This is a genomic window from Vibrio sp. OPT41 (assembly GCF_015163595.1).
GTDB lineage: Bacteria > Pseudomonadota > Gammaproteobacteria > Enterobacterales > Vibrionaceae > Vibrio > Vibrio alginolyticus.
This window is the reverse complement of the sequence record NZ_JADDYH010000016.1, coordinates 308,765-366,435: the sequence shown is the minus strand read 5'-3', so window position 1 is coordinate 366,435 and position 57,671 is coordinate 308,765. Positions and strand designations below refer to the sequence as shown.

Below are 57,671 nucleotides of genomic sequence, written 5' to 3'. Positions count from 1 at the left end.
TCGGTCCTAGCAGTATTTGCTTCAGTATTGGCATTACCCGCCGTCGTTTGTGGCGCGTGGTACCTTAATCAGCAGCAGATGCACAATAAAGACGAACTAACACAAATCATCGCCAAACTGGAAAGTGAAAAGGCCGAAGTGACGGCTCTTTACGAAGAGCAGCTTGATACCAATCATTCACTTTCCCAGTCTTTGACTGACAAAAACAATCAAATTCAGCTATTGGGCAAACGGGTATTCGACGTTGAATCGGTTTTAGGTCTCGCAGACGAAGAGTTGATGATCGATGAGAACAGCATGGGGTTAGAGGAGCGAATTGACGCAGCCGCTATCGATTCTGCTGTTCGAGCGACGATGTTCCGTTTGATACCAAATGACAGTCCAGTCACATACCAACGTATTTCTTCTTCTTACGGCAGTCGTATTAATCCGATTTCAGGTAAGAGACATGTTCATACTGGTATCGATCTGACTTGTAAAAGAGGAGAAGAGATCCTGGCACCGGCTGACGGTGTGGTGGAAACCGTTCGCCCGAGCAATCGTGGTTATGGTAACTATGTCACCATTCGTCACTCATTTGGCTTTATGAGCTCCTTTGCTCATCTACAACGCTTCAAAGTGAAAAGCGGTCAGTTTGTTAGTAAAGGCGACATCATTGCTCAATGCGGTAACTCTGGCAACTCCACAGGGCCACACTTGCACTATGAAGTACGCTTCCTCGGACGAGCACTCAACCCTCAATACTTAATGGAGTGGACGCCAGAAAACTTCAATGACGTCTTTGAAAAAGAGAAAAAAGTGAAATGGGGACCTTTGGTTCAATTGATTGATAACGTTGTACGTCTACAAGTCAATTTAACCAATTCACCCTATCGCGATACCAGTATCAACACAGTATCAAGTGAAGATACGAGTAATACTGCGACGAACTGATTTGTCCATCAACACGAAAAAGAGCAGCTTACGCTGCTCTTTTTGTTTCGGACTCTGCACGGCTAAATGACCCGTGATTAGCCGCGATGAATATTATCATTCGCCTGTTTGAGTAAGTTTTGGCTCTCATTCATAAATTGTTGAGAATAAGTACCAAACCAATCACTCACCTGCTTAAAGATTTCGATGAATCGCGCTTTGTCTCTGCTATCCAGAATCGCTACCGCATCACCTAAACGCTGATGGAATCGCTTGATCATATCGATATTCTCTTGAGAAGAGAAAATGATATCACCGTACAAGTTCGGATCCTGACCAAACAGTCGTCCCACCATCGCCAATTCAAGGCGGTAGATTGGCGAGCTTAACTTCAACAACTGATCGATGTTCGGATTCTCTTTGCTAAGGTGCATACCGTAAGCAAACGACGTGAAGTGGCGCAGCGCCTGAATCAACGTCATGCCATGATCGTGCTCTTGTGCATCGATTTGGCACAAGCTTGCGCCCCAAATCCCAAACTGTTGCAATAGCCATTGGTAATGCTCGTGACCACGGCCATCACAGTACACAATAACCTGCTTGGCAAGGCTCGGAACATCTGGGCCAAACATTGGGTGTAAACCAACCACAGGACCTTGGTGCACATTCAACATTGCTTGCAGAGGCTTCGACTTGATAGAAGTCAGGTCACACAGAATACAGTCTTGCGGCAAGTTCCCCAGTTTTTCGATCACCCCTTCCGTTAGATGAATCGGCACCGTGACCACGACTAAACCCGCGTTGTCTAGAATCTCGTCCGCATGATCCCAGTCTTTACTGCCGAGAACTTTGACCTGGTAGCCCGACAATTTGAACATACGCCCAAACAGGCCACCCAATTGACCATTACCACCAATAATAACAACTGAGCGTAAATCAGGGTTCAAACACTTAAAACCGGAATCTTTCTCGCTGGCATAAGACTCACGCATTGTTCGACGCAGAATATCTTCAATAAGCTGTGGAGGAATTCCCATTTTTTCAGCTTCAGCGCGACGAGAAGCTAACATCGCCGCTTCGCGGTCTGGAGCATAAATTGGCAAACCATGTTCGCTTTTTACTTCCCCAACTTTCTCTACGAGCGCTAAACGCTGAGCCAATAGCTCCAACATTTGCTTGTCGACTGCATCAATCTGATCGCGTAATGCGTTAAGTTCAACTGCCATTGATGTTCCTTAAATCCTGTATTAATTAGCCTTTAGACGATTTTCTAAGAAAGGCACTAGCTCTTCATGTGCATGACGTAATAGTGCCTCAGTTGAATCCCAATTGATACATGCGTCAGTGATAGATACACCGTATTTCATCTCTTCAAGAGCTACGTCAGAAGATTGATTTCCTTCATTGATATGGCTTTCAATCATAAGACCGATAATAGATTTATTGCCTTCACGGATTTGATGAATCACATCCTCCGCGACTAATGGCTGGCGACGGTAATCTTTACGTGAGTTGGCGTGACTGCAATCCACCATTAATGAAGCATCAAGACCAGATTTCGCCATCTCTTGCTCACACTCAGTGACTGATACCGAATCGTAGTTAGTTTGCTTGCCGCCACGTAAGATCACATGTCCATTAGCATTGCCCTGGGTGGTTAATAGTGCGACTTGTCCCTCACGATTAATTCCCATAAAACGGTGGCTAGAGGACGCAGCTTGCATCGCGTTGATTGCGGTTGCCAAACTGCCATCCGTGCCATTCTTAAAACCGATTGGCATAGACAGGCCGCTTGCCATTTCACGGTGAGTTTGTGACTCCGTCGTACGAGCACCGATGGCTGCCCAGCTAAAAGTATCCGCCAAGTATTGTGGGCTAATTGGGTCTAGAGCCTCAGTCGCGAGCGGGATTTCCATCTCTGCCAGCTCCACCAGAAGTTCGCGTCCAACATGCAGACCGTGTTCAATATCGAAACTGCCGTCTAGGTGTGGGTCATTGATCAGGCCTTTCCAGCCGACCGTGGTGCGCGGCTTCTCAAAGTAAACACGCATAACAATATACAGTTGGTCACTTAGTTGTTCAGAGAGTGCTTTAAGGCGCTTTGCGTAATCCTTCGCCGCTTCTACGTCGTGGATAGAACATGGACCGCATACAACAAGCAGGCGGTGATCCTTCTTGTGAATAATATTAGCGATAGTTTGACGAGACTCTTGAATAAAGCGACGTGCTTTTTCACTCAAAGGAAGCTTGGTTTTTAGTTCCTCCGGAGTAATAAGAACCTGTTCTTCGATAATATTAATATTGCTCAACTCACTTTTCTGCATAACTCTAACCTGTATATTTATTTTTACACCCAACCAAACCCTTGGTGAGACAACTAAGCTTTAACGACAAGATAACAGGCTAAAAAAGAAAAACAAGCGTACAGAATAAAAAACATTTATTGTAAATTAAAGTTTACAGTTAAATAAAAAGCCAAAGCATAATTAACTTTGGCTTCTAATCGCTGTTTTGAATCTTTTACAAGAGGTTTAGCTAGTCAAGCGTTTCATCGCTTCACTCGCCGCTTTCCACTCTTGAGATAGCTTAAGTTCGCTTGGAGAAAATGACTGTTTTTTCAGTAATCCATCCGCGAGTGGCACGGTTGAAACCGGTAAGTTGTCTAATACTTCAACGTGCGCTTCTCGTTTATTACACATTAACAACATATCGCAGCCAGCTCTCAATGCTTGAGCACCTCGCTCGGCTGGGCTGCCCATAATCGCAGCGCCTTCCATGGTCAAGTCATCCGAAAAAACCAAACCTTTAAAACCCAATTGCTGACGCAGAACCTGTTTTAACCAGTATTCAGAACCGCTGGCTGGTTGAGCATCATAATGTGGGAAAATCACGTGAGCAGGCATCATGGCATCTAAAATACCGGCATCAATTTGCGCTTTGAAGATCGCCATATCTTGTTCAAAAATATCACTGCGCTCGTCGTATGGTGTTTCTAGATGTGAGTCTGCAATCACGCCACCATGTCCAGGGAAGTGTTTGCCTGTCGTTGCCATGCCAACACTCTTCATTCCTTGCATATAAGCAGTGCTATAGCGAAGAATGGTATCGGCATCTTCACCGAATGCACGGTTACCGATCGCTTTACATTGATGGCCTTGGTCAAGTACCGGGGCAAAGCTTAAATCAATATCATGGGCAATCAGCTCTGCTGCCATTAACCAACCGCCCATACGAGCAAGCTCTTCGCCATTTTGATGTTTAGCGTACTCATCAGCAGCAGGAATTAATGAGAAACCTTCACGAAAGCGCTGCACTCGGCCGCCTTCTTGATCCACACCGATCAAAAACGGGCGCTTAGCCGCCTTTCGGATGGATTGAGTAAGTGCTTGAAGCTGTTCGCTATCATGATAGTTGCGAGCAAATAGAATTAAGCCACCAACCGTAGGATGCTCCAAGATTTCTTTGTCTTCAGCGGTCAGTTCATACCCCGCAACGTCAACCCATAACGGTCCCATGTTTTCTCCTCAAAATCGGCTGAATATCTCGTATTCGATGAGGTTATTCGCTTCAGATTTGCTTTACAATAAGTGAATGAAGAATTGACGAGATCGGCTATGAAATTTAACGAACTGTACATTGGTGTGATGTCTGGAACGAGTATGGATGGTGTTGATACCGCTCTAGTTGAAATAAGCGATGAGCACGTTCGTCTGATTGCGCACGACGACTACCCAATGCCCGCAGCACTAAAAGACATGCTGTTATCTGTTTGTACCGGTCAAGCAACAAATTTAAAAGCCATAGGTGAACTTGACCACCAGCTCGGCCACCTATTTGCAGATGCCGTGTTACAGCTGCTCAATAAGTCTGGTTACGTCGCAGAGCAAATTCGTGCGATTGGTAATCACGGTCAAACAGTGTTCCATCAGCCTACCGGAAACTTGCCGTTTACCACTCAATTGGGCGATGCCAACATTATCGCGGTCAAGACAGGCATTGATACGGTAGCGGATTTTCGTCGTAAAGACATGGCGCTAGGTGGACAAGGTGCCCCACTCGTCCCTGCTTTCCATAAAAGCATTTTTGCGATGCAGGATTCCACAACTGTGGTACTTAACATTGGAGGCATTGCCAATATCTCGGTACTGCATCCAGAACAACCAGTCATTGGCTATGACACAGGCCCGGGCAATATGTTGATGGACGCATGGTGTGCGCTGCATACTGGGCAAAGCTTCGACGAAGATGCACAATTTGCACTTAAAGGAACGGTAAACGCTACTTTGTTGACTCAATTACTCAAAGAAGCTTACCTCGCCATGCCTGCCCCTAAAAGTACCGGGCGAGAACTGTTCAATATTGACTGGCTGCATCAACAACTGGCCCATCACAATTTACCAATCGAAGACGTACAACGTACACTTTGCGAGTATTCTGCAATTACCATTGCCAACGAAGTCGACAAGTTTTCTCATGGCATCACACCTCAACTATTGGTCTGTGGCGGTGGAGCAAGAAACCCACTTTTGATGCAGCGACTAGCCAAGTTATTGCCACAATGGAGCGTTGCGACAACGGCAGAAAAAGGCGTTGATGGCGATTACATGGAAGCAATGGCGTTTGCTTGGCTTGCGCAGCGCCATATTCACGGCCTCCCTAGCAACTTACCGGAAGTTACGGGGGCAAGTCGTCTCGCTTCACTGGGTGTACTCTATTCAAAAAATTAAGGGCAATAGATCCTAAACAAAAAGGCTTAATTCATTATGACAAACGATGCACTTATCGCAGCTTTATCCCATCTGGTATCTGAAGGGCGAAACCCAGACACCATGGACATCGACTTGCTGCCTTCTCTCGATATTGTTCAACGCATCAACCAACAGGACAAACTCGTTCCTCTTGCCGTTGAAAAAGTATTGCCTGAGATCGCTGAAGCCGTTGATAAGATCACGGAAGCATTTAAGGTCGGAGGTCGGTTGTTTTACATCGGTGCGGGTACCAGTGGTCGACTTGGCGTTTTGGACGCTTCAGAATGCCCACCAACTTTTGGCACAGATCCAGAGATGGTCGTTGGTATTATTGCCGGTGGAAAAGAGGCAATGTTCCGTGCAAAAGAAGGGGCGGAGGACGACCCAGCATTGGGCGAGCAAGATCTTAAAGAGAATACGCTAACACAACGCGATGTCGTCGTTGGTATTGCGGCAAGTGGACGAACACCTTACGTGATTGGTGGCTTAGAGTATGCGAACGAGCTTGGTGCCACCACTGTAGCACTATCTTGTAACCCTGACTCTCCGATTGCAGATATTGCTGATATTGCGATTAGCCCCGTTGTTGGACCTGAAGCGTTAACGGGATCCACTCGCTTAAAATCAGGGACGGCACAAAAACTCGTACTGAACATGCTCACTACCGCAAGCATGATTCGCCTAGGCAAAAGTTATCAGAACTTAATGGTAGATGTGAAAGCGACGAATGCAAAGCTAGTTGCAAGAGCGGCTCGTATTGTTATGCAAGCAACAGATTGTACTAACCAAGAGGCTAAAACGGCGCTCAAAGAAACGGACTACGACGCCAAGTTAGCGATTTTGATGATTTTAACCGGGCTGGATAGAGAAAGCGCGACTGAGCAACTGAACGCCAAGCAAGGATATTTAAGAAAAGTCGTGATCGCGCAAACTAATCAATCTTAATCAATAAAGCGCCTCACTTATTTAAAAGTCAGGCGCCTTTTTGGCTCAATTTAGTAGTTCAATCGTTCAATGTGAGTAATACCGACTTTACCTTCAAGGTCACTGAACATATGAACCATTGCTGGGTATGGTTGTGCTCCAGGGTAGACAACTTCTGCATTACAGAAAAACGCATAGTTTTGTCCGGCTACGACTTGAGTAGCCACAACCAAAGGGGAGTATTTGACACCGACAAACCCCTCGATACCTTTAGCAAATACTTCTTTATTCTCTGCTGTGAGTTCATGAAATGGACTCCAGCCACCAGCCATTTGCGTTGACATAATGTGATTCCTTTTTTTCTGTGCTCACTATCAAGCAATATGAACATAGTTTAATAAGGAAGATTTTGCCACATTTATGTGATGCAGACAGTGTAACAACGGCTTTATTGACTATTAATTTGAGTATTCATTCCAACCACGTTGCCATTCCATGCGGAATTTTTGCGCTTGCTCAGTACCTTCACAAACCCCTTCGTAATACTGACCAGATAACCCCATTTGATACGCAAAAGCAGGATTACAGTACTCACGTAAACCTTCTAAATAACCTTGGTCGTAGTCACTTTGCTTAACACTACCCAACTCACGAAGCTCGCTCATCGTGCGCGATGTGTGTCCGGTTATGCCATCTTGATATCCGATCTGATGCCAATCTCCCGACTTGGCAAGATCTGCTGTCGTTGCTGTGCATCCTGCAAGTAAAGCCAGTGCCAGACCTACCGTTACCTTTTTCATGGTTCTTCCTTAAGTAATTGTTTTCAAAAATAAGCTTACCACTAATTATTGGCGCTTGCCGCTGAGCTTGCAGATTTAACCACTGATGACTCAAATCAGCCGCTCAAGACTGTCATCAACCTTTCGCCATTTTTAAAAACCGCTCAAGCAGCATATCGACCACTCAGTGCTCTATTCGACCACTCATCTACTAACCGAATGCATTTAACACAAGTGACGCATAACATGCATCCTGAGATTAAAAAATTACCCTACCCAACTAAGACCAAGGACAATTGCTATGATGTGGTTTCTAACCTGTGTCGCAGCCCTAATCGGCGGATACTTCATCTACGGCGCTTTCGTCGAGAAGATTTTCGGCATCAATGAAAAACGCCAAACGCCAGCTCACACCAAATCGGACGGTGTTGACTTCGTTCCAATGTCAACAAAGAAAGTTTACCTAGTTCAACTACTTAACATCGCAGGTGTTGGTCCAATTTTTGGCCCGATCATGGGGGCACTATACGGTCCTGCGGCGATGCTTTGGATTGTAGTCGGTTGTATTTTTGCTGGTGCAGTACACGATTACTTCTCAGGCATGCTTTCAGTGCGTAACGGCGGTGCATCTGTACCTACCATTACAGGTCGCTACCTAGGTAATGGCGCAAAACACTTTATGAATATTTTTGCCATTGTCCTATTGCTTCTAGTTGGCGTAGTGTTCGTTTCAGCCCCTGCTGGCATGATTACTAACCTCATCAATGATCAAACAAGCTTGAGCGTAAGCATGACTACAATGGTTATTGCTATTTTTGCTTACTACATCATTGCGACGATTGTTCCTGTCGATAAAATCATTGGTCGTTTCTACCCACTGTTTGGCGCCCTACTTATCTTTATGTCTGTTGGTCTAATGACAGCCGTTGCTTTCTCTAGCGAACACACAGTAATGGGTGACTTCCAAGTTTCGGACATGTTCTCTAACCTCAACCCAAATGACATGCCGTTATGGCCTGCATTGTTCATCACTATCGCATGTGGCGCTATCTCTGGCTTCCACGCAACTCAGTCTCCACTGATGGCGCGTTGTATGGAAAATGAGAAAAACGGTCGCTTCGTATTCTACGGTGCAATGATTGGTGAAGGTGTTATCGCGCTAATTTGGTGTGCTATCGCTCTGTCTTTCTTCGGCTCTCTAGACGCTCTATCAGAAGCTGTGAAAAACGGTGGCCCTGGTAACGTGGTATACAGCGCATCATTTGGTCTGCTAGGTGTGTTCGGTGGTATCCTTGCGTTCCTGGGTGTGGTTATCCTACCAATTACGTCTGGCGATACAGCGTTCCGTTCAAGCCGCTTGATCCTTGCTGAATACTTCAACATGGAACAAAAAACGCTACGTAACCGTCTACTGATGGCACTTCCACTGTTCGTTATCGGCGGTATCTTAACTCAAGTAGACTTCGGCATTATCTGGCGCTACTTCGGTTTTGCAAACCAAACAACAGCGGTAATGATGCTTTGGACTGCGTCCGCTTACCTACTGCGTCACAACAAGCTGCACTGGATTACCACTATCCCAGCTATCTTCATGACCACGGTATGTGTCACGTTCATCTTAAACAACAGCTCGCTAGGTTTTGGTCTGCCAATGCAACTATCAACTATCGTAGGTATTGTGTTTGCCCTAGCTGTGACAGGTTACGTTATCAAAACCTCTAAGGGTAAAGGTGAAACTGAACTGGCTGACGAAGAGAAACCACAAGCCGTATCAGAAACAGCGTAATACTCGTCACATCTGAGTGACTAAGATAGGAGCCTGCCAATTGCAGGCTCTTTTTGTTTTATACCCAAGTCACTTTAAGACTCAGAAAGCACAGCGCAGCATCATTTACTTAGCTGTTCTTATCTATCTGAGCCAAGCATCTTGAGGTTACTTAGGTATACAATAACAACATTGATTCTAGGTTAGGTTCACTATGGAACTGGTCATCTCCCTTTTACAACAGATGTGTGTGTACTTAGTTTTGGCTTACATGCTAAGTAAAACGCCAATCATCTTACCTTTGCTGAGTATTTCTTCGCGCTTAAGCCACCGCCTAATTTGTTACGTACTCTTCTCTGGCTTTTGTATTCTCGGCACCTATTTCGGTCTGCACATCAACGATGCTATTGCCAATACTCGTGCGATCGGCGCAGTTATGGGCGGGCTGTTTGGTGGACCTGTTGTAGGTTTCGCCGTCGGATTTACTGGTGGCATCCATCGATACTCTCTTGGTGGCTTTACCGACCTAGCCTGTGCAATTTCAACCACCGCCGAGGGCGTAATTGGTGGCTTGCTCCACGTTTACCTTATCAAGCGAAATAAAGGCGCATTGCTGTTTAATCCAAGCGTTGTATTCAGCGTCACGTTTGTTGCAGAAGTGGTGCAAATGATTTTGCTGCTCGCCGTCGCGAAACCTTTTGATCAAGCCTATGAACTGGTGTCCGCTATTGCAGCGCCTATGATCATCGCGAACTCATTTGGTGCGGCGTTGTTCATGAGTATCCTGCAAGACAGAAAAGCAATCTTTGAAAAGTTTTCTGCGACGTTTTCGCGTCGAGCGCTCACCATTGCTGATCGCTCAGTGGGAATTCTAAGCAACGGCTTCAACACCGAAAACGCAGAGAAAATCGCACGTATTATTTACGAAGAAACCAAAGTGGGCGCTGTCGCGATTACTGACCAAGAAAAGATCTTGGCGTTTGTGGGCATTGGCGATGATCACCATAAACCAAACACGCCGATTTCATCGCAAAGCACATTAGACTCCATGGAGAAAAACGACATCATTTATCTTGATGGCGCGGAGCGTCCATACCAATGCTCCATTGCAAAAGATTGCAAGCTCGGATCTGCGCTGATCATCCCACTGCGTGCAGGGAAAGAGGTCATTGGTACCATAAAGCTGTATGAACCGAAGCGTAAATTGTTCTCGACGGCCAACATGTCGATGGCGGAAGGAATAGCCCAGCTTCTATCTAGCCAAATCCTTTATGGCGATTACCAACAACAACAAGCCTTACTCGCCCAAGCAGAAATAAAATTGCTTCACGCTCAGGTGAATCCACACTTTTTGTTTAATGCACTCAATACTATTAGTGCGATTACTCGTCGTGACCCTGACAAAGCGCGCGAGCTAATCCAAAATTTATCGCACTTCTTCCGCAGCAATTTAAAGCAGAACATTAATACCGTGACGCTAAAGGAAGAGCTTGCACATGTGAACTCGTACTTGAGCATCGAAAAAGCGCGTTTTACGGACCGCTTAGAGGTTGAAATCGATATTCAACCTGAATTGCTGGACATCAAATTACCAAGCTTTACACTCCAGCCTTTGGTTGAGAATGCCATTAAGCATGGCATTTCAAACATGCTTGAAGGTGGTAAAGTTCATATATACAGCGAAGCACACCCACAAGGTCACTTGATTACCGTCGAAGACAACGCAGGCAGTTTTGAACCGCCAAAAGAAAACCACTCAGGGCTAGGTTTAGAAATTGTCGACAAACGTCTCACTAATCAATTTGGACGTGATGCAGCGCTAAAAATTACGTGCGAGCCACATCAATTTACTAAAATGAGCTTTATCATTCCCCCAAAATCATAAAAGCACGCTGAAGCAATAAAGGTAATGTTGGATGTTAACCGCACTCGTCATTGATGATGAACAGTTTGCTCGTGAAGAGCTAGCAGAGTTACTGGATGAAACAGGCCAAGTTGAGGTCGTGGGCGATGCCTCAAACGCAATCCTTGGCCTAAAAAAAATCAATGAACTTAAGCCTGATGTAGTGTTTCTCGATATCCAAATGCCTCAAGTCACGGGGATTGAACTACTTGGGATGCTTGATCCAGAAACCATGCCTTATGTGGTTTTTGTCACGGCTTATGATCAGTATGCGATTCAAGCATTTGAAGACAATGCCTTTGATTACTTGCTCAAACCTGTCGACCCATGCCGGTTAACTAAAACGGTCAAACGACTAAACAAAGTCATTAGCCAATCCGCCCTAACGCAACAACTGTCTGCTATTACACCTGACACGTTGGATCAGATACCGTGCATCGGACACAACCGCATCGTTATCATGGCCACCGACACGGTGGAATGTGCTTACAGTGATATCAGCGGCGTGCATGTACGCTCCACCAGCCAAACCGCGAGCACCCAACTGACATTAAAAACGTTGGAAGAGAAAACCCCTCTAGTCCGCTGCCATCGTCAATACTTAGTCAGTATTAAAGCGATTAGCGAAATCAAGTTACTGGAAAATGGGTTAGCGGAAATCATCACCAAAACAGGCTTTGAGATACCAGTAAGCCGCCGCTACTTAAAGGTGCTCAAAGAGATGCTCGGCATTAGCCACTAACACAAAAACTTCACACATCATCGCTGAGTTTCCGCTAGCGTATAAATAGGACGCTCTGAAAAGACGAGGCGATGATGTATAAAGTTTTATTCATATGTAAGCACAACGCTGGACGAAGCGTCCTCGCGGAGTCAATCGCAACCAATATCCTGCCAGCAGATTTTAGTGTCACCAGTGGAGGCTCACATCCCACAGGCAAGGTGCACCCAGTGGTGCAAAAATATTTAGATGACCACCAACTCCCCATTCCGCATATCCACACGCATTCATGGGAGGAGCGAACTCAGTTTCTTCCCGACATCGTTATTATTCTCTGTGATTCTTTACATCAAGAAACCGCTCCTCAGTGGCTTGCAGGTGGTGTTCGAGTAAACTGGCAAGTTGATGCTTTTCCGACCGATGGTTCTGATGAAGACATGTACGCACATTGCGAAAAGGTTGCTCAATCGCTTGAGCGAAGAATCACGAAGGTGTCTGATATGATTATCGATGGTTTAGGAAAAGACCAAATTCGTGATTACCTAAATGAGTTAAGAGAGATGTAAAAAAGGCGACCCCACAGGTCGCCTTTTGAATATTCGATAAATGGAGACTAATCCACTTGCTTGATTTGCAGTTCTTTAGGTACTTCAAAGAACATATTCTCTTCACGGCCAAGTACTTCATCAACCGCTTCGGCACCAACGAGTTCTTTGATTCGCTCTAGAATCTGATTAACGAGCTCTTCCGGAGCAGATGCTCCCGCAGTCACGCCGACCTTTGTTTTGCCTTCAAACCACTCAGGTTTGATATCTTCCGGACAGTCGGTTAAGTAGCCAGGTGTCCCTAGCTTTTCAGCTAGCTCTTTAAGACGTGTAGAGTTTGATGAGTTTTTAGAACCCACCACAACCATCACATCTACGTCACCAGCTAATTCACGTACGGCATCTTGGCGGTTTTGTGTCGCATAACAGATATCGTCTTTACGTGGACCTTGGATATCTGGGAACACGCGGCGTAGCTCTTCGATAACATCGGCAGTTTCATCGACAGAAAGCGTCGTTTGGCTTACGTAATGAAGATCGGATGGATCTTTCACAATCGCCTTCAGTTTCTCAACATCGGCTGGAGTTTCAACCAAGTACATACCACCGGTTTCACTGGCGTATTGCCCCATCGTACCTTCGACTTCAGGGTGACCTGCGTGACCAATCAGAACCACTTCCATATTACGACGGCTCGCACGCGCCACTTCCATATGCACCTTAGTTACTAAAGGACACGTTGCGTCAAATACGGTCAAATCACGCAGCTTGGCTTCCTGACGAACCGCCTGCGATACACCATGAGCAGAAAAAATCACAATGTTGTTGTCTGGCACTTCATGCAGCTCTTCAACGAAGATAGCACCACGTTGTTTTAGCCCTTCAACCACAAAACGGTTATGCACCACTTCATGACGCACATAAATCGGTGGCTGATACATCTCTAGCGCACGCTCTACGATGCTAATCGCACGGTCTACACCAGCACAAAAGCCGCGTGGGTTAGCTAACAGGATTTTCATTTCATTGCTCATGGAAATTATCTTTATTGGGTTCGCTATTCTACTGACAAAATTTCAACTTCGAAAGTCACGTCTTGTCCCGCTAGAGGATGGTTGAAGTCCACAGTGACTGAATCGCCTGCAATCTCTGTAATAATGCCCGGGATTTCCATGCCATCAGGGCCACTGAAGGCCATGATTGTACCAACTTCCACTTCTGCATCACCTACAAATTTAGTGCGATCCATATAGTGAATATGATCAGGGTTTGGCATACCAAACGCGTCTTCTGCCTTTAGCTCAATCGCTTTTTGTGCGCCTGTTTCGAGGCCTATCAAGCACTGCTCAAAGTTTTCACTCAAGCTGCCATCACCCATAACAAATTTCGCTGGTTTACCCATGTTATGAGTACTATCTGCAACCGATCCGTCTTTCATTTTAATCGTAAAGTGAAGGGTTACTACAGATTCATTGGTTATTGTTGTCACGTTAATGCTTCCTTGTTCTTGGGTTATTACGCTGTCAGCTTGGTCTTTTTATACATTGATATGCTGATTGGCGCTCCAACATAATAAAAAGCATCGCTCGAATCAACGGACGACGCTTAGGGTTATTCGATATACCGCAAAAGATTACTTGTCAGCGTCTTTTTTACGGAAGCCATCCAGAATAATCATTGCCGCACCAATACAGATCGCCATGTCAGCAAGGTTGAATGCTGGCCAGTGGTAGTTACCCCAGAAGAAGTCTAGGTAATCAACAACAAAGCCATGAACGACGCGGTCAAACACGTTGCCCACTGCACCACCAATAATCAGTGCATAAGCAATGTTGTTCCATTTTTCTTTTGCTGGAAGCTTACTCATCCAGTAGGTCAAAAGACCCGTAACAACAAACGCGATACCTGTAAATAACCAGCGCTGCCAACCAGCTTGATCGCTCAAGAAGCTGAAAGCGGCACCGTAGTTATGAACGTAAAGTAGGTTGAAGAATGGCAACACCTCAATTCGGTTTGCCCATCCGTAGCCCATGTTGTCCATCACCACCAATTTGATGCCAATATCTGCAATAAATACCAGAATTGCTAACCACAGCCAGCGAACTCCAGATTGCTTTAACGTCAGTGCTTTTTCACTCATTACTTTACCTACAAACAGCCCCAGTAAATACTGGGGCTGTTAATTTTAAAAAAAGTTCAGTCGTTCTAGGCAATTACGCGAATTTACGTACTTCACCTTCGCCGTCTACGTTAGACACACAACGACCACAGATCTTCTCGTGACCTTCAATTGTGCCTACGTCTGGCGTGTGGTGCCAACAACGGTCACACTTCTCGCCTTCAGCTGCTGCTACTTCTACAAACAAGCCTTCGATATCTGTGGCTTGTGCTGCATCCGTCTTCTCACCTAGAGGCTTAACTTTCGCCGCAGAGGTTAGTAGAACAAAGCGCAGTTCATCTTCAAGTTTGTTGATCTTCGCCGCTAGTGCGTCATCAGCAAATAGAGTCACTTCAGCTTGTAGTGCACCACCAATGGTTTTCTCTTTACGCGCATCTTCTAGAAGTTTGTTTACCGCACCACGAACCGCTTGGATCTCAGACCAGAATTCGTTGTTCAGCTCTTCACCTTCAGCAAGACCGAATAGACCGTCGAACCACTCACCAGTGAATACGAACTTGTCGCGTTGACCTGGCATTTCGTTCCAGATTTCATCTGCAGTGAACGACATGATTGGCGCCATCCAACGAACTAGCGCTTCTACGATGTAGTAAAGTGCAGTCTGACAGCTACGTTGAGCGTTGCCGCCACGTTTTGCTGTGTACTGACGGTCTTTAATTACGTCTAAGTAGAAAGAGCCCATTTCGATTGAACAGAATTGCATTAGACGCTGAGTTACACCGTGTGTGTTGTACTCTTCGTATGCTTTAACAATCTCTTCTTGTGCTGCTAGTGCACGACCAACCGCCCAGCGATCTAGCGCAACCATCTCTTCAACAGGAACGATGTCTGTTTCAGGGTTGAAGCCGCTTAGGTTAGCAAGGAAGAAACGCGCTGTGTTACGGATACGACGGTACGCATCTGCGCTGCGTTTTAGGATTTCATCAGAAACCGCAACTTCACCAGTGTAGTCTGTAGAAGCAACCCATAGACGAAGAATGTCAGCACCTAGCTTGTTGGTTACGTCTTTTGGCGCAACCACGTTACCGATAGATTTAGACATCTTACGACCCTGACCGTCAACCACGAAACCGTGTGTCAGTACTTGTTTGTAAGGTGCTTCGTCTTTCATCGCAATAGATGAAATTAAAGAAGATTGGAACCAACCGCGGTGTTGGTCAGAACCTTCTAGGTATAGGTCTGCACTGTTGCCGTTGTACTCTTCACGAGCATCAACAACAGAGAAGTGAGTGACACCTGAATCGAACCATACGTCTAGCGTATCTAGCACTTTTTCGTATTGGTCAACGTCAGCACCTAGTAGTTCAGCGGCATCTACATCCCACCATGCTTGGATGCCTTTCTCTTCAACCAGCTTAGCGACTTTCTCGATCAGCTCTAGCGTGTTTGGATGAAGTTCTGCTGTTTCTTTATGAACAAACAGAGCAATTGGCACACCCCAAGTACGTTGACGAGAGATACACCACTCAGGGCGACCTTCGATCATACCTTCGATGCGGCTTTGACCCCACTCAGGCATCCACTCTACATTCTTGATTGACTCTAATGCTTTAGCACGTAGGCCAGCTTGGTCCATAGAAACGAACCATTGAGGTGTAGCACGGAAGATGATTGGGGTCTTATGACGCCAACAGTGTGGGTAGCTGTGCTCGTAAGCGTGGTGGTGTAGTAGTGCACCTTTTTCTTTTAGTACTTCTACTACTGCATCGTTCGCTTTAAATACGTGCTGACCAGCAAATAGCTCTGTATCTGGTAGGTAAACACCGTTTGAGCCAACTGGGTTTGCTACTTCTAGGTTGTACTTGTTACCAACCGCGAAGTCTTCTTGACCGTGACCAGGAGCAGTGTGAACAACACCAGTACCTGAATCAGTCGTAACGTGATCACCAAGGATCGCCGGTACAGTGAAATCGTAGAATGGGTGTTGGAATTGAGAAAGCTCTAGGTCCGCACCTTTAGCAAAGCCAAGGTTGTGGAAGTGCTCGATACCCGCACGATCCATTACGTCTTTCGCTAGCTCAGCAGCAACGATGATACGCTCAGCGTTGTCGCCTTCTGTTTGGATAAGCACGTACTCTAGATCATCACGTAGACATACTGCGCGGTTTGCAGGCAGTGTCCAAGGTGTTGTTGTCCAGATAACGATAGATACGTCACCGTGACCTTCATGACCTTCTGTCAGTTCAAATTTAGATAGCAGTGCCGCTTCGTCAGCCGCTTTAAAACGAACGTCGATAGATGGCGATACTTTATCTTTGTATTCTACTTCCGCTTCAGCAAGAGCAGAACCACAGTCTGTACACCAGTGAACAGGTTTGAAACCTTTTAGAAGGTGACCATTGCTTGCAATCTTACCAAGAGCACGAATAATGTTCGCTTCAGTTGCGAAATCCATAGTGCGGTATGGCTTGTCCCACTCACCCATGATGCCAAGACGTTTGAAGCTCTCTTTCTGACCTTCAACCTGACCTGCTGCGTATTCACGACATTTCTCGCGGAATTCCGCTGCTGTCACTTTTTGGCCTGGCTTACCTACTTTCTTCTCTACCATTAATTCGATTGGTAGACCGTGGCAGTCCCAGCCTGGGATGTAAGGTGCGTCAAAACCTGAAAGTGTTTTGGATTTAATAATAATGTCTTTAAGAATCTTGTTTAGTGCGTGACCAATATGAATGTCACCATTTGCGTAAGGAGGGCCATCGTGCAATACGAATGACTTTTTGCCTTTCTTAGCTTTACGGATTTCACCGTAAAGATCTTCTTTGTACCAACGCTTAAGCATTTCTGGCTCACGATTGGCCAGGTTGCCGCGCATTGGAAACCCTGTTTCAGGTAAGTTCAGGGTATCTTTATACTCACTCATCGATTCTTAATTCCGTTATATTGGGCGAAAATTAGACATTATGTTGAACGGTGGAATAAACCGCTCAACGCTTAAGCTGACGCAGCCACACCCTTGCTGCTTCAGCATCCAATTCAATTTGTTGTTTAAGTGCTTCAAACGACTCAAACTTTTGCTCATCTCGAAGTTTATGCAAAAGTTCCACTTCTAGTTGCTTGCCATATAAATTGGCATGAAAGTCGAATAAGTGCACTTCTAACTGTTGGCGAACACCATTGACGGTTGGTCTTTGACCAATATTAGCAACACCACCAACTGGCTTATTTCCTAAGCCAAGCGCTTGAACAACATAGACTCCGGAAACCGGAGAAACACAGCGTTTCAAAGGAATATTTGCAGTAGGGAACCCAATGGTTCGACCTAGCTTTCTTCCATGAGAAACACGACCGCTGATGCTGTAGTTTCTTCCCAGCATCTGTTGCGCGGAATGCAAATCGTCACGCGCCAGCGCTTGACGGATAGCCGTACTGCTGACACGTAATTGTTGTAAACAAAAGCTCTGGGTACTTACTACATCAAAGCCGTATTTTTCCCCTGCTTCCTGCAGCATTGCAAAGTTACCTGTACGGCCTTTGCCAAAGCAGAAATCATCACCAACGACAAGAAACTTAACACCCAAACGCTCGACCAACAAGTCACGGATAAACTCTTCCGCGGTTAAATTTGCAAAATGGCGATTGAAATTGACACACAGTAAGCGGTCAATATCGAGCTTACTCAATTGCACGAACTTATCGCGTAATCGAGTCAACCTTGCAGGTGCCTTGTCTTTGGCAAACAGCTCCATCGGCTGAGGTTCAAAGGTCATCACAACAGAAGGCAAGGATAGCCTGTCCGCTTGCTCAGACACTTGCTGCAATACTTGTTGATGGCCTTTATGGACACCATCGAAATTGCCAATAGTCAGAACACAACCATGATGTCGCGGGTTGATATTGTGAATGCCTCTAATCAGTTCCATTGGATACTGCTTTCTGCCTCTGTTTTACTTTACACTGTGTGAAACTGACGGATTATATACTAATCACCCTCAGTCTGTCCCAGCTTTTAGGTCTTTTAAACGCGCACCAGTTAAAAATAGAACCACTAGGTAAACTACGGCTCCTAAACCGATCAACATCCCTAGCACCGCGCTTCGGTGAGCAAAGCTCCAGCCCAGCCATACTGACATATCTTCCAGTTGCCATAAGATTGCCGCCACCATCGCCGCGCCAGCAATAGCTAAACGTATAATAAAGAAGACGGTTCGCTTAGTGATTTGGTATACCTCTGCGATGTGCAGGCCACGATACAGCAGTGCCATATTCACAAATGCCGATAGTGCCGTCGCGATAGCCAAGCCAACGTAGCCATAGAAGTACGCAAAAATTGCATTAAATACCATGTTGGTCACCATCGCAATGATGCCGTATTTCACTGGCGTTTTAGTGTCTTGACGCGAGTAATAACCCGGAGCGAGCACTTTAATCAGCATAAAGTTCAACAAGCCTGAAGCGTAAGCAAAGAGTGACAATGATGCTTGATGTACGTCTTGTGGCGAAAACTCACCTCGCATGAATAACACCATCAACATAGGTTTTGCCAGTACCATCAAACCAAGCATTGCAGGAAGGCCAAGTAAGATCACCATGCGCACCCCCCAGTCCATGGTTTGTGCGAATCCTTCATTTTGTGCGTCAACATGTTTGCGTGATAATGCTGGTAAAATCACCGTTGCAATAGCAATACCAAACAGACCTAACGGGAATTCCAACAAGCGATCTGAATAGTACAACCAACTGATCGAACCGGTTTGCAGAAAGCTGGCAATAAAAGTATCAAACAACAAGTTGATTTGGCTTACCGACACACCGAACAAAGCAGGAATCATTAAGGTTCGGATCTTCACCACGCCCGGATCGCGCCAGCCCCATTTCGGCTTAACCATAACCCCCGCTTTAATAAGGAAAGGGATTTGAAATAAGAACTGAACCAAACCACCAAGGAAAACACCGATGGCAAGACCAATCTCTGGCTGTGGCATCTGCGGCGAGATAAACCATGCTGCCAAAATGATCATCACATTGAGGAAGACAGGAGTAAACGAAGAAACCGCAAACTTACCTAGTGTATTGAGAATGGCTCCCGATAGGGCAACAAAAGTGATGAACCATAAATAAGGAAAGGTAATCTTGAGCATCACGCTAGCAAGTTCGAACTTCTCAGCCGCGGGACCACCATGCATCCAGTCTAGGAACCAACCAAAACCAAACAGTGCAGTCACCACTCCGGAACCTAGAACACCTAAGATGGTAACAATTGAGACTATCACCCCTAATGTACCCGCCGCACGAGCAATGAGCTCCCGAGTTTTATTCATGTCGCCTTGAGCATGGCTTTCCGTTAAAACAGGTACAAACGCTTGGGAAAAAGCACCTTCAGCAAACAAACGTCGTAAAAAATTAGGAATTTTATTGGCGAAGAAAAAGACGTCTGCGCTTGCTCCTGCCCCCATTAAATTTGCCACTACAACATCACGAACTAGGCCAAGAACGCGGGAAATAAATGTCATAGCACTGACGATCATGCCAGACTTGAGTAGTCGTTTACTCACTGTAACCTCGGAATATCACCATAAGACAGCTAACCCTATACTGTTTCTCTGACAGGTGCTGTAAATAGACGTCAAAAATCTATCCGCGGGTTGTAAGGAATAAGTGTGCCTTTCGCGGATAATTATTAGCATTGGTATAAAAATGCTGTTAGAATCCCCGCCATCTTAACCGCGATAACCTCTCTTACCAAAATTTGTTTTGGCTTAGATCGGTTTTTGCACAAATCATTTGACATTTAAGCGCAAATGAGGGATATTCCTCGCCCTTAAATTGTCACAGAACTAAGTTTTTGGGAGTTAGACCCTTGGCAAATAGTAAATCTGCTAAGAAGCGCGCTATCCAAGCTGAGAAACGTCGTCAGCACAATGCTAGCCGTCGCTCAATGATGCGTACTTACATGAAGAAAACTGTTGCTGCTATCGAAGCAGGCGACAAAGAAGCTGCAACTGCTGCATTCGCTGTAGTTACACCTATCCTAGACCGCATGGCAACTAAAGGCCTTATTCACAAGAATAAAGCAGCTCGCCATAAGTCTCGTTTCGCTGCACAAATCAAAGCTCTTTAATAGAGTCCTGATTTTACAGTGAAGAAAAAACCGACCTTGTGTCGGTTTTTTTATATCTACAAAGTTTTCTTAATAAAAAAAGCTGGCAATGCCAGCTTTTCTTTTTCTGAATGTCCCATTTAAAGACATCAGCTTATTCATTACCCATATAACGCTCAAACTAGAAAGCACTAATAAAACACTTGAGAACAAAGCAAATTGGTCGATGAGTAGTACCCTATCATCAAAAGTTTAACGCCACTCTCAAATATTCCAACAAGTTAGATTCACACTCTAAGATGAGCAGTATATTAGGACTATTTAATTAATGTTGAGCACTCTCAGCACAATAAAGACTATGCAGTGTTTTTATTAACGCTTTCACTTCATCACTCTTTAATGTGTAGTACACCGTCTGTGCTTCTTTCCTTGTCGTGACTAACTCATCACGGCGAAGCCAAGCAAGATGCTGAGATAATGCCGACTGGCTTAGCTCTAACTTTGCACACAGCTCTCCCACGGACAGCTCTTGGTTATGCAGCATACAAAGGATTTGTAGGCGTCTCTCGTTTGCCATCGCTTTGAGCAACACGACGGCTTTTGCGGAGTTCTGCTCCATTTCTTGTAGATTCATGTGTTGGACCTCTAGCTACAACTTACTTATTCCAACCCTGGCCAGCTTGTTGTGTTGCACTGATTTATATATCTAAGAAAATCAAGATACACTTCCAGAGTCTTCATTATTAGAACCTCTAATTTAGTTGTTAGTGATACACCAATATTATCCACCAAGGATTTTAATTGGTGCGCCATCAATAATTAATAGTTTTGCTCACTAAAACAAGTATCTTGCTTACTTAGATATTATTTAGAATTATATTTTTATTGATAGTAATCTATTTATTTACGCAACGATACGGGTTTACTCAAACATTTGACTGAAATCAGCATCACAAACATTTTTTACCGCGGGGTGTTGGATCATTCGTTCCGCAAAAATCACGTAGTACTCTTCTTTTAGCCCATCGACATGGCCAATTAGCTGTAAATTTCGGTCGTCTTCAATCTCCGACATGTATACGGTCGGTGCCAAGAAAATCACATCATCGTGGTACCGAGCAAAAGCTTTCATCAACGCAACATCATCAAACTCCCCTAGCACATTGGGTTGAAGGCCTTGACGATCAAACCATTGAATAACTTTACGCCCCATAGCCGTTCGGCTCGCGGGAATCAGAAGTTTTTTTTGTTCCAAGATCTCAGGGAATCGCACATTTTCAATTTCAGAAGAAGCAAAAAAGCTCATGCTACTTTCACCCAACTTTTTGCTATAAAGGCCAGGACTTTGAGTAGAATCAACGGGACAATCCGAAAGGATCATATCTAGCTTGTGCTGAGAAAGGCGTTCAAGTAGCAGTTCGTGGGTCGATTCATAACAGCGTAAATGAATACTGTTATCTTCCGGGACGGTCGTCATCAGTACTTTACTGACCAAGCGTTTAGATAATGCATCGGCTACACCAACTTCAAATAGAATGTTCGAGTGCTGGCTGTAATTGACGATATCTAACATCTCATAGCTCAAACCGAACATCCGGTCGGCGTACTTAAACACAAGCTGACCTAACTCAGTGGGCTCAACTGTACGACCATTGCGCTTGGTTAACTTTCCTTTCATGCGCTCTTCAAGCGCTTTAATCTGTCCTGTCACGGTTTGCGGTGTCAGGAAGAGCGCGTCAGCCGCCTTAGTTACAGAGCCCTGTTTGCACACCATCCAGAAATAATAGAGATGGTTGTAGTTTAGATGTGACATGATCGAGTCCCGAAAAGAAAGTGATACTTTTTATACCAAATGTGACAGAGACAAACAATAAACTCGACAAAACCATACAATACCTTACAAAAGCATAAGTTTTACCGAAAGTATAAAGTCAATACTGTCATAAAAGTTGAACTGAGGCGCATTTTCTCTACAAAAAAAACGCAAAAACCAAACAAAACGAAACCAAAATTTAACCACTAAAATCAACAAGTTAAAAATTAATTTTCTTCTTCTTTTACGCCATTATCAAAAAGAACAATAAAAATCTCTCACAGCAAGAAATCTGTAATATTACTGAAATATTTATTCTCTAACATCGCCCGCAGATTCAACTACAGACCGAAAAATGAACTGAAAGGTCAACGGAGAAAATTATGATGAACCAAGCTACTTCAACAGTGGCACCAATTTCGAGCACAGCTCGTTGGTTACGCTGGGCTAACTTGGCATTCATGTTATATCTGCTTCTTCTAGCAGTATCTATGGTTGGTAGTGGCTTTAAATGGGCAACTGGCGATCAAGCTAAGGTGCTATTTGAATTTGCCGCACACCCAGTTGCAGGTCTAATGATCGGCTTGGTGGCAACAGCCTTAATTCAGTCTTCAAGTACTGTAACGTCTATTATTGTAGGCTTGGTTGCAGGTGGCTTACCTGTAGAAACCGCTATCCCTATGGTGATGGGTGCTAACATTGGTACCACAGTGACCAATACGCTTGTATCTCTTGGCCACGTGCGCTGTAAAGAAGAGTTCAAACGTGCATTTGCAAGTGCAACCATTCACGACTTCTTCAACTTGCTTGCTGTCGCTATTTTCCTTCCGTTGGAAATGATGTTCGGCATTTTAGAGAAAGTTTCTCACTGGCTTGTTTCTCCACTGCTTGCTACTGGTGATATGAGCATTAAAGGCTTCAACTTTATTAAACCAATTACAAAGCCAGTCGTAGGCGCAATTAAAGAGCCACTTTCTACCTTCGGTGATACTGTTGGCGGCGTCATGCTTATTGCTTTGGGTATTGCGACTATCTTCGTTGCAATCACAGTGATGGGTAAATTGATGAAGAGCCTAATGGTTGGTCGCGCACGTGAAATTTTGAAAAACGCCATCGGTCGTGGTCCTATTCACGGCATCGTATCAGGCTCAATCGTGACCGTTCTAGTACAATCTTCCTCAACCACGACAAGTTTAATGGTTCCGTTGGTTGGTACTGGCGTGTTGAAAGTACGAGATATCTACCCTTTCACTCTGGGTGCTAACATTGGTACTTGTATTACGGCACTACTAGCAGCGACAGCGGTATCTGGAGAGTTCGCAGTATTCGCACTACAAATCGCTCTAGTCCACTTAGTGTTTAACATCATGGCGACGCTGTTTATCTTTGGAATTCCATTCCTACGTGAGATTCCGGTTAAAGGCGCTGAGATGATTTCTGAAATGGCTATTAAGAATAAAGCTGTTGTTGGTGGTTACCTAATGTCAGTATTCGTTATTCTACCAGGTGCAATTCTAGCCCTAACAACGTAACAACAACGACATACCATCGCTTATTGTTTAGGCTCCACATCGTGGAGCCTTTTTTATGATAATTAAACTGTTCAAATCGATTGTCCGGTGATAATTTGAGCCACATCAGCATGCTTATGCTGAGCTATCTCATTTGGAGTCGACAACATGACGCAGCTTAATGACGCTATTTCTGATCAGCTACTCGCAATAGACGAAAACCTAACCCAACTGGTTGCTGATATTGATATCCTCAGTAGCGTGAATCCTCTTAATTATGCTCAAGAAAGAGAACGTTTCATTAAAAACAAATATTCTCAAGAGCCTAATTTTCAATATTCAATTACTAACGTAGATACCCACAGCGCAAAGCGACGCCTATATGAGCTACCTCTAGAAAACATTCAAGACACCCAACTGCAGAGGCTATACGCGGATGTAATTCAGTCTTATGCAGATAAACTGGATCAAGTGAATACCATCGGCACGCAAGAGTTTCTTTATAACTCCTTACGCTATTATGGGGAACCGAGCGCCAAAGATATTGCCAACGCCCATTTCATATTGCACCTTCCTACAGAAGAAGAAAAAGAACCTCAGCACGATAGCCGTGCAATAGCACGTTTCATGCAAAATTTTGCTCAACGCAATGGGTATGAATGTGAAATACAGGTGTTGGACGGGATGTTAGCAAACGCACTAGTTTCAGGGTCTCGAGTCAAAATTAACCACGCGGCGTACATCACCACTGATGAGCTGGAGGCTCTTGCACATCATGAAATGGGAGTACATCTCCTGACTACGCTTAACGGTCGTCAACAACCGCTAAAAGTCCTGAGCTTAGGTTGTCCTGCCAATACCAACACTCAAGAAGGGCTGGCTATATTATGTGAGTATCTGTCAGGACATTTCAGTATCAAGCGCCTAAGAACCTTAGCCTTACGAGTTCTGGCAGTAGAGTCGATGATCAAGGATCGCGATTTCCGCCATACGTTCATGCTATTAAAAGAACAGTATAAAGCTTCTGATCTTCAAGCATTTACAACGACTGCCCGAGTGTATCGAGGTGGAGGTTTAACGAAGGATTACTTGTATCTTAGAGGATTCCGAGAGGTGCTCAATGCCTATGATAAATTGGGCGATGACTTTTCACTATTGTTGTGCGGGAAAACGGAGCTGAAGTACTTTGAGCTTATCCGTTCATTAGTGAGTAAAGAAATATTCACTCAACCTAAGTTTATTAGCCCGGCACTGTCCAAACCGATGCAGACCAACCCAATTCACCGTTATATTGTCAGTGCACTAAAATAATACCTTCTAAGTACAAAAAAGAAAAAAGCTCCATTCGGAGCTTTTTCTATATCTTGAAGAACGATACTCGTTACACTGAGAATGGGTAACGAATAGGATCGTGATGCTCGTACCCTTCAACCCAAAAGTCATCCAGTGTGACCCATGTTTCCAAATCTTCTAGAGATTTAATCTCTGGGTTGATATGGAACGTCGGCGCTTTTAATGGCTCACGTTTCAACTGAACATCGCGCATCAGTTCAAGCTGGTCTTCATAAATGTGAGCATTCACAATCTTATGAAATGCCTGACCAGGTTTCTTGCCCGTAATTTGCGCAATAATCGCCAAGAACACGTAAACTTGAACCATATTGAAGTTTAAGCCAAGCGGTACATCACACGAACGCTGAGTACTATTCAGGTAAAGCGTATCATCCAGCAATGAAAAATGGTGACTGTACATACAAGGACGCAAGCACCCCATGTGGAACTCACCCGGGTTGTAGAAGTTCAAGATTTCACCGCGGTCATCAACGCCACGCGTTAAGTCATCCACTATCTTACGTAGCTGGTCAACATGACCACCATCAGGTTTCGCCCAGGCGCGCCCTTGAACCCCATAGACACGGCCCATGTCGTCTTCGCCTTTACGGTATGGGTTATTCAACCAGGCATCATTTAGGTTGGCATTGGCATCCCAGGTTTTCGTGCCCAGCTTACGAAAATCTTCCGCATTATCGTAACCACGAATGTACCCTAGTAGCTCTGCAACGGCTGCTTTCCAAAAACTTTTACGTGTGGTGACCAACGGAAATTGATTGTTCGCAACATCGTAGGTTAAATCCGCGTTGATTACGGTCAGGCAGCGCTTGCCTGTACGCTCATTTTCAACCCAAACACCTTGGTCAACGATGCGTTGACACAAATCTAAATACTGTTTCACACCAATACCTTACTTCGTCTTTTGTGGTAATTCGTCTTTGTAATGACCACGTTTGTATGCCCAAACCATCATGAGGACACCGATAACCACCATTGGCAGGGATAAAATCTGTCCCATGGAAATAAAGCCACCGAATAAACCCAAATGAGCGTCTGGTTCGCGCACGTACTCAACTAAGAAGCGGAATGTACCATATCCAGCTAAAAATAGCCCTGAAACAGAACCTAGAGGACGAGGTTTCTTGATGAACCAATTCAAGATGAAGAAAAGTACGATACCTTCAAGCGCCATTTCATAAAGCTGCGATGGATGACGTGGCAGTGGACCGCCATTTGGGAAAACGATCGCCCAAGGCACATCCGTTACTCGGCCCCACAACTCGCTGTTCATGAAGTTACCTAAACGCCCCATACCCAAACCAAATGGCACAAGCGGCGCGATAAAGTCAGCAACACCGAAGAAAGTTCGCCCGTTTTTGTGTGCATACCAGAACATCGCAGTAATCACACCCAGTAAGCCCCCGTGGAAAGACATACCACCGGTCCACACTTTAAATAGATACAAAGGGTCAGCCAGGAAGAGCTCAAAATTGTAGAAAAGCACGTAGCCTACACGGCCACCAATCACCACGCCAAGGAAGCCTGCGAACAACAAATCAGAAACCTGCTCTCGTGTCCAACCACTTCCAGGCTTATCCGCACGTCGGTTCGCTAACCATAGAGCAAACATAAAGCCCACAAGGTACATCAAACCGTACCAACGAACCGAAACAGGACCAATAGAGATTAAAACCGGATCAATATTGGGAAATTCAATATATCCCTGAGACATAAATCATTCTCTTCTTATCACAACAAAATAAATATACCCAAGTAACCTCTAGATGCTTGGTTCAGCGAGAATGACTTGGGTACAAACTTAGAGCAGCATGGTCGCTGCAACAAACATTAAGAACACCGCGAATATCTTTTTTAATACCGCAGTTGGAAGGTTAGTTGCCAGCTTCGCACCCACTTTTGTTGTGAGCATCGAGGCCATAGCAATCGCTAATAAAGCGGGAAGATAAACATAACCAATACTGTATGAAGGTAAGCCTTCCACTTTATAGCCATGTAAGATGAAGCCGATCATACCAGAAATAGCAATCACGCAACCACAAACGGAGGATGAGCCCACCGCTTTACGCATCTCTATCCCATGTTTATTTAAAAATGGTACCGACAGTGAGCCACCACCAATACCAGCAAGGCTTGATACGACACCAATTCCCGTGCCGTAAACTACAGTCACAGGGCTGCTCGGCATAGGTTTACTGCTCGTAACTTTAATGGAACGAAACATTTGTACTGACAGGCAAAGAACAATGACACCAAACACTTTCGGCAAATAGTGTGTAGGGATCCACTCAGCAATATTGGCACCAACAAAGCCACCAATGACCACACCAGGCATCAACCATTTTACGACAAACATATCGACATTGCCGAGCTTAAGGTGATTCATCGCCGATGAGCCAGACGTGACAATAATACTCGCTAACGAAGTGGCTAAGGCCATGTGCATACTCATTTCTGGAGAGATCCCAGCAAGAGGAAGCAAATACAACAAGGCAGGAACAACAATCAAACCACCACCGATACCGAGTAACCCCGCCATCACACCCACAAAAGCGCCTAGCGCCAACAATAACAAAAATAAAGAGACGGTCACGATTTCCTACTTTTTACCTGCACGGATAAAGCCCGCAAAGCCCTGTTGAATGAAGAAGTCATGCATCATTTGATGAATGTCCTCCCCATAGGACTTTGTCATTGCTTGCTCCGCTAATTTTTCTAATTCTTCTTGTTGGCTATGACGAATCAAATATTTCACCTTAGCCACATTGGAGGTGTTCATACTCAAACTGGTATACCCTAACCCAAGTAAGAGAAGAGCGCCAAATGGATCACCCGCTAGCTCACCACAAATACACACGGGCACCTGATATTTATCACACACCTCATGGATTTGCTTAAGCGCTAACAGTACCGCAGGATGCATAGATTCATAGACATCCGCTACGCGCGAATTGTTCCTATCTACCGCTAATAAATACTGAGTTAAATCGTTTGTCCCGACAGAAACAAAATCAACACGGTGAGCAATCGTTGGCAACAGATACACCATCGATGGTACTTCAATCATGACCCCAATTTGTGGGAATTGAATTCTATCATCAAGCAAAACGGCTTCGCTGTGAGCTTGATTAATCAAGCTAATGGCATCGTCTAGCTCTTTTACCCCTGACACCATTGGCAATAAGATACTTAAGTTTCCGCTTTCTGCACTCGCTCTTAACATTGCACGCAGCTGGATCAAGAAAATGTCTGGATGATCCAATGTAAAACGAATGCCACGCCAGCCTAGAAACGGATTATCTTCTTCGATGGGCAAATACGGCAAAGGTTTGTCACCACCAATATCCAAAGTACGCATCACTACTCGTTGATTCGGATAGCTGTTAAGTATTGCTTGGTATTGATGATACTGCTCATCTTCCGAAGGAAAGTGATGCTGGAGTAAAAATGCAATCTCAGTTCGGTACAACCCAACACCATCAACACCTGTGTTGATGGCAATATTACTGTCTGCACTGAGTCCCGCATTCAGCATAATTTCGATATGGTGATTATCTTGCGTAACCGCAGGGAGTGCGAGGTCCTTGTTTACCATGGCAAACAGTTCAGACTCTTCGCTTACTAAGCTGCGATACTCTCGCAACAACTGGCGGTTTGGCTCTAAGAAGATCTCACCCGTATAGCCGTCGACTATCCCGAGTTTGCCATTCACCACATCCGGATTAATGTTGGCGCCCATGGCTGCAGGGACCCCAAGAGCTCGAGATAAAATGGCAGCGTGAGAGTTTGCGCCTCCCTCTAATGATACGACGGCTAACAAAAACTCTTTAGGTACAGAAGCGAGCAAGGTGGCAGTGAGTTCGTTCGCCACCAAAATAATGGGACGATCAATTGCAGAATTTTCTTGCTCACTGTTGTGCAGAAAATAGAGCAGCCTTTGCCCTAACTCTCGGATATCTTGCGCTCTTTCACGCATGTATACATCCGACATTCTGGCAAATCGATTCGAGTATGACTCTACAACTTGGCGTAACGCCCAGTCTGCCCTGTCTCCTTTTTCAATCTGCTTCTTCAAATCACCGCGAAGCATCGGATCATTCAGTAAGTGAGTAAACAGATCGAAGATCGCCAGCGCATCTTTGTTGATTTCACTGTCCAGCTTTTTCCGCATACGGCGAAAGTCATTTAACGCTCGCTCTATGGCCACCAGTAATGTCTCGTGCTCGCGTTCCTTATCTAACGTGGACGAAGGGAAAACATCCGATAAACTCGGCTGGGTATTGTCGAACCAAAACTCTCCAATCGCGACACCAGTAGACGCAGGCAAACCTTTTAATACCGTGGGTTTAGATGCTAACTGCCAATGCCCAAGATTCTGCGCATGTGCAATGAGCACCGCTAACTGAGCGGATAAGGTAACAAGAAACGATTCTTCCATTTCACTAAACAAGCGCGGCGTTTTTTGTTGGATCACCAACACACCTAAAACTTGTTTACGATGAATGATTGGAGTAGCTAAAAAAGAGTGGTAAATCTGTTCGCCGAGTTGAGGAAAGAATTTGAACTCGGGGTGTTTTGAGGCTTCGGCAAGGTTAAGGGGTTCAGCGCTTCGTTTTACCAACCCAACCAAGCCTTCATTGAAGTTGATATGAATACTATCACCTTCAAAAATAAGGCCTTGAGTTGCCATTAACTCAAGGCGCTGCATTTCTTCATTAGCAAGATAGATAGTACAGCACTCAGTACTAAGGGCAGCACAAGTCTCTTTCACCAATATATCGAGTGCCAGATGCACATCATCGACCCTGGAGACTTTCTCAACTATTTCCCTTAGCTGACTGAGCATGATTATCCTCTACGTTGCTTTTTTCTTTTCCCTTTCGCTTTTCTCTCTCGAAAAGGCATGGCTAAGGATGCAAATTCTTTCATCGCTCGTCGATAAACATCTCGCTTGAAAGAAACAACTTGCCTAACTGGATACCAGTAACTTACCCAGCGCCAACCATCAAATTCAGGGGATTTTCCGCGTTGCATATTAATGCGAGACTCATCGCATTCTAATCTCAGCAGAAACCATTTCTGTTTTTGGCCGATACAAACAGGCTTGGAGTCCCAACGCACCAATCGCTTTGGTAGCTTATATCTTAACCAATGACGACTTGTTGCAATGATCTTAACGTCTTTTTTCGTTAAACCGACTTCTTCGTATAACTCCCTGAACATGGCTTGTTCAGGGGTTTCACCTTCGTCAATCCCACCTTGTGGAAATTGCCATGAGTGTTGCCCGTATCGTTTAGCCCAGAAGACCTGACCATGGTTATTACATATCACAATACCAACATTAAGTCGGTAACCATCGCCATCTATCACTGGCTAACCTCTATGAATAAATTTTTTATTACCGTGATTTTTCCACATATCCCCATTACTAGCAAACTTACTGATGTGATATGAGCAAGATTTATTACCTTTTCAGCATTTTTGGATATCTTTTAATCAAACCATACCTTATCAACACAAGAGTGAGACATTGCCCACATTTATTCACCTTTTCTGTGAATAACTTTGTGAAGAATTCAATTCAAATGAGTAATTCAGTTCAATCCCATCAAAAGCAAAACAGATGAAGAAACAAAAAAATAAACATAAAACATTGATAAAAAAGTATTTATTTTTAAAAACAACGATAATTCGATCTTCAGTTTCTTGATGATCTTTTCACCAAACTCAGATCGGTCAAAGATCCACCAACAGGCTATTTATCCACACTCACCTGCTATTCGTTTAGATGATTACAACAAAATCAACCCCAAAAATGCATTTTAACCCCTGTTTATTCATACAGACCTCGTCAGGATCTTATCAATACCTCCTCCACCTGTGGATAAGTTATGAATTGATCGTTCTTACACCGCCTCGGTGAAATCTTAAACAGTAGATTTGGTCGGAGTTTGATAAACTATATTTTTTGTAATACCACCTTGTAACTATGAAACCAGAACCACAAACAGAAGCAGAGCTATTGGAACGAGCGCATGATATGGCAGGACTCAGTTTTGCTGAGTTGGCCGCCGAGGCGAATATGATTGTTCCTGAAAACTTAAAACGTGATAAAGGTTGGGTGGGTCAATTACTCGAATGGCACTTGGGCGCTCCAGCTGGCAGTAAACCTCAACAAGATTTCGCAAAACTAGGGATCGAGTTGAAAAGTATTCCGATCAGTTACTCTGGCAAACCTTTAGAAACAACCTTTGTTTCTGTGGCCCCCCTCACTGGTGTTCATGGTCTTACATGGGAAACAAGTCATGTTCGAAACAAGCTATCTCGTGTGCTTTGGGTACCCGTAGAAGGAGAACGAGAAATCCCACTCGCTGAAAGACGTGTGGGCAGTCCACTCATTTGGTCACCAGATGAAGAAGAAGAACGGATTTTGCGAAATGACTGGGAAGAGTTAATGGAGATGATCGTCTTGGGAAGATTTGATCAAATTTCCGCCAGACACGGAGAAGCGCTGCATCTTCGCCCTAAAGCCGCAAATGCAAAAGCGCTCACCGAAGCATATAACTCAAATGGTAAGCCGATGAAAACTCTGCCCCGAGGCTTTTACCTTAGAACACAGTTTACTGAACAGATCTTACTCAAGCACTACATTAACACTCAACCAGAATAAAACTATATCAGCTATTTAGTGCGTCACGAGCGATAACTCAATATCGCAGTACGAGGCTGCCTCTTCAGTGCCACATTCGTCATACGCATTACGCAGCCTTAAATACGCTTTATCGACCCCTAGCCTCAATAATTCTTCTTTTACTAAGTCTAGAGAGCCAAAATGTATCGGGTCTTCACCGTCTTTAATCGGCTCAAGTTGATGCTTGTACTCCACAGCTAAAAGATAGTCAGAGACATCAGAACACCCAATCACAAATACTTTGGGAGTTTTATAAGTATCTTTATGTGGACCATGTAGCCACATGTCCAATTGATGCTTCTGCATAACATACCTCCTTCACACGATTATTTAAGTGTAGTTAGGCTAACTGTAGCTTTCGAGTTTGCTCTCTCTTTATACGTAAATCATTTGCGATTGCGGCTAAAAATCCCCTATATTGGAGTCACTTATTTAGTCGGTAACTCTTCAAGGACGTGATATGCAATACACAAAACTACCGCACTCATCACTTGAGATCAGTAAAATCTGCCTCGGCACTATGACGTTTGGCGAGCAAAACACAGAAAAGGACGCCTTTGAACAGCTCGACTTTGCCCTCGATCATGGGGTGAACTTCATCGATACCGCAGAGATGTACCCTGTACCGCCAAACTCGGAAACACAAGGGCTCACCGAGCAATACATCGGTAATTGGTTAGCAAAAAGCGGCAAAAGAGAGAAAGTAGTACTGGCAACAAAAGTGGCAGGCCCTCGCAATGTTCCTCACATTAGAGACAACATGAGCCTTAATCGTCGCCACATCCATACAGCAATTGATGACAGCCTTAATCGTCTACAAACCGATTATGTCGATTTGTACCAACTACATTGGCCGCAGCGTCAAACCAACTGCTTTGGTCAACTCAACTACCCATACCCTGACAAACAAGAAGAAGTCACGTTAATTGAAACGTTGGAAGCGCTTACTGAATTAGTGAATGCAGGTAAAGTGCGCTATATCGGCGTATCCAACGAGACGCCGTGGGGTGTGATGTCGCTATTGCGTTTGGCAGAAAAACACGATTTGCCAAGAATTGTCTCCATTCAAAACCCATATAACTTATTGAACCGCAGCTTCGAAGTTGGCTTGTCTGAAATCAGCCATTACGAAGGCGTTCAGTTACTTGCCTACTCTCCTTTGGCATTTGGCTGCCTGAGTGGTAAATACCTAAACGGGGCAAAACCTGAAGGCGCTCGATGTACTAAGTGGGAGCGTTTTGCGCGCTACTTCACTCCACAAGGTGTTAAAGCGACCGAAGCTTACGTCAATTTAGCTCAAGAGCATGGTCTAAACCCTGCACAAATGGCGCTCGCGTTTGTCAATCAGCGTCCATTTGTTGCTTCTAACATTATCGGAGCAACAAACCTAGACCAATTAAAAGCCAATATCGACAGTATTGATTTGCAACTTAGCGACGAACTACTTACTGAAATTCAAGCAATAGGTACCACTTACTCGAATCCTTGCCCTTAACAGTAAAGCTCCCTTCAAACGAAAACAGCTGATCTTCAAGACCAGCTGTTTATCCAATGAAGTCATACTTCATATAAAAAGTTAAGCGTGTTGAATGACTCGTTAACAACTCAGTCAGTCCAACACGCTAACGATTACGTCATTATTCGCGACGTTAAAACTCGACGAAGGTGACGAACTCGACGTTCAACTTTAACTGCATCCGGAACATTGGCACGTGTAGAACGACCATCGCGATCTAAACCAATATCTCTCAATAGATGAACATTCGTCCATGGAATATCATGAGCAGTTCGGCGTATGGTGCGCTGCCATTGCTTTTCTTCGCGTTTAAGGTCTGCTTTCAATAGCAAAGTGGCCAATTGTAGGTAAATAGAGTGACGCATAATATTTTCTCCGATTATCGATGTATTCGACTGGGAAAAATAGTGCGTAAAATGAACAGAAATATTCTGTTGATACTAAGCCGCTACTTTTCCGCAGCCTAGTAATAAATATGATAGGTTACGGATTAATTTTTATCTTGTGAGCCAGTGGTATTGGTATCATCCGATTTAAGGGTTATCGGAGCGATAGGCATACGATCAGCGCAAGCAGTGGTGTTAACAACGTAATGTTTCATCTTGCGCCTCCTAGCTAAAAATTAATCCGTTTATGAAAGGTATAACTCACTGAGTTACGGTTAAATTGTAAGCTTTGATGAATATATATCAAACATTTTTTGCCTTTTTGATTAAAAACAAATCAATACACCGCAATTTAGTTTCATATACTTTTATGTATAACATATTCACCTGAGGAATATATAAATTTGCGGATTTTATAAATCAAACCAAACAAAAAATAAAAAGAGCGGCTCTGTGGCCACTCTTTTATTGTATTTATTCGCCTATTTGACACAGGGAAAGGCCAACTACATGGCTTGTTCGGAAATCAAATTATGTTTATTAAGTAGTCGATACATGGTTGCACGCGAAACTCCTAGCTCTTTCGCCGCGTTTGAAACTTGACCAGAATGAGATTCCAAAACAACTAGCAACGCATCACGTTCACTCTTCTCACGGATTGATTTCAAGCTGCGCTTTGAGTCATTACGTTGAGGTAAATCTAAGTGATGCTCTTCAATCATTACGCTGTCGGACATTAATACCGCTCGCTTCACTTGGTTCATCAGCTCACGCACATTTCCAGGCCAGAAATAACGTGTCAGTGCCTTGAATGCATCCTCAGAAAAGCTTTTTGCTTGCGAGTTGTACTCTTTTGAGAACTCTTGTAAGTAGAAACGAGCCAGCAATGCGATGTCACTCGCACGTTCTTTCAAGCTAGGGACATTGATGCGCAAAACGTTGATGTAATGGTAAAGCTCTTCATTGAAGTCACCGTCAATCAAAGCTTTTTCAACATCTGACGAGTTAGCAGCAAGAATACGCACGTTAACCGCTTTTACGCCATCTTTGGTATCAATGGTGCCTTCTTGCAAGAATCTCAGCAGATTCATTTGCTGCTCTTTTGAAATGGTAAGAATGTCGTTAAACAACACGGTGCCGCCATCTGCTTGTTCAAGCAGGCATGCTTCCATATCTTCATCGGCGTTAATACCAAATACTTCAGCTTGGAAACGTTGTTCATTGAGTGCGCGACAGTTAATTGCCATAAACGGTTTATGAGAGCGTGAAGAGACTTTATGGATGGCCCTAGCAACCGCCTCTTTACCAGTCCCACTTTCCCCAGAAATCAGAATACTGACGTCCGTTGGACCAATGCGCTTCACTTGATCGCGTAAACGTTTCATCGGGATAGATTCACCGATCAAACCCATATCTAAACTGCTACCAAAACTAGGCCAAACTTTTTTCTCCAACTTAAGCATGCCAAGCTGGTGACCTATTGTGCTTAATAACTGTGCATCTGGGATCGGCGCTGTGAAAAAATCGATACAAAAGTTAACAATGAACTGGCATATGGTGTCAGTGCCAAGCTGAGATTCACGAATAAACGCTAACCAACGTACGTGTTTGTGAGAGCTGACTAAGTTCGCCAAACCATTCAAGCTGAACTCGTCATGGCTGAGATCAACAATACCGATACATGGACCAATATCTTCTAACAGCGTATTAGCTTTGCGTAAGTCACCTACTTGGTGACACTTCCAGCCCACTTGCTCCAGTACCGATAACCAAGGCTCATAAGTACCGCCAACTACCACAAGCGATCCCGGGATGGAATCCATCTTAAACTGCCCAGCCATTCTCTAACCCTTTTTCATTGTTAATAGAAATTTTGTGCCACAAACTTATCTTTGCGAGCGGGTAACATTATCGAGACTCCGCCCCCTCACGTCTGTCTCAGTATTAAGACTATGCAATAGATTGAGATTTGGCGAATGTTTATTTGCATATCCCATTAAAAAGCAAATGCAACAACTTGAATCAGCTTAACTAAAAGGCAAAAAAAAACCACCCGAAGGTGGTTTTTACTCATCCTATCGAATTACGCTTGCGGGCGCATTGCAGGGAATAAGATCACGTCACGGATAGTGTGCGTGTTAGTCAGTAGCATAACCAAACGGTCGATACCGATACCTTGGCCTGCTGTTGGCGGTAGGCCGTGCTCTAGAGCAGTGATGTAGTCTGCATCGTAGAACATTGCTTCGTCGTCACCAGACTCTTTCGCTTCAACCTGTGCTTTAAAGCGTGCATCTTGGTCTTCAGCATCGTTAAGCTCTGAGAAACCGTTCGCTACTTCACGGCCACCGATAAAGAACTCAAAGCGGTCTGTAAAGAACGGGTTATCGTCGCTACGACGAGCCAACGGAGAAATATCTGCTGGGTAACCAGTGATGAACGTAGGCTGCATTAGCTTAGGTTCTGCTGTTTCACCAAAGATCTCTTCAAGAAGCTGACCACATGTCCAGAAAGGTTCTACTTCAACGTGAACAGATTTCGCGATAGAAACCATTAGATCACGGTTTTGTAGGTCTTCTTCTGTTAGCGCTTGGATTTGCGCGTGGTCTGGGTTGTAGTGCTTGATTGCTTCGAACATGCTCATACGAGTGTAAGTACCACCAAACTCAACCGTTTCATCACCGTAAGGCATTGACGTTGAACCTAGAACTTCTTGCGCCACTGAGCTTAGTAGTTCTTCAGTTAGGTCCATCAGATCTTTGTAGTCTGCGTACGCCATGTAGAATTCCATCATTGTGAATTCTGGGTTGTGGCGTGGAGAAAGGCCTTCGTTACGGAAGTTACGGTTGATTTCGAATACGCGATCAAAACCACCAACAACTAGACGCTTCAGGTATAGCTCTGGCGCGATACGTAGGTACATTGGCATGTCTAGTGCGTTGTGGTGCGTGATGAATGGACGCGCACTCGCACCGCCAGGGATAACGTGCATCATTGGCGTTTCAACTTCCATGAACTGCTTAGAGATCATGAAGTTGCGGATTGCAGACATTACTTTAGAACGTACTACGAACGCTTGACGAGATTCTTCGTTAACGATCAGGTCAACGTAACGTTGGCGGTAACGCATCTCTTGGTCAGTTAGACCGTGGAACTTTTCTGGAAGTGGACGTAGTGCTTTGGTTAGCAACTCGTACTCTTCCATGTTCACGTATAGGTCACCCTTACCAGACTTATGAAGTGCACCTTTAACACCGATGATGTCACCGATATCTAGACCTTGGTATTTTTCTTTAAGTACTTTTTGAACCGCTTTGTCAGCGTAAGCTTGGATACGGCCAGAAGTTTCTTGAATTACCAAGAATGGACCACGTTTAGCCATGATACGGCCAGCGATTGCTACTACGTGGTTAAGCTCTTCTAGCTCTTCCTTCGTCTTTTCACCGAACTCTTTCTGAAGGTCGCCCGCTAGTGCGTCACGACGGAAGTCGTTTGGATGGCCGTTCGCTTTGCAGCTCTTTCGGATTGCATCCAGTTTAGCGCGGCGTTCAGCAATCAGCTTATTTTCTTCTAGTACAGTTTCGTTTTGAACAGCATCAGTCATTTTCGATGTATCCTGTTTTTGTCGGTGAAAAGCTTTATAGACCTGATTTCAGGCTAGCTTCAATAAATTTGTCCAGATCGCCATCAAGAACCGCTTGAGTATTACGGTTTTCAATGCCCGTACGGAGGTCCTTAATACGTGAGTCATCCAATACGTAAGAACGGATCTGGCTACCCCAGCCAATGTCAGACTTAGCGTCTTCATTAGCTTGTTTTTCCGCATTTTGCTTTTGCAATTCAAGCTCAAATAGCTTCGCTCGAAGCTGTTTCATTGCCTGATCTTTGTTCTTATGTTGAGAACGGTCATTCTGACACTGAACCACTGTGTTCGTAGGTACGTGCGTAATACGTACCGCAGATTCTGTGGTGTTTACGTGCTGACCACCTGCGCCTGACGCACGGTAAACGTCAATACGTAGGTCGGAAGGATTAATGTCGATGTCGATGTTTTCATCAATCTCTGGATAGATGAACGCAGAAGCAAATGACGTATGGCGACGACCGCCTGAATCGAACGGAGATTTACGAACAAGACGATGAACGCCCGTTTCAGTACGTAACCAACCGTACGCATATTCACCAGAGATGCGAACTGTTGCCGACTTAAGACCCGCGACTTCACCTTCAGAGACTTCAATCACTTCAGCTTTGAAGCCCTTCGCTTCTGCCCAACGTAGGTACATACGCAGCAGCATGTTAGTCCAGTCTTGTGCTTCTGTACCACCAGAGCCTGCTTGCAAATCGATGTAACAATCAGAGCCATCGTGGTCGCCAGAGAACATACGACGGAATTCAAGCTTTTCTAGCTTCTCTTCCAACTCAGCAAGTTCTGGTTCAATTTCGTCAAATGTTTCTTGATCTTCTTCTTCTACAGCCAGCTCAAGAAGACCTTCTACATCTTCCACACCTTGCTCTAGTTGATCAATGGTTTCAACAACCGCTTCTAGTGATGCACGCTCTTTGCCCAGTGCTTGCGCACGCTCAGGTTCGTTCCATACATCTGGTTGTTCAAGTTCTGCGTTGACTTCTTCTAGACGCTCTTTCTTCGCGTCATAGTCAAAGATACCCCCTCAGGACATTTGTGCGCTGAGACACGTCCTGTAGACGGTTTTTAATTGGATTGATTTCAAACATGTTTACTCAACATTTTAGAATAGAATTTAACCGAGAAATTCTACTGAAAAATGTGACCGAGATACAGGAAAATTTCGGATGAGAAATCAGATTGCGGTGAGAGAGAGCACGGTCATAAAATTTTACGCCCACTTAGGGGCAACCGTACTCTATAAGAAAGGTTAATCTAGGTATTACTTAGCTTCGATATGGTCGATCATCAATTGCAATGATTGATTACCACGAAATTCATTCACATCCAGCTTATACGCGAGACGTACTGTTTTAACCGATGCATCTGGCCATCGGCGTAGATCAACATTGAATGCAATGCCGTCGATCATCACATTGGTAGGGTGACCTTTATAAAGCGGCTCTAACATCAATTTAAGATGCTTCTCACCCACCAGCTTTTGATGCAGTACTTTAAACTCACCATCAAAGATTGGCTCTGGGAAAGCTTGTCCAAAAGGGCCACCCGATCGCAGCTGTTCAGCAACATGCATAGAGAACTCTTCCGGCTTAAGTTCACCATCTGACATGATCACGCCTTTTAGCGCCGCTTCATCGAGTTCCTTTTTTACCACTTCATCAAACAAACGACTGAAACGCTCAAAATCCTGCTCTTTAATCGTTAAGCCTGCTGCCATGGCGTGTCCACCAAACTTGATGATCAAACCCGGGTTTTGCGTGTCGATGAAATCCAACGCATCACGCATGTGTAGCCCCGGAATAGAACGACACGAGCCTTTAATCGTCCCTTCTCCGCCATCAGCAAATGCAATGACTGGACGGTGAAACTTCTCTTTAATACGCGAAGCCAAAATACCAATCACACCTTGATGCCAATCACGATGGAACAAGGCTAGGCCATAAGGAAGCTCATTGCCTTCACCAAACTGAAGGCGCTCACAGAAAGCCATCGCTTCTTGCTTCATGCCTTCTTCAATCTCTTTACGAGTTTGGTTCAAGCCATCCAATTCACTTGCCATGCGACGAGCAGCGTGGATGTTGTTACACATCAACAGTTCAACACCGAAAGACATGTCATCAAGACGGCCTGCTGCGTTAATACGTGGACCTAAAGCAAAGCCAAAGTCAGACGCAACTAAACGACGCGCATCGCGCTTCGCGACCTCAATTAACGCTTGGATACCGGGACGCGCTTTGCCCGCACGAATACGTTGCAAGCCTTGGTGTACAAGAATGCGGTTGTTTTCATCCAATGGAACGACGTCGGCGACGGTACCCAGTGCAACAAGGTCAATCAGTTCCATCAACTTGGGTTCTTGCATCCCCTGTTCTGCAAACCAATTGTGTTTTCGCATATGAACGCATAGTGCCATCATGAGATAAAACGCGACCCCCACCCCCGCAAGCGCTTTAGATGGAAAGCTACAGCTCTCAAGATTTGGGTTCACCATTGCATCCACATCAGGCAACACTTGTCCAGGCAAGTGGTGATCGGTAACGAGCACGGTAATGCCATTTTCTTTTGCGTAACGCACACCTTCGATTGATGAGACGCCGTTATCCACCGTCATGATCATCTCAGCGCCAAGCTCTAAGGCTTGGTCAACGACTTCTGGACTTAACCCATAACCGTCTTCAAAACGATTTGGCACTAAGTAATCCACATTGTGACTACCAAGCATACGCAGCGCGAGTACTGATAATGCTGAGCTTGTCGCACCATCAGCGTCAAAATCACCGACAACGATGATGCGTTTTTGTTCTTTTATCGCCTGAAACAAAAGATCGACAGCTTGCTCAATCCCCCCGAGTTTTTGATATGAATGCAACCCACGGGCCGACGTTTCTAATTGTGAAAGATCCGTTATCCCACGGTTGATGTAGATACGTTTAAGAATCGGAGGAATGGAATCAGGAAGAAGGGAAAGATCAGGTTCAGGACGTCGTTGAATTTCTATCATGCTTAAAAGAGCCGACAACTTTGCCGGCTCTGCTCCTAATGGATTATAGTTGCTTTAAACGTTTCAATAGCTCTGCAGGTGGTAGGTAGCCACCAACCATTTCGCCATTCGGTAAGAAGATTGCTGGCGTACCAGAAATACCCAATTGGCGACCTAGATTGTAATGCGCCTGGATGGTTTCTTTACACTGTTTTAAGTCTTTCGCAGGGTTATCAAATGTACGATTCACTTTCGCGTTGTGCATTGCCGACGCCGGATCTTCAGCACACCAAATCGTTGCCATTTGCTCTGCCACAGGGCCAGTTGCACCTTGGCGAGGGTAAGCCATGTAACGCACTGTGATACCTAGATCATTATAGCCTTGCATTTGGCTATGCAGACGCACACAGTAACCACAGGTGATATCAGTGAATACGGTCACAACGTACTTTTCATCGTCGGCTTTGTATTCGATCATGCTATCGGAGAACTGCGCAATTTTCTCGGCGTTAAGCGGCGCTTGACGCTCTGCTATGACATCTTTGTAACTGCCATCATCATTAATGGCATAAAGCGTACCGGCGATAAAGTGGCTACCATCATTTGAAGCAAACAGGATCCCGCCATTGGTTTGAATTTCCAATAAGCCAGCGACGTCTGATGGTTGAATATCAACGATAGATAAACCAAGCTTTGAGAACTTAGTTTTTAATGCTGCTTCATCAAAGCCGCTTTGTGCAGCTGGCGCTACTTGTTGCGCAGGAGTCTCCGTTTGAGCCTGACTTTCTTCTGCACCACAAGCGGTAACAAAAAATGGTAAAGTCAGCAGAGTTAGTCGGCGTAATACGCTCATGAAATTCACCTTAATGTAAAATCGTTTTTCCAAGAAGACATGGATGAATCTAACCATTGTTACGCTCTTGGGTGGTGTTGACTGTGGATCTGCTTCAATCGTTCAGTCGCCACGTGAGTATAAATTTGCGTGGTCGATAAGTCACTATGTCCTAAAAGCATCTGTACGACCCTGAGATCTGCGCCATAGTTCAATAAATGCGTGGCAAAGGCATGCCGCAGTACGTGCGGCGACAGCTGATCAGTATCAATCCCTGCTATCAAAGCATAGTACTTAATACGGTGCCAAAACGTCTGACGAGTCATCTGTCTTGCGCGTTTACTAGGAAAAACAATATCAGATGATGTATCACCAAGTAACGCAGGGCGCCCTTGTTGAATGAACGTCTCGATCCAATCGACCGCGTTTTCCCCCATAGGAACCAGGCGTTCTTTACCACCTTTACCAGTCACGCGCACCACCCCTTGGCGCAAGCTAACATTTTCCATGGTCAAACTGACGAGCTCTGTCACACGCAACCCTGTCGCGTAGAGTAGCTCTAGCATCGCTTTATCGCGCAATTCTATAGGGTCATTCGGGTCTGGCGCTTCGAGCAACGCGTCAACTTGCTCTTCACTAATATCTTTGGGTAAACGTTGTGGCAGTTTAGGGCTAACCAAGAGCGCACTCGGGTCATCAGCACGCACCTTCTCACGATGCAGATATTGGAATAAACGGCGAATCGCCGACAACATACGCGCACGAGACGTCTGTTTGTAATCTAAATCTACAAGGTGGCTTTGATATTCTTGCAAGCCAGACAAACTGATAAAATCAAGACGGTATCGATGTTTTTCCATCCACACGAGCAGCTTCATTAAATCGTTTCGGTAGGAAGCCAACGTGTTCTCTGATAGACCACGCTCCATCCACATCGCATCTAAGAATTGCTCAACAAGCGAAAAATCTTGTTGATTGACAGGCTGTTGTGCCGTCATGAATGCTTCCTTATCTGTTTATATTTACAGTATTTAGATTAAAGCACCTGTCAATCCAATACCATAAAAAATCATCCCACATAGGATATTCGCTGCAATCTTCCTCAATTTATGGTTAGAATCTTCCACAACAGCAACACAAATAACGACGAATATAATGAAAATCGGACTCTTTTACGGCTCAACGACCTGCTACACCGAAATGGCAGCAGAGAAAATTCGTACCCTTATTGGTGAAGACCTTGTCGACATTCACAATGTGAAAGAGACACCGTTATCACTAATGGCGGACTACGACTTATTACTCCTTGGCATCTCAACTTGGGATTTTGGTGAAATTCAAGAAGATTGGAACGCGATTTGGCAAGACATCGCGACCACGCCACTGAAAGGCAAAGTTGTAGCGCTGTTTGGTCTGGGTGACCAAGAAGGTTACGGAGAGTGGTATTTAGATGCGATGGGCTTACTTCACGATGAATTGCAAGCCACAGGCGCAACCTTTATCGGTTACTGGCCAAATGAAGGCTACGAATTTGAAGCATCGAAAGCATTGATCGAAGATGGCAGCAAGTTTGTTGGACTTGCGTTAGATGAAGACTCACAGTACGAACTGAGTGATGAACGCATCGAAAAATGGTGTGAACAAGTTCTTGTGGAATTCCACGACACGCTTTAATAGCGCAAACACGTCATCATTAAAAAGTAAAAAGCCCGATGAAGTAATTCATCGGGCTTTTTATTATCTTGATAACGCGAAGTGATTACGCGGTTTCTTGTGCTAGCTCTGGGCGAGGTTTCGCGATGAAGAACATGCACACGATAGCCGCAAATGTTGGAAGCACCCAACCCATGCCGACTTCGAATAATGGCAACATGTTAAACGCAGAAACATCAATACCCGATACTTTTGCCGCATCAACCAACGCAAACAGCAGAGATACAAGCAGTACTGCACGGTAAGCAAAGCGTGGATTCGGCAGTTTGCTGCGCACAAATGTTAGTGCAACCAACGCAATCGCCACAGGGTACAGCGCAAACAATACTGGCACTGACAGAGAAATCAGCTGCGCAAGACCAACGTTTGCAACCAATGCACAAACAGAACCATTAATCAGTACCCATTGCTTGTATGACAGTGGTGTTTTCGAGCTGAAGAAATCTGAACACGCAGAAATCAAGCCAATCGCGGTTGTCAGACACGCTAGCAATACGATGACAGACAGAACGATTTGACCGTATGGACCAAACAACGCTTGAACGTATTGGCTAAGCACTAGGCCACCATTATCAGCACCAGCAGCAACCGTTGCACTCGTCGCACCTAAGTAAAATAGTGAGATGTAAACAAACGCAAGACCAGCAGCAGCAATACAACCTGCATAGATCAGATATTTAGTAGTTGCAGAGCGCTCAGTAATGCCTTTACCGCGCAGTGCATCAACCATCAGCATGCCAAACATCAATGACGCGAACGTATCCATTGTGTTGTAGCCTTCTAAGAAGCCTTTGGTCAGAGGCTGCGTTAGGTATTCACCGTGCGCGCCAATCATATCGCCCTGAGGATCAAGGAAGACAGCGACAGCAAGAATGATCAAACCAACGAACAATGCTGGTGTCAGTACTTTACCGATGAGATCGATCAAACGGCCTTGGAACCATGAGAACATCATTGCTGCGATAAAGAAGATCACTGAGAACGCTGTCAGATGCGTTTGTGACGCCTCAAGGAAGAAAGGTTTCACCGCCATCTCGTAAGCCACTAGGCCAGTACGAGGCGCTGCAAACGCAGGACCAATGATGATGAAAATCAGTGCAGCCATAAGAACTGCCGCTTTTTTCGGAAGATCTTGCGTCAAGTGATCCCAAGAACCACCAGCAACAGCAATAGCAACGATAGTAATAAGAGGTAGACCTACCGCTGTTAGCAAGAAACCAAACATAGCTGGCATTAAGTTTTCACCCGCTAACTGACCCGCTAGAGGTGGAAAGATAATATTGCCCGCACCTAAAAAGAACGCAAATAGCATAAAGCCTACTGCGATAATATCTGTTAGTTTTAACGTCTGCTTCACAGATAACCCTTGTCTTTTAATTAATGAATGTTGTGTATGCTTAGACCACTTTTTGTATACCTAAAGTCAATAAGTACACGTGGTTCAATCTATAAAATTTTCGCCGCATAATGACGAAAGACTCATCATTTGGCAACCTTTAAGAAAAAAACACCATATTAATTTAGTTTTCAAACTTAAAAGCAGTGGATATAACCAGATCCAAATAACAGACCAGTTCTTTATCTCGATCAATTAACAATACAATTTAGTAACCAACAAAACAACAATCTATACAATTAATAAACAATAGAGCAATCCACTTAATTATTGAGCAAATATAAAACAATCATGAAGAACAAAAAACTGAAAACTAAAGGCTTCAATTTTAAGCAATTTTGTATTGAGGGCGGCGAGAGTGGTATGCCAGTCAGCACAGATGGGGTAATGCTTGGTGCTTGGATTCAAAGCCCTAACGACGCTAAAATTCTCGATATTGGCACTGGCACTGGCCTGCTTGCCCTGATGTGTGCTCAACGCTTTACAGAAGCTCAAATAACCGCGGTCGATATCGAATTAACAGCCGTTGCTGCCGCGCAAAAAAATATGGCCCAGTCTCCTTGGTCAGATCGTGTAAGTGTGCATCACACCGACATACTGCACTTTACGCCGACACATCCATTCCAACGCATCATTTGTAACCCGCCCTACTTCAACAGCGGCGAGCAATCGAAACACAGTCAACGTGCAACCGCGAGGCACACTGATACGCTAGGCCATAACGCATTGCTACAGCGTTGCTATCATTTGCTTGATGACGAAGGGAGAGCTAGTTTTGTGTTGCCAATCACCGAAGGCGAGCAGTTCATTGAGCTAGCATTAAACCAAAGTTGGTATCTATCGCGGATCTGTCGTGTGCAACCATCAGAAAAGAAACCAGTACACCGACTGTTATTTGAACTGTCAAAACGACCTTGCGATTTGCAGACGTCACATTTAATTATCCGTTCAAATGACGGCTATAGTGATGATTTCATCCAGTTAACCCGCGAGTTTTATCTTAAGATGTGAAATAACATGTGATCCTTATCACCAATCACTTTATAATGTGCGACCTTTTTGTATTCTATGCTGTTGTGGCGAACCATTAACCAAGCTTTGCTTGTGGAGAACTCATTGTGATCAGAACCTTTGCTGAACTTGATCTAGACCAAAACCTACTTGAAGCCATTGAAGAGATGGGTTACGAACGCCCAACAAAAATTCAGGCAGAAGCGATTCCACAAGCGTTGGACGGTCGTGACATTCTAGCGTCAGCGCCAACAGGAACTGGTAAAACGGCCGCCTTCGTCCTGCCAGCATTGCAATACTTGCAAGACTTCCCTCGTCGTAAGCCTGGACCTGCGCGTATTTTGATCCTAACGCCTACTCGCGAACTGGCGATGCAAATTGCCGATCAAGCACGTGCTTTGGCAAAAAATACCAAACTCAACATTTTCACCATCACTGGTGGTGTTCAGTACCAAGAGCACGCCGACATCCTTGCAACAACACAAGACATTGTGGTTGCGACACCTGGCCGTTTAAAAGAATACATTGATGCAGAACGTTTTGATTGTCGTGCAATCGAATGGTTAATCCTTGATGAAGCAGACCGTATGCTAGATATGGGTTTTGCTCCTACAGTCGATCGCCTATCTAACGAATGTCGCTGGCGTAAGCAAACCCTTCTGTTCTCAGCAACGTTAGAAGGGAAAGGCGTAGAAGGCTTTACCGCTGATCTGTTGAATGACCCAGCAGAGATCGACGCAAAATCGCCGCTGCGTGAGCGTAAGAAAATTGCTCAGTGGTACCACCGAGCTGATGATGCTGAACACAAACTGGAATTACTAAAACACATTATTACTCAGCAAGCTGAGCGCACTATCGTCTTTTTAAAGACTCGTGAGCGTTTGGCTGAGCTACGAGCGCAGCTTGAAAGTGCACAGATTCCATGTTCTTGGATTCAAGGTGAAATGCCGCAAGATCGTCGTAACAATGCGATTTCTCGCTTCCGCGATGGAACTGTGAACGTGCTGCTCGCGACGGACGTTGCTGCGCGTGGTATCGATCTTCCGGATGTATCACACGTTATCAACTACGACATGCCGCGCACGGCTGATGTTTACCTTCACCGTATCGGCCGTACGGCTCGCGCAGGTAAGAAAGGTAACGCTATCTCAATCGTAGAAGCACACGACCAACCAATGATGGATCGCGTTGCACGTTACGTGAAAGAAGACATCAAAGAGCGTTTCGTGAAAGAGATGCGTCCTAAACACAAAAAGCCTGTGTTTAAGAAGAAAAAGAAAAAAGACGACAAGAAAAAAGTAGCGAAAAAGAAAACCGCTAAGAAGAAGTAATCTTGTTGGGGCCAAGTAGCTCAAGCTAGAAAATAACAAAGGGTTGGCAATGCCAACCCTTTTTCGTTTGTGCTGATAGAGATTAACGTAGACTACGTCTCAATCAGCTTTATTTTTGCTCTTCGCGTTTAAATACTAACTCTGTTGGCGTCGATTCATCTTCCACAAAGTAGTAACCCGCCGTATCAAACTTAGTCAGGTCTGCAACGCTCTCAACACGGTTTTCAATGATGTAACGCGCCATCATACCGCGCGCTTTCTTCGCGTAAAAACTGATGACCTTGTATTGACCATTCTTACAATCTTTGAATACTGGCGTGATCACTTGCGCATCTAAATTCTTTGGCTTAACCGCTTTAAAGTATTCATTTGATGCAAGGTTGATAAGGACATTATCACCTTGAGCAGAAATCGCTTCGTTAAGCTTGTCCGTAATTACATTGCCCCAAAACTGGTACAAGTTCGTACCCTTGTCGTTTGCAAGCTTGGTACCCATTTCAAGACGGTATGGCTGCATCAAATCAAGTGGTTTTAGTAAACCATAAAGACCCGATAGCATACGCAGATGATCTTGAGCATATTCGAAGTCCGCTTCAGATAAACTTTCGGCGTCTAGCCCTGTGTAAACGTCACCTTTAAATGCAAGAATGGCTTGTCGTGAGTTTTCCGTGGTAAACGTTTCACTCCACTCTTGGAATCGGCCCACATTTAAATCGGCAATCTTGTCGCTCACTTTCATTAAAGAGGCAACATCAGCAGGAGTCAGTTTGCGGCAAACATCGATAAGCTCTTTTGAGTATTCGACCAACTCAGGTTGAGTAAATTTTTCTGTCGCTAACGGAGACTCGTAATCAAGAGTCTTCGCTGGAGAAACTACGATAAGCATGACTTTCCCTTCTCTAATTTTGTTTTTAATAGGGTACAAAAAAAGCCATGCATTGTCTGCATGGCTTTTTACATCGTACTAATAGCTTTCAACTATGAGTGATAGCTCACTTAGTCTTTTTTATCGTTGTACCAAATGCCTTCTTCAAGCTGAGATTTCAGCTCCGGGAAGTCATTCGCATCAAATGTTGGCACTTTGCCTTCACCAAGCTGGCGGTTGTAATCTTTTGCCAGTTTAATCACGATGCCAGATAGCAAGATGATCGCCACTAAGTTGACTATCGCCATCAGACCCATAGAGACGTCAGCAAGCGACCATACGACTGGTAACGAAGCTAGTGCACCAAACATCACCATACCAAGAACAATAACGCGGAAAATGCTTAAGCCCGCTTTATGATTGTGCTCTAGGAAGATTAAGTTCGTTTCAGCATACGAGTAGTTTGCAATGATTGAAGTAAACGCAAAGAAGAAGATTGCCACAGCAACAAAGATGCCGCCCCAATCGCCAACTTGTGAGCTCAATGCACGCTGAGTTAGCTCGATACCCGTCACTTCTGTTGCTTGACCGACATACTCACCAGACATCAGGATGATAGCCACTGTTGCAGAACAGATAACGATCGTATCCATGAACACGCCTAGCATCTGTACGTAACCTTGAGACGCTGGGTGTGGTGGGTAAGGTGTTGCTGAAGCTGCCGCGTTAGGTGCAGAACCCATACCTGCTTCATTCGAGAATAGACCGCGCTTGATACCGTTAATCATTGCCTGTGCAATTGCGTAGCCAAGACCACCTGCTGCTGCTTCTTGCAGACCAAATGCACTCTTAAAGATAAGCATCAATACATCAGGTAATTTCTCTAGGTTAGAGAACATGATGAACAGCGCTAGGGCTAGATAAAGTAGTGCCATGATCGGAACGATCATCTCAGCAACTCTTGCGATACGCTTGATGCCACCGAAAATAACAATTGCAGACAGTAGAACAACGGCAATACCGACATACAGGTTATTCCAACCAAATGCGTTGCTCATTGCATTGGCAATTGAGTTAGCTTGTACGGCGTTGAATACCAAACCAAAAGCGATGATTAGGAAAACTGAGAACAACACGCCCATCCAACGCATGCCCAAGCCTTTTTCCATGTAGTAGGCAGGGCCACCACGGTAGTTGCCATCATCATCTTTGGTTTTGTATAGCTGCGCCAGTGTGCTCTCAGCAAACGATGTTGCCATACCAAGCATTGCAATCAGCCACATCCAGAAGATCGCACCAGGACCACCCGCAGTCAATGCCACTGCAACGCCCGCCATGTTACCTGTACCAACACGTGCAGCAAGACTAGTACAAAGCGCTTGGAAAGAAGAAATACCAGCTTTGTCTGCTTTACGGCTGTTCTTAAGAACAGAGAACATGTGGCCGAAATGGCGGAACTGAATGAACCCTAATCGAACGGTGAAGTAAATACCAACACCAACAAGAAGATAAACCAGAATCGAGCCCCAGAGGAGATCGTTCATCAAATTGATTAAGTCTGTCATGTGTACCTCAAAGTGAGTTGCGCCAGTCTATGCGTCCTAGCCATCCACCAAATTGCCTGCTAAGTGTCAAAGTGTGCTTAGCTTTTTAAGTAATGTTTATGGGCAATCTAGAATCGTAAACGTCGCTTCATGCATCCATTTTACGTACCAGCGTATTTTTTGACGGGCGGATAATGCAACCTAGGAGCGCAAAAATCAATATGCAATAATAAGAATAACATTGTTATTTTTCACTATAAAGTCACCAAAAAATAACATAAATAGAAGACTTAACACTCAAACTGCGCAACATTTCAATTACCAAACACCAACATAAATAATTATTCTTCATTAAATGGAATGGCAAACCGTATAAACAAGAACAAGCTAGTATTCACAAGGTGTTACATAAATTTACGCTAGTGACTTACCATCTAATTGAACACTATTTCATCAAACTGATTTTATGCAACTTTAACCTTTGCGCAGTGCACCCATTCATCAAATCGAATTAACATAGAAAATCTCTCTATTTAATCGTTTTCTTGAGATCGTTTGTGCATTTTTTATCCACATCGTTGCAATAAAAAGTGTGATTTTGAGAATATTTTTGCACGAAAATGTCATGCTACCGACACAAATGCGAAATATATCATGGTTATTCTCACGGCTATTGTGGTACTTAAAAAACTCCACAAGGACTGGTTACAACAGTTTAGCTTAAGAAAGGTAAAGGTGGCTTATGGAAGGCTTTCAACTAGATGACATTTTTAATCTGGATACTACCTCAACAACCAAATCTCGTGCCAAACCAGTAAAGCGAAAGTGGCGTGAAATAGAAGAGATGAACGACAGACGCAATTTGCTTAAAGAGCTGCGCGAACTTGATGTCTGTACCGATTATAACTTGGAAGACATTAAACTCTAATTCAAACAAAAGGCACCTTACAGGTGCCTTTTGTTTTTTGTTTACAGTGACCGTAAACACCGTGAGTTTATGTACCAAGGTTTAAGTATGAATACCATTATTACTCAATGAGAATCTTCCGTACTTTTTGCCGAGAAATATGCACACTAAATTTTCGGTTGATTCCCAATAAATAAGAAATGTATCTCACAAACCCGAGAGACGGCTTTCGCTCGCTCAGGTTTCATCACTCAGGCTTAAACATACTCAGTATCACTTTGACGAACACGTTCGGCCAACTGCTTATAACGATCAGCAATCGTGTCACCAAACACAGGATCATCCTCACTGACGCTCCATAAGCTCTCGACATGCTGCCAATCTTCTGTGGTAAATAACTCTTCAATGAGAGGCAAAATTTTTCGCTCTTCTAGCTCCAAGTGGCGCCTTTGCGATTCAATGAAATCTTCTAGGTGAGCGACGAACATGTCTTGTGGCACAACAGCATCCTGAAGGATCATCTCTATCACGGATGAAAACTCTCTGGTTTTACTAGCTAACTCTAGATGTTCTTTCTCTAAATTTTCCATGGTTTGTTGCTTACCATAGTGTTCAAGAAAGTGGTGATAGAGGATATCTTCTTTCGGGTGGTGTACTTTCTCCGAATGATTAGAGAGGTAATCAACAATCTCGCTTACTAACGCATAGTTGATTACACGTTCTTTTTTTATCTCATTAAGCTTATGGCGCAGTATCGCCAACAGACGAACCATATAACCATGTTCGCGTCGAATTCTTTCGATCATCATAGCGTCTCTCCTTAACACCTACTTTTAGTAAGTGTACATGAGAAATTTACTATCAGCCTCGAGCATGCTCAAAAAAACAGCGATCATAGCATCCATGATCGCTGTCTCTTCATTTATACCGTTAATGGCAAATGCCAGTTAATTGGTGCTTTTTCTTGTGATGTAAGCAACTGGTTTGCTTGAGAGAAATGCTTACAACCGAAAAAGCCTCGATGTGCAGAAAGTGGCGATGGGTGTGGGGCAGCTAACACATGGTGCTTATTGCGATCGATAAAACGACCTTTCTTCTGTGCATGTGAACCCCACAGCAAGAACACTACACCTTCTTGATGCTGATTAATGGCTTCAATCACTCGATCAGTAAACGTTTCCCAACCTGTCTTTGAATGTGAATGCGCTTTACCTTGCTCCACCGTTAATACCGTATTGAGTAACAATACGCCTTGTTCAGCCCAGCTTTGCAAAAAACCATGCTGAGGGATTTGGAAACCTTCAATATCTTGCGCCAGCTCTTTATACATATTAACCAGTGACGGTGGCGTTTTAATGCCAGGAAGTACAGAGAAACACAGGCCATGCGCCTGATTTGGGCCGTGGTATGGGTCTTGTCCTAGAATCACGACCTTAACGTCTTTGAACTCGGTAAAACGAAACGCGTTAAAGACATCTTTTGCGGGAGGAAAAATAGCTTTGCCTGCGGCGCGTTCGGCTTCAACAAAATTCAAGGTGTCTACAAAGTAGCTCTGCTTTTTCTCTTCGCCGATCACATCGTGCCAAGTGGGTGACTGATTCATGGAAAGTTCCTGTCCTAAATTTTGCTTCTATTCTAACGAGCGAAACTCAAACAAACAAAAACTTACCACGAACTTGAGACAAGTAATAAAAGACTAATGCTTCTGTGGCGTTCGAAAATGCCCCCGTCCGGTAATGTGACGATTAGGCATCGGTAAGCGAAGCACGCGACGAGTGTAAGCATAAGGAGTAAAAGAGAGTGGTCGAGACATGTTGGCATCCTTCTTTGCTAATTCAGAGATTGATGTTCAATGACTAAGAAAGAAAGGTGCCAACTTTGTGGTTACGCCATTAACTGGCAATGGCCGCTAAATGGAATTGACGCAACGTGTCGATCTCTTGCTGCCAAATATCTGGATCAATTGTTTCTAAAATCAGAGGGATACCATCAAAACGAGGGTCTTTTGCGATGTACTCAAAGCAATCCCACCCGATCTCTCCTTTACCTAGAGAATGGTGGCGATCTACTTTGCTGGCAAACTCTACTTTTGAATCATTTAGATGCATTGCTCTTAAATAGTGCATACCTACGATACGGTCGAACTCTGCAAAGGTGCGCTCGCAATCTTCTTTTGTACGTAAGTCATAACCAGCCGTAAAGGTATGGCAGGTATCAATACAAACGCCGACACGATCTTTATCTTCCACTTGCTCGATGATTTCAGCAAGGTGCTCAAACTTCCAGCCTAAGTTAGTGCCTTGACCTGCCGTATTCTCGATAACAGCGATCACATTCGGCACCGCTTTATGCGCAAGATTGATCGACTCGGCGATCGTTGCGAGGCACTCCTGTTCAGAGACTTTCTTTAGGTGACTACCCGGGTGGAAGTTAAGCAAAGTCAGCCCTAACTGATTACAACGCTCCATTTCATCAATAAATGCCGCGCGGGATTTATTCAGCTTTTCTTCTTCCGGCGCACCCAAGTTAATCAGATAAGAATCATGGGGAAGAATATGTTCTGCTCCGAAACCCAGCATTTTACAGTTCGCTTTAAACGCACTGATGGTTTTTGCTTCTAAAGGCTTCGCCACCCACTGGCGTTGGTTTTTTGTAAATAGTGCGAATGCATTCGCGCCAATTTCACGAGCTCTCAACGGAGCTTGATCGACCCCACCAGCAGCAGAGACATGTGCACCAATGAGTTTATTCCCAAGCTTGTTTTTCATGTTTGTCATTTAATCACTTTAGACTTTCAGTATTGCTACCTAAATACAGATAGTTGCGTTAACCAGTTTAAACTTTAATCTCAATTTGTAGTAAATTTACAACGAAACTAGTTATTAAATATTTTTTATATTATCAAATAAATTGTAATTAGTTTGTTTTCAAAGGTTTTATTGATTTAACTCAATAAAATTACCTTAATAAAAATAATGTTTTTGGTTGTTTTTTGACTTAAATCAATATTAAAATAGTGGATATTAGCTATATAATACTCAGCTCAACGAAAATTCGAAAATTAACACCAATAATCACCACGTAAGTGGTCTAGGAGATAGTGATGATCCAAGGTATCCAAATTACAAAAGCGGCAAACGACGACCTACTAAACTCTATCTGGCTATTAGATAGCGAAAAAAATGAAGCTCGTTGTGTTGCTGCAACTGCTGGCTACGAAGCAGACCAAGTTATCGCAATCAGCGACCTAGGTGAATACGAAAGCCGTGAAGTTGCAATCGAAACTGCTCCTCGTATCGAAGGCGGCCAACACCTAAACGTGAACGTGCTTAAACGCGAAACACTAGAAGATGCAGTTGCACACCCAGAGAAATACCCACAACTAACTATTCGTGTTTCTGGTTACGCAGTACGTTTTAACTCGCTAACTCCAGAGCAACAACGTGATGTAATCGCTCGTACTTTTACTGAGACTCTATAATCTCTCAGTAAACTAGCTCGCTAGAATTTAAAAAGCTTGGTCAGCAATGACCAAGCTTTTTTGTTTCAGAATCCTTCTAACCCCTTTCTATAATGGAAAGCAACTCGCCTCTGAGGTGCATTTCTTTGCGAAGGATCTTTCTGAAACGCTTGCGCTACAGAGGTTGGATCAAGCCTATCTCTTTGCAGTGACGCCCCTTCTGCCCACCAAATCAATTGATGCATAGTGCGATTCATATAGTTGTCCCACTGCGTCTGCTCCGACTCATCCGCAGCAACGCCCTGTTCATCAAAGACTTCTTGCGCTTTCGGAATGTGGATCATCGCAGAGACAGGTAGACATCCAAGTTCAGATAAGAAGGTACGCATAGAAACGGCAGCTCTAACACCACCCCATTGTCCGGCAGAATAGGTCACGATAGCACTCGGCTTGTAAGAAAACAGCGAACTGCCGAAATGGTTAAGCGTGTTCGCCAGAGCAGGACTCATCGAATGGTTATATTCCGGGCTAACCATCACATACCCATCCGCATGTTTGATTTTGCCTGCCAGCTCACTTAGGTTCTGCGGAACTTTAGAGCGGTGATAAGCAAACTCGGGCTTAAACACATCACCAAAGTCGTAATTCAAAGGGTCGATGATTTCGACCGTATGTTGCGAATGTTGACTCGCGATGAGTTTTTCACACGCTTTACTGACTCGCATTCCTAAACGGGCTGGTCGTGGTGGCGTGCTGTCTCTCACTGAGCCAAGAAAAATCAAAAAATGCATGCTTCTCTTTCCATCTCATTTAGTTAAGTTCGTTTCTCAATCATAAAGAGAGTCAAAACTTACCGACAATAAAAAAGGTGAATGATTACTCATTCACCTCTCGTTATTTCTGTTTTTGATACTTACTATACTTTGAAGCTTACTGCACGCGGCGCAGTACTTGTTTCAATGCGTCAAAGTCTGCGTCGAGCTCTTCCGATAGCAGCTCCATCGCAGCGTGCTTCGCTAGTGGCGCAGGAAGCTCGATATCGGATTCTAGAATATCATCCACGACTTCTTTGAACTTCGCAGGGTGAGCAGTACATAGGAACAGACCGGTTTCACCGTCTTGCAATTGTTCTTCAAGCACTCGGTAAGCAATCGCACCATGCGGTTCGCATAGGTAGCCTAGAGCATGTAAATCTTTCACTGACTGTGCGCTTTGCTCATCAGATACTGCGCCTTTACCTAACGTCTCCAAGCCCCACTCTTTCACGCGGCACAGCTCTTCAATACGAGGCCAGTTGTTTGGTTGGCTCACGTCCATCGCGTTCGATGTTGTTGCGACTGTTGGTTTTGGCTCCCACTTACCTGTTTCTAGGTAGCGAGGAACAGTGTCATTGGCATTAGTTGCCGCGATAAAGCGTTTGATAGGCAAGCCCAGCGCTTTTGCCAGTAGACCAGCAGTTAGGTTACCAAAGTTACCACTTGGTACTGATACCACTAGGTTTTCACGCTCTTGCTTGCTCATTTGCGCAGCTGCTTCAAAGTAGTAACAGATTTGCGCCATCAAACGGCTGATGTTGATTGAGTTTGCAGAGTTCAGACCGATCTCTTCACGCAGTGCTGAATCATCAAAAGCTTGCTTAACCAGTGCCTGACACGCATCGAAGTCGCCATCGATCGCGACAGTGTGAATGTTTTTACCAAGCGTACAGAATAACTTCTCTTGCAGTGGGCTGATTTTTCCTTTCGGGTAAAGAATCACAACATTGATGTCTTCCATACCGTAGAAAGCATGCGCAACGGCTGCGCCAGTATCGCCAGACGTTGCCGTCAGAATGGTGATCTTGCCGCCGTCCGAAACCGCAGCAAGAGATTGCGCCATAAAGCGACCACCAAAGTCTTTAAACGCAAGCGTTGGACCATGGAACAGTTCCAGTGCATAAACACCGTCTTTTACTTGGTTGATAGGCGCAGGGAATTGAAACGCAGCATCAACAAGGGCATTCACTTGCTCCTCTGTAAGTTCATCTCCAATTAACGCCGATAGAATCTTAGTGCTACGAGAGACAAAGTCTTCTGCAAGCAGCGCATCGATATCTTCAAATTTTGGTAATTCCGATGGAAAAAATAGACCTTGGTTACGGCCTAACCCTTGGCGAACGGCTTGGCCAAAGGAAACTTGTTCATCATTTTCTTTTATATTGTAAAGCTTCATAGCTCACTTCCTGTTACTTTCGAACCCTGCTTATCTAGACGACAAACGTGGACGAATCCTTCTTCGTTTTGTACGTAGTTTTGTTCTAACCAGCGAGCAACTCGCTCAGCGACATCTTTCTCTTTGCAAATACTGAACAGTGTCGGACCACTGCCAGAAATACCGGTTGCCAATGCACCCGCAGACGCTGCGTATTGACGTGCATTCGCAAAACCTGGAAGCAGTTTCTCACGATACGGTTCTGCGATCACGTCTTTGATCATTTTTGCAGCAAGTTCTGGCTGACCAGAATGACACGCATGAATAAAGCCCGCAAGGTGGCGACCATGAGCGATGATATCTTGTCGGCGGTATTGAGATGGTAGGATCTCACGCGCTTCCGCCGTTGATACCTTGATACCCGGATACGCCATCACCCAGTACCAATCATCAAAGCAAGGCACTTCTTGACTGATGATACCCAACTCTTCAAGCATCAGTTGCACACCACCAAGGTAACATGGCGCAACGTTGTCGTAGTGAATACCACCAGAGATCTTGCCTTCCATCTCTCCCATCAGCGCCAATAATTCTGTCTCGTTAAGTGGCTGTCCATGGAATCGGTTCAATGCATCTAATGCAGCGACGATAGAACATGCACTTGAGCCTAAACCAGAGCCAATTGGCATGTTCTTTTCTAGCGTCATCTCAAGTGGTTTTAGCCCAACGCCTTTTTTGTCTAACTCACGAGCAAACACGAGCCAACAGTCGTAGACGATGTTCTCTTTTGGTTCAGTTGGCAATTTCTCAACAAAATCACCCGCCGTTTTAAGGCTGAACGGATCAGCCCCAGATTTCACCAATACACGGTCACCCAATAGTGTGCCATCCACTGGAGACACGGCAGCCCCCAGCACATCAAAGCCAACGCTTACATTACCAATTGATGCTGGGGCATAAACCACTACATCCATATCACTTGAACTCATTATTGTTATACCCCTAGTTTCCAACCTAAAGTACGCATCACGTCAGAAAATACACCCGCAGCCGTTACTTCGGTGCCTGCACCATAGCCACGTAACACTAGTGGGATTGGCTGATAGTAACGGCTGTAAAATGCCAGTGCGTTTTCACCGTCCTTGATTTTATACATTGGATCGTTTTCATCCACCGCTGCGATGCTTACTGTGCACTTGCCCTCATTAATCTCACCAACGTAGCGCAGTACTTTGCCTTCTTCCGCTGCCTTTGCAGATAATTCTTTAAAGTAGGCGTCTGCTTCAGGTAAACGCGCCATAAATTCATCAACGCTACCAGAATCATCAAAACCTGGTGGCAGTGCTTGATCAACCACAACGTCTTCTAGTTCTAGAGACATGCCTGCTTCACGAGCTAGGATCAGAAGCTTACGCGCAACATCCATACCAGAAAGATCATCACGAGGATCCGGTTCAGTAAAACCATTTTCTTTTGCGATATTAGTTGCTTCACTTAGGCTCATACCTTCATCTAACTTACCGAAGATGTATGACAGAGAGCCAGAAAGAATACCGCTGAAGCGCTCTAGCTCATCACCCGCTGAGATTAGGTTTTGCAGGTTTTCGATTACCGGTAGACCCGCCCCCACAGTTGTTTCGTACATCAGCTTGCGACGAGAGCTGCGCGCAACATCGCGAAGCTGATGGTAGTAAGCCATGCTTGCTGTGTTTGCTTTTTTATTTGGTGTAACGACATGGAAACCAGCAGCTAAGAAATCAGCGTATTGGTTCGCGATATCTTCACTTGATGTACAGTCAACCAATACTGGGTTGATGATGTGGTTACGTTGAACCAAAGAAATCAAACGCGCTAGGCTGAACTCTTCTGTCGCAGCCGACATACGATCACGCCAATGATCGAGTGGCAGACCTTCACTATCAAGCAGAAGACCTTTGCTGTTTGCCAAGCCACACACGCGAATAACGATGCCTTTTTCCGCAAGCTTCGCCTGTTGACGCTCGATCTGATCCA

The 57,671-nt window shown here is 44.6% G+C and carries 52 protein-coding genes and 1 pseudogene (1 of these 53 cut by a window edge); 17 read left to right on the top strand and 36 right to left on the bottom strand.

The window, feature by feature from the left end; all coding sequences use genetic code 11:
* On the top strand, positions 1–933 hold the 3' portion of the coding sequence (locus IQP38_RS10455) for a M23 family metallopeptidase (protein WP_053304360.1). It extends 69 nt beyond the left edge of the window; 933 of the gene's 1,002 nt are visible here — the last part of the coding sequence; the start codon falls outside the window, past its left edge; it ends in the stop codon at positions 931–933.
* Between the two features lie 77 nt (positions 934–1,010).
* Here the strand turns inward: IQP38_RS10455 and tyrA are convergent, their stop codons facing one another.
* The 3 genes from tyrA to nagZ form a co-directional block, all read right to left on the bottom strand.
* Positions 1,011–2,138: a bifunctional chorismate mutase/prephenate dehydrogenase gene (tyrA, locus tag IQP38_RS10450; RefSeq protein WP_193837558.1), complete on the bottom strand. Its 1,128-nt coding sequence runs from the start codon at positions 2,136–2,138 to the stop codon at positions 1,011–1,013.
* 21 nt (positions 2,139–2,159) lie between these two features.
* Positions 2,160–3,236 (bottom strand): 3-deoxy-7-phosphoheptulonate synthase, encoded by a 1,077-nt coding sequence (locus tag IQP38_RS10445; RefSeq protein WP_017636159.1) that lies wholly within the window; start codon positions 3,234–3,236, stop codon positions 2,160–2,162.
* A gap of 207 nt (positions 3,237–3,443) precedes the next feature.
* Entirely contained in the window at positions 3,444–4,427 is a 984-nt protein-coding gene (gene nagZ / locus IQP38_RS10440; RefSeq protein ID WP_005381905.1) for a beta-N-acetylhexosaminidase, read from the bottom strand.
* A gap of 99 nt (positions 4,428–4,526) precedes the next feature.
* Here nagZ and IQP38_RS10435 point away from each other — a divergent pair, with 99 nt between their 5' ends.
* Together IQP38_RS10435 and murQ are read left to right on the top strand one after the other, a co-directional pair.
* Entirely contained in the window at positions 4,527–5,639 is a 1,113-nt protein-coding gene (locus tag IQP38_RS10435) for an anhydro-N-acetylmuramic acid kinase (RefSeq protein ID WP_053304359.1), read from the top strand.
* Positions 5,640–5,675: 36 nt separating this feature from the next.
* Positions 5,676–6,605, top strand: coding sequence for an N-acetylmuramic acid 6-phosphate etherase (gene murQ / locus IQP38_RS10430; RefSeq protein ID WP_017636161.1), 930 nt, complete (start codon positions 5,676–5,678; stop codon positions 6,603–6,605).
* Positions 6,606–6,655: 50 nt separating this feature from the next.
* Here murQ and IQP38_RS10425 read toward each other — a convergent pair whose 3' ends face one another.
* Together IQP38_RS10425 and IQP38_RS10420 are read right to left on the bottom strand one after the other, a co-directional pair.
* Positions 6,656–6,928: a hypothetical protein gene (locus tag IQP38_RS10425; RefSeq protein ID WP_005381911.1), complete on the bottom strand. Its 273-nt coding sequence runs from the start codon at positions 6,926–6,928 to the stop codon at positions 6,656–6,658.
* Between the two features lie 114 nt (positions 6,929–7,042).
* On the bottom strand, positions 7,043–7,384 hold the full coding sequence (locus tag IQP38_RS10420; RefSeq protein WP_005381912.1) for a DUF2799 domain-containing protein: 342 nt from the start codon (positions 7,382–7,384) through the stop codon (positions 7,043–7,045).
* Positions 7,385–7,664: 280 nt separating this feature from the next.
* Between IQP38_RS10420 and IQP38_RS10415 the strand changes: the two genes are divergently transcribed.
* The 4 genes from IQP38_RS10415 (at position 7,665) to IQP38_RS10400 (ending at position 12,318) form a co-directional block, all read left to right on the top strand.
* Complete coding sequence (locus IQP38_RS10415; RefSeq protein ID WP_005381914.1) at positions 7,665–9,149, top strand: carbon starvation protein A; 1,485 nt, start codon at positions 7,665–7,667, stop codon at positions 9,147–9,149.
* 193 nt (positions 9,150–9,342) lie between these two features.
* Positions 9,343–11,013 (top strand): sensor histidine kinase, encoded by a 1,671-nt coding sequence (locus tag IQP38_RS10410; protein ID WP_005381915.1) that lies wholly within the window; start codon positions 9,343–9,345, stop codon positions 11,011–11,013.
* A 31-nt stretch (positions 11,014–11,044) separates the two neighbouring features.
* Positions 11,045–11,773, top strand: coding sequence for a two-component system response regulator BtsR (btsR, locus tag IQP38_RS10405; RefSeq protein ID WP_005381917.1), 729 nt, complete (start codon positions 11,045–11,047; stop codon positions 11,771–11,773).
* Between the two features lie 71 nt (positions 11,774–11,844).
* The gene (locus IQP38_RS10400) at positions 11,845–12,318 is read left to right on the top strand and encodes a low molecular weight phosphatase family protein (RefSeq protein ID WP_033906110.1); all 474 of its coding nucleotides are present in this window, start codon (positions 11,845–11,847) and stop codon (positions 12,316–12,318) included.
* Between the two features lie 47 nt (positions 12,319–12,365).
* Here the strand turns inward: IQP38_RS10400 and ispH are convergent, their stop codons facing one another.
* The 6 genes from ispH to murJ all read right to left on the bottom strand — a co-directional run bounded on the left by ispH (position 12,366) and on the right by murJ (position 19,971).
* Positions 12,366–13,331 (bottom strand): 4-hydroxy-3-methylbut-2-enyl diphosphate reductase, encoded by a 966-nt coding sequence (ispH, locus tag IQP38_RS10395; RefSeq protein WP_017636164.1) that lies wholly within the window; start codon positions 13,329–13,331, stop codon positions 12,366–12,368.
* A gap of 23 nt (positions 13,332–13,354) precedes the next feature.
* The gene (gene fkpB / locus IQP38_RS10390) at positions 13,355–13,786 is read right to left on the bottom strand and encodes an FKBP-type peptidyl-prolyl cis-trans isomerase (RefSeq protein WP_005381922.1); all 432 of its coding nucleotides are present in this window, start codon (positions 13,784–13,786) and stop codon (positions 13,355–13,357) included.
* Between the two features lie 144 nt (positions 13,787–13,930).
* Positions 13,931–14,437 (bottom strand): signal peptidase II, encoded by a 507-nt coding sequence (gene lspA / locus IQP38_RS10385; RefSeq protein ID WP_005385948.1) that lies wholly within the window; start codon positions 14,435–14,437, stop codon positions 13,931–13,933.
* A gap of 73 nt (positions 14,438–14,510) precedes the next feature.
* Positions 14,511–17,339, bottom strand: a complete 2,829-nt coding sequence (gene ileS, locus IQP38_RS10380) for an isoleucine--tRNA ligase (protein WP_017636166.1) — start codon at positions 17,337–17,339, stop codon at positions 14,511–14,513.
* Between the two features lie 64 nt (positions 17,340–17,403).
* Complete coding sequence (gene ribF / locus IQP38_RS10375; RefSeq protein WP_017636167.1) at positions 17,404–18,339, bottom strand: bifunctional riboflavin kinase/FAD synthetase; 936 nt, start codon at positions 18,337–18,339, stop codon at positions 17,404–17,406.
* A 69-nt stretch (positions 18,340–18,408) separates the two neighbouring features.
* Positions 18,409–19,971 (bottom strand): murein biosynthesis integral membrane protein MurJ, encoded by a 1,563-nt coding sequence (gene murJ / locus IQP38_RS10370; protein ID WP_025998736.1) that lies wholly within the window; start codon positions 19,969–19,971, stop codon positions 18,409–18,411.
* A gap of 305 nt (positions 19,972–20,276) precedes the next feature.
* Between murJ and rpsT the strand changes: the two genes are divergently transcribed.
* On the top strand, positions 20,277–20,537 hold the full coding sequence (gene rpsT / locus IQP38_RS10365) for a 30S ribosomal protein S20 (RefSeq protein ID WP_005381938.1): 261 nt from the start codon (positions 20,277–20,279) through the stop codon (positions 20,535–20,537).
* A 304-nt stretch (positions 20,538–20,841) separates the two neighbouring features.
* Here rpsT and IQP38_RS10360 read toward each other — a convergent pair whose 3' ends face one another.
* Both IQP38_RS10360 and nhaR read right to left on the bottom strand, forming a co-directional pair.
* Complete coding sequence (locus tag IQP38_RS10360; protein ID WP_005381940.1) at positions 20,842–21,150, bottom strand: ArsR/SmtB family transcription factor; 309 nt, start codon at positions 21,148–21,150, stop codon at positions 20,842–20,844.
* Positions 21,151–21,438: 288 nt separating this feature from the next.
* The gene (nhaR, locus tag IQP38_RS10355; RefSeq protein WP_005381942.1) at positions 21,439–22,329 is read right to left on the bottom strand and encodes a transcriptional activator NhaR; all 891 of its coding nucleotides are present in this window, start codon (positions 22,327–22,329) and stop codon (positions 21,439–21,441) included.
* A 386-nt stretch (positions 22,330–22,715) separates the two neighbouring features.
* Between nhaR and IQP38_RS10350 the strand changes: the two genes are divergently transcribed.
* Both IQP38_RS10350 and IQP38_RS10345 read left to right on the top strand, forming a co-directional pair.
* Entirely contained in the window at positions 22,716–23,861 is a 1,146-nt protein-coding gene (locus IQP38_RS10350) for a Na/Pi symporter (protein WP_025768431.1), read from the top strand.
* A gap of 147 nt (positions 23,862–24,008) precedes the next feature.
* The gene (locus tag IQP38_RS10345) at positions 24,009–25,151 is read left to right on the top strand and encodes a flavohemoglobin expression-modulating QEGLA motif protein (protein WP_017636169.1); all 1,143 of its coding nucleotides are present in this window, start codon (positions 24,009–24,011) and stop codon (positions 25,149–25,151) included.
* Between the two features lie 70 nt (positions 25,152–25,221).
* Here the strand turns inward: IQP38_RS10345 and IQP38_RS10340 are convergent, their stop codons facing one another.
* From IQP38_RS10340 to rppH, 5 genes are all read right to left on the bottom strand, one after another.
* Entirely contained in the window at positions 25,222–26,073 is an 852-nt protein-coding gene (locus tag IQP38_RS10340; RefSeq protein ID WP_017636170.1) for a thymidylate synthase, read from the bottom strand.
* A 9-nt stretch (positions 26,074–26,082) separates the two neighbouring features.
* Entirely contained in the window at positions 26,083–26,904 is an 822-nt protein-coding gene (gene lgt / locus IQP38_RS10335) for a prolipoprotein diacylglyceryl transferase (RefSeq protein ID WP_005381948.1), read from the bottom strand.
* Between the two features lie 87 nt (positions 26,905–26,991).
* Complete coding sequence (locus IQP38_RS10330) at positions 26,992–27,783, bottom strand: sulfite exporter TauE/SafE family protein (protein WP_005385965.1); 792 nt, start codon at positions 27,781–27,783, stop codon at positions 26,992–26,994.
* Between the two features lie 6 nt (positions 27,784–27,789).
* Positions 27,790–30,036 (bottom strand): phosphoenolpyruvate--protein phosphotransferase, encoded by a 2,247-nt coding sequence (gene ptsP / locus IQP38_RS10325; RefSeq protein ID WP_193837557.1) that lies wholly within the window; start codon positions 30,034–30,036, stop codon positions 27,790–27,792.
* A 2-nt stretch (positions 30,037–30,038) separates the two neighbouring features.
* On the bottom strand, positions 30,039–30,560 hold the full coding sequence (gene rppH, locus IQP38_RS10320; RefSeq protein ID WP_005381953.1) for an RNA pyrophosphohydrolase: 522 nt from the start codon (positions 30,558–30,560) through the stop codon (positions 30,039–30,041).
* A 619-nt stretch (positions 30,561–31,179) separates the two neighbouring features.
* Between rppH and mutH the strand changes: the two genes are divergently transcribed.
* A complete protein-coding gene (gene mutH / locus IQP38_RS10315) occupies positions 31,180–31,860 on the top strand; it encodes a DNA mismatch repair endonuclease MutH (RefSeq protein WP_017821501.1) in 681 nt (226 codons plus the stop codon).
* A gap of 15 nt (positions 31,861–31,875) precedes the next feature.
* On the opposite strand, the gene IQP38_RS10310 is transcribed toward mutH, so the two are convergent.
* Positions 31,876–32,187: a DUF6482 family protein gene (locus IQP38_RS10310; protein ID WP_005381772.1), complete on the bottom strand. Its 312-nt coding sequence runs from the start codon at positions 32,185–32,187 to the stop codon at positions 31,876–31,878.
* Between the two features lie 154 nt (positions 32,188–32,341).
* Here IQP38_RS10310 and IQP38_RS10305 point away from each other — a divergent pair, with 154 nt between their 5' ends.
* Positions 32,342–33,376 (top strand): NADP(H)-dependent aldo-keto reductase, encoded by a 1,035-nt coding sequence (locus IQP38_RS10305; RefSeq protein ID WP_005381774.1) that lies wholly within the window; start codon positions 32,342–32,344, stop codon positions 33,374–33,376.
* Between the two features lie 134 nt (positions 33,377–33,510).
* Here IQP38_RS10305 and IQP38_RS10300 read toward each other — a convergent pair whose 3' ends face one another.
* From IQP38_RS10300 to xerD, 7 genes are all read right to left on the bottom strand, one after another.
* The gene (locus IQP38_RS10300) at positions 33,511–33,762 is read right to left on the bottom strand and encodes a hypothetical protein (RefSeq protein WP_005381776.1); all 252 of its coding nucleotides are present in this window, start codon (positions 33,760–33,762) and stop codon (positions 33,511–33,513) included.
* A gap of 527 nt (positions 33,763–34,289) precedes the next feature.
* Entirely contained in the window at positions 34,290–35,624 is a 1,335-nt protein-coding gene (gene vpsR / locus IQP38_RS10295; protein WP_017635067.1) for a cyclic-di-GMP-binding transcriptional regulator VpsR, read from the bottom strand.
* Positions 35,625–35,866: 242 nt separating this feature from the next.
* The gene (gene lysS, locus IQP38_RS10290) at positions 35,867–37,384 is read right to left on the bottom strand and encodes a lysine--tRNA ligase (protein WP_193837556.1); all 1,518 of its coding nucleotides are present in this window, start codon (positions 37,382–37,384) and stop codon (positions 35,867–35,869) included.
* Between the two features lie 34 nt (positions 37,385–37,418).
* Positions 37,419–38,517, bottom strand: a protein-coding gene (gene prfB, locus IQP38_RS10285; RefSeq protein WP_193837555.1) for a peptide chain release factor 2 whose coding sequence is annotated in 2 segments (ribosomal slippage) — positions 37,419–38,441 and positions 38,443–38,517 — 1,098 coding nt in all. Because the reading frame shifts where the segments join, the coding sequence is not laid out codon by codon here.
* A 173-nt stretch (positions 38,518–38,690) separates the two neighbouring features.
* The gene (gene recJ, locus IQP38_RS10280; protein ID WP_193837554.1) at positions 38,691–40,430 is read right to left on the bottom strand and encodes a single-stranded-DNA-specific exonuclease RecJ; all 1,740 of its coding nucleotides are present in this window, start codon (positions 40,428–40,430) and stop codon (positions 38,691–38,693) included.
* Positions 40,431–40,473: 43 nt separating this feature from the next.
* On the bottom strand, positions 40,474–41,262 hold the full coding sequence (gene dsbC / locus IQP38_RS10275) for a bifunctional protein-disulfide isomerase/oxidoreductase DsbC (protein ID WP_005381786.1): 789 nt from the start codon (positions 41,260–41,262) through the stop codon (positions 40,474–40,476).
* A 59-nt stretch (positions 41,263–41,321) separates the two neighbouring features.
* Positions 41,322–42,239 carry a site-specific tyrosine recombinase XerD gene (gene xerD / locus IQP38_RS10270; protein ID WP_005381788.1) on the bottom strand — a complete coding sequence of 306 codons (918 nt, stop codon included), beginning with the start codon at positions 42,237–42,239 and terminating at the stop codon, positions 41,322–41,324.
* A 157-nt stretch (positions 42,240–42,396) separates the two neighbouring features.
* Between xerD and fldB the strand changes: the two genes are divergently transcribed.
* Positions 42,397–42,915 (top strand): flavodoxin FldB, encoded by a 519-nt coding sequence (gene fldB / locus IQP38_RS10265; protein ID WP_005381790.1) that lies wholly within the window; start codon positions 42,397–42,399, stop codon positions 42,913–42,915.
* Positions 42,916–43,000: 85 nt separating this feature from the next.
* Here fldB and brnQ read toward each other — a convergent pair whose 3' ends face one another.
* Positions 43,001–44,311: a branched-chain amino acid transport system II carrier protein gene (gene brnQ, locus IQP38_RS10260; protein ID WP_005381792.1), complete on the bottom strand. Its 1,311-nt coding sequence runs from the start codon at positions 44,309–44,311 to the stop codon at positions 43,001–43,003.
* Between the two features lie 330 nt (positions 44,312–44,641).
* Between brnQ and IQP38_RS10255 the strand changes: the two genes are divergently transcribed.
* On the top strand, positions 44,642–45,361 hold the full coding sequence (locus IQP38_RS10255) for a tRNA1(Val) (adenine(37)-N6)-methyltransferase (protein ID WP_017635070.1): 720 nt from the start codon (positions 44,642–44,644) through the stop codon (positions 45,359–45,361).
* Between the two features lie 107 nt (positions 45,362–45,468).
* Positions 45,469–46,692: an ATP-dependent RNA helicase SrmB gene (gene srmB / locus IQP38_RS10250; RefSeq protein ID WP_005381797.1), complete on the top strand. Its 1,224-nt coding sequence runs from the start codon at positions 45,469–45,471 to the stop codon at positions 46,690–46,692.
* Positions 46,693–46,801: 109 nt separating this feature from the next.
* Here srmB and yaaA read toward each other — a convergent pair whose 3' ends face one another.
* Together yaaA and IQP38_RS10240 are read right to left on the bottom strand one after the other, a co-directional pair.
* Positions 46,802–47,578 carry a peroxide stress protein YaaA gene (gene yaaA, locus IQP38_RS10245; protein ID WP_005382848.1) on the bottom strand — a complete coding sequence of 259 codons (777 nt, stop codon included), beginning with the start codon at positions 47,576–47,578 and terminating at the stop codon, positions 46,802–46,804.
* Positions 47,579–47,688: 110 nt separating this feature from the next.
* Entirely contained in the window at positions 47,689–49,122 is a 1,434-nt protein-coding gene (locus IQP38_RS10240) for an alanine/glycine:cation symporter family protein (RefSeq protein ID WP_005381800.1), read from the bottom strand.
* Positions 49,123–49,843: 721 nt separating this feature from the next.
* Here IQP38_RS10240 and IQP38_RS10235 point away from each other — a divergent pair.
* Positions 49,844–50,029, top strand: a complete 186-nt coding sequence (locus tag IQP38_RS10235; protein ID WP_005381805.1) for a DUF3545 family protein — start codon at positions 49,844–49,846, stop codon at positions 50,027–50,029.
* Positions 50,030–50,265: 236 nt separating this feature from the next.
* Here the strand turns inward: IQP38_RS10235 and IQP38_RS10230 are convergent, their stop codons facing one another.
* The 3 genes from IQP38_RS10230 to nfo form a co-directional block, all read right to left on the bottom strand.
* The gene (locus IQP38_RS10230) at positions 50,266–50,817 is read right to left on the bottom strand and encodes a hemerythrin domain-containing protein (protein WP_017821507.1); all 552 of its coding nucleotides are present in this window, start codon (positions 50,815–50,817) and stop codon (positions 50,266–50,268) included.
* A gap of 113 nt (positions 50,818–50,930) precedes the next feature.
* Positions 50,931–51,611, bottom strand: a complete 681-nt coding sequence (ung, locus tag IQP38_RS10225) for a uracil-DNA glycosylase (protein WP_005382846.1) — start codon at positions 51,609–51,611, stop codon at positions 50,931–50,933.
* A gap of 289 nt (positions 51,612–51,900) precedes the next feature.
* A complete protein-coding gene (gene nfo, locus IQP38_RS10220) occupies positions 51,901–52,785 on the bottom strand; it encodes a deoxyribonuclease IV (protein WP_053304353.1) in 885 nt (294 codons plus the stop codon).
* A gap of 326 nt (positions 52,786–53,111) precedes the next feature.
* Between nfo and grcA the strand changes: the two genes are divergently transcribed.
* Positions 53,112–53,489 carry an autonomous glycyl radical cofactor GrcA gene (gene grcA, locus IQP38_RS10215; protein WP_005381814.1) on the top strand — a complete coding sequence of 126 codons (378 nt, stop codon included), beginning with the start codon at positions 53,112–53,114 and terminating at the stop codon, positions 53,487–53,489.
* Between the two features lie 65 nt (positions 53,490–53,554).
* Here the strand turns inward: grcA and IQP38_RS10210 are convergent, their stop codons facing one another.
* From IQP38_RS10210 to thrA, 4 genes and pseudogenes are all read right to left on the bottom strand, one after another.
* Positions 53,555–54,259, bottom strand: a complete 705-nt coding sequence (locus IQP38_RS10210) for an NADPH-dependent FMN reductase (protein WP_193837553.1) — start codon at positions 54,257–54,259, stop codon at positions 53,555–53,557.
* 139 nt (positions 54,260–54,398) lie between these two features.
* Entirely contained in the window at positions 54,399–55,679 is a 1,281-nt protein-coding gene (thrC, locus tag IQP38_RS10205; RefSeq protein ID WP_005381818.1) for a threonine synthase, read from the bottom strand.
* On the bottom strand, positions 55,676–56,632 hold the full coding sequence (gene thrB, locus IQP38_RS10200) for a homoserine kinase (RefSeq protein WP_193837561.1): 957 nt from the start codon (positions 56,630–56,632) through the stop codon (positions 55,676–55,678). The genes thrC and thrB overlap by 4 nt, the downstream gene beginning before the upstream one ends.
* A gap of 20 nt (positions 56,633–56,652) precedes the next feature.
* Positions 56,653–57,671: pseudogene (gene thrA / locus IQP38_RS26365) on the bottom strand (bifunctional aspartate kinase/homoserine dehydrogenase I); the annotation flags it as partial.

Bases quoted from the DNA above. Each gene is read 5' to 3' on its own strand.
- lgt (WP_005381948.1), bottom strand. From the start codon at position 26,904: ATGTCTCAGGGATATATTGAATTTCCCAATATTGATCCGGTTTTAATC.
- ileS (WP_017636166.1), bottom strand. From the start codon at position 17,339: ATGAGTGAGTATAAAGATACCCTGAACTTACCTGAAACAGGGTTTCCA.
- IQP38_RS10400 (WP_033906110.1), top strand. From the start codon at position 11,845: ATGATGTATAAAGTTTTATTCATATGTAAGCACAACGCTGGACGAAGC.
- thrC (WP_005381818.1), bottom strand. From the start codon at position 55,679: ATGAAGCTTTACAATATAAAAGAAAATGATGAACAAGTTTCCTTTGGC.
- IQP38_RS10210 (WP_193837553.1), bottom strand. From the start codon at position 54,259: ATGCATTTTTTGATTTTTCTTGGCTCAGTGAGAGACAGCACGCCACCA.
- grcA (WP_005381814.1), top strand. From the start codon at position 53,112: ATGATCCAAGGTATCCAAATTACAAAAGCGGCAAACGACGACCTACTA.
- thrB (WP_193837561.1), bottom strand. From the start codon at position 56,632: ATGGATGTAGTGGTTTATGCCCCAGCATCAATTGGTAATGTAAGCGTT.
- IQP38_RS10425 (WP_005381911.1), bottom strand. From the start codon at position 6,928: ATGTCAACGCAAATGGCTGGTGGCTGGAGTCCATTTCATGAACTCACA.
- IQP38_RS10235 (WP_005381805.1), top strand. From the start codon at position 49,844: ATGGAAGGCTTTCAACTAGATGACATTTTTAATCTGGATACTACCTCA.
- IQP38_RS10415 (WP_005381914.1), top strand. From the start codon at position 7,665: ATGATGTGGTTTCTAACCTGTGTCGCAGCCCTAATCGGCGGATACTTC.
- lspA (WP_005385948.1), bottom strand. From the start codon at position 14,437: ATGAGTGAAAAAGCACTGACGTTAAAGCAATCTGGAGTTCGCTGGCTG.
- tyrA (WP_193837558.1), bottom strand. From the start codon at position 2,138: ATGGCAGTTGAACTTAACGCATTACGCGATCAGATTGATGCAGTCGAC.
- lysS (WP_193837556.1), bottom strand. From the start codon at position 37,384: ATGACTGATGCTGTTCAAAACGAAACTGTACTAGAAGAAAATAAGCTG.
- btsR (WP_005381917.1), top strand. From the start codon at position 11,045: ATGTTAACCGCACTCGTCATTGATGATGAACAGTTTGCTCGTGAAGAG.
- ptsP (WP_193837557.1), bottom strand. From the start codon at position 30,036: ATGCTCAGTCAGCTAAGGGAAATAGTTGAGAAAGTCTCCAGGGTCGAT.
- vpsR (WP_017635067.1), bottom strand. From the start codon at position 35,624: ATGGCTGGGCAGTTTAAGATGGATTCCATCCCGGGATCGCTTGTGGTA.
- dsbC (WP_005381786.1), bottom strand. From the start codon at position 41,262: ATGAGCGTATTACGCCGACTAACTCTGCTGACTTTACCATTTTTTGTT.
- ung (WP_005382846.1), bottom strand. From the start codon at position 51,611: ATGAATCAGTCACCCACTTGGCACGATGTGATCGGCGAAGAGAAAAAG.
- murQ (WP_017636161.1), top strand. From the start codon at position 5,676: ATGACAAACGATGCACTTATCGCAGCTTTATCCCATCTGGTATCTGAA.
- IQP38_RS10420 (WP_005381912.1), bottom strand. From the start codon at position 7,384: ATGAAAAAGGTAACGGTAGGTCTGGCACTGGCTTTACTTGCAGGATGC.
- IQP38_RS10350 (WP_025768431.1), top strand. From the start codon at position 22,716: ATGAACCAAGCTACTTCAACAGTGGCACCAATTTCGAGCACAGCTCGT.
- nagZ (WP_005381905.1), bottom strand. From the start codon at position 4,427: ATGGGACCGTTATGGGTTGACGTTGCGGGGTATGAACTGACCGCTGAA.
- IQP38_RS10305 (WP_005381774.1), top strand. From the start codon at position 32,342: ATGCAATACACAAAACTACCGCACTCATCACTTGAGATCAGTAAAATC.
- fldB (WP_005381790.1), top strand. From the start codon at position 42,397: ATGAAAATCGGACTCTTTTACGGCTCAACGACCTGCTACACCGAAATG.
- mutH (WP_017821501.1), top strand. From the start codon at position 31,180: ATGAAACCAGAACCACAAACAGAAGCAGAGCTATTGGAACGAGCGCAT.
- nhaR (WP_005381942.1), bottom strand. From the start codon at position 22,329: ATGTCACATCTAAACTACAACCATCTCTATTATTTCTGGATGGTGTGC.
- IQP38_RS10435 (WP_053304359.1), top strand. From the start codon at position 4,527: ATGAAATTTAACGAACTGTACATTGGTGTGATGTCTGGAACGAGTATG.
- yaaA (WP_005382848.1), bottom strand. From the start codon at position 47,578: ATGCTTATCGTAGTTTCTCCAGCGAAGACTCTTGATTACGAGTCTCCG.
- recJ (WP_193837554.1), bottom strand. From the start codon at position 40,430: ATGATAGAAATTCAACGACGTCCTGAACCTGATCTTTCCCTTCTTCCT.
- IQP38_RS10410 (WP_005381915.1), top strand. From the start codon at position 9,343: ATGGAACTGGTCATCTCCCTTTTACAACAGATGTGTGTGTACTTAGTT.
- IQP38_RS10230 (WP_017821507.1), bottom strand. From the start codon at position 50,817: ATGATGATCGAAAGAATTCGACGCGAACATGGTTATATGGTTCGTCTG.
- IQP38_RS10445 (WP_017636159.1), bottom strand. From the start codon at position 3,236: ATGCAGAAAAGTGAGTTGAGCAATATTAATATTATCGAAGAACAGGTT.
- IQP38_RS10240 (WP_005381800.1), bottom strand. From the start codon at position 49,122: ATGACAGACTTAATCAATTTGATGAACGATCTCCTCTGGGGCTCGATT.
- ribF (WP_017636167.1), bottom strand. From the start codon at position 18,339: ATGGAACTGATTAGAGGCATTCACAATATCAACCCGCGACATCATGGT.
- xerD (WP_005381788.1), bottom strand. From the start codon at position 42,239: ATGACGGCACAACAGCCTGTCAATCAACAAGATTTTTCGCTTGTTGAG.
- IQP38_RS10300 (WP_005381776.1), bottom strand. From the start codon at position 33,762: ATGCGTCACTCTATTTACCTACAATTGGCCACTTTGCTATTGAAAGCA.
- IQP38_RS10255 (WP_017635070.1), top strand. From the start codon at position 44,642: ATGAAGAACAAAAAACTGAAAACTAAAGGCTTCAATTTTAAGCAATTT.
- IQP38_RS10345 (WP_017636169.1), top strand. From the start codon at position 24,009: ATGACGCAGCTTAATGACGCTATTTCTGATCAGCTACTCGCAATAGAC.
- ispH (WP_017636164.1), bottom strand. From the start codon at position 13,331: ATGAGCAATGAAATGAAAATCCTGTTAGCTAACCCACGCGGCTTTTGT.
- IQP38_RS10360 (WP_005381940.1), bottom strand. From the start codon at position 21,150: ATGAATCTACAAGAAATGGAGCAGAACTCCGCAAAAGCCGTCGTGTTG.
- IQP38_RS10310 (WP_005381772.1), bottom strand. From the start codon at position 32,187: ATGCAGAAGCATCAATTGGACATGTGGCTACATGGTCCACATAAAGAT.
- nfo (WP_053304353.1), bottom strand. From the start codon at position 52,785: ATGACAAACATGAAAAACAAGCTTGGGAATAAACTCATTGGTGCACAT.